At 70.9% G+C, this 56529-nt stretch carries 52 protein-coding genes and 1 pseudogene (2 of these 53 only partly in view); 28 read left to right on the forward strand and 25 right to left on the reverse strand.

Annotation, left to right across the window (positions count from 1 at the left end):
* A protein-coding gene (locus tag ABLE68_RS12705; protein ID WP_348871769.1) for a DinB family protein crosses the window boundary here: on the forward strand, positions 1-156 show its end. Its footprint begins 363 nt before the window's first position; the window shows 156 of its 519 coding nt (coding positions 364-519); its start codon lies beyond the left edge, outside the window; its stop codon occupies positions 154-156.
* A gap of 1 nt (position 157) precedes the next feature.
* Here ABLE68_RS12705 and ABLE68_RS12710 read toward each other — a convergent pair whose 3' ends face one another.
* Positions 158-985, reverse strand: coding sequence for a winged helix-turn-helix transcriptional regulator (locus ABLE68_RS12710; protein WP_348871771.1), 828 nt, complete (start codon positions 983-985; stop codon positions 158-160).
* Between the two features lie 88 nt (positions 986-1073).
* On the opposite strand from ABLE68_RS12710, the pseudogene ABLE68_RS12715 reads away from it, so the two are divergent.
* A pseudogene (locus ABLE68_RS12715) lies at positions 1074-2054 on the forward strand (MFS transporter); the annotation flags it as partial.
* Between the two features lie 103 nt (positions 2055-2157).
* Here ABLE68_RS12715 and ABLE68_RS12720 read toward each other — a convergent pair.
* From ABLE68_RS12720 to msrA, 3 genes are all read right to left on the reverse strand, one after another.
* Positions 2158-3495, reverse strand: a complete 1338-nt coding sequence (locus tag ABLE68_RS12720; RefSeq protein WP_348871772.1) for an ABC1 kinase family protein — start codon at positions 3493-3495, stop codon at positions 2158-2160.
* Between the two features lie 40 nt (positions 3496-3535).
* Positions 3536-3895 carry a YciI family protein gene (locus ABLE68_RS12725; protein WP_348871773.1) on the reverse strand — a complete coding sequence of 120 codons (360 nt, stop codon included), beginning with the start codon at positions 3893-3895 and terminating at the stop codon, positions 3536-3538.
* A gap of 87 nt (positions 3896-3982) precedes the next feature.
* Positions 3983-4621 carry a peptide-methionine (S)-S-oxide reductase MsrA gene (gene msrA / locus ABLE68_RS12730; protein WP_348871774.1) on the reverse strand — a complete coding sequence of 213 codons (639 nt, stop codon included), beginning with the start codon at positions 4619-4621 and terminating at the stop codon, positions 3983-3985.
* 127 nt (positions 4622-4748) lie between these two features.
* On the opposite strand from msrA, the gene ABLE68_RS12735 reads away from it, so the two are divergent.
* Genes ABLE68_RS12735 through ilvA form a run of 3 tightly spaced genes read left to right on the forward strand, consistent with a single transcriptional unit; the run spans position 4749 to position 8490 of the window.
* A complete protein-coding gene (locus tag ABLE68_RS12735; RefSeq protein ID WP_348871776.1) occupies positions 4749-5912 on the forward strand; it encodes a cystathionine gamma-synthase in 1164 nt (387 codons plus the stop codon).
* A gap of 24 nt (positions 5913-5936) precedes the next feature.
* A complete protein-coding gene (locus tag ABLE68_RS12740; RefSeq protein ID WP_348871777.1) occupies positions 5937-7283 on the forward strand; it encodes an AI-2E family transporter in 1347 nt (448 codons plus the stop codon).
* On the forward strand, positions 7276-8490 hold the full coding sequence (gene ilvA, locus ABLE68_RS12745) for a threonine ammonia-lyase (RefSeq protein WP_348871778.1): 1215 nt from the start codon (positions 7276-7278) through the stop codon (positions 8488-8490). The genes ABLE68_RS12740 and ilvA overlap by 8 nt, the downstream gene beginning before the upstream one ends.
* A 24-nt stretch (positions 8491-8514) precedes the next feature.
* On the opposite strand, the gene greA is transcribed toward ilvA, so the two are convergent.
* Entirely contained in the window at positions 8515-9021 is a 507-nt protein-coding gene (greA, locus tag ABLE68_RS12750) for a transcription elongation factor GreA (RefSeq protein ID WP_348871779.1), read from the reverse strand.
* Between the two features lie 182 nt (positions 9022-9203).
* Positions 9204-9605 carry a DUF4307 domain-containing protein gene (locus tag ABLE68_RS12755; RefSeq protein ID WP_348871781.1) on the reverse strand — a complete coding sequence of 134 codons (402 nt, stop codon included), beginning with the start codon at positions 9603-9605 and terminating at the stop codon, positions 9204-9206.
* Between the two features lie 29 nt (positions 9606-9634).
* Here ABLE68_RS12755 and mca point away from each other — a divergent pair, with 29 nt between their 5' ends.
* Together mca and ABLE68_RS12765 are read left to right on the forward strand one after the other, a co-directional pair.
* Positions 9635-10528 (forward strand): mycothiol conjugate amidase Mca, encoded by an 894-nt coding sequence (mca, locus tag ABLE68_RS12760; RefSeq protein WP_425475625.1) that lies wholly within the window; start codon positions 9635-9637, stop codon positions 10526-10528.
* 12 nt (positions 10529-10540) lie between these two features.
* Positions 10541-10804 (forward strand): hypothetical protein, encoded by a 264-nt coding sequence (locus ABLE68_RS12765; protein ID WP_348871782.1) that lies wholly within the window; start codon positions 10541-10543, stop codon positions 10802-10804.
* A gap of 206 nt (positions 10805-11010) precedes the next feature.
* Here ABLE68_RS12765 and ABLE68_RS12770 read toward each other — a convergent pair whose 3' ends face one another.
* The 3 genes from ABLE68_RS12770 to ABLE68_RS12780 are packed head-to-tail and all read right to left on the reverse strand — an operon-like array spanning position 11011 to position 14187.
* A complete protein-coding gene (locus tag ABLE68_RS12770; protein ID WP_348871783.1) occupies positions 11011-12021 on the reverse strand; it encodes an AraC family transcriptional regulator in 1011 nt (336 codons plus the stop codon).
* Positions 12022-12072: 51 nt separating this feature from the next.
* On the reverse strand, positions 12073-12513 hold the full coding sequence (locus ABLE68_RS12775) for an SRPBCC family protein (RefSeq protein WP_348871784.1): 441 nt from the start codon (positions 12511-12513) through the stop codon (positions 12073-12075).
* A gap of 33 nt (positions 12514-12546) precedes the next feature.
* Entirely contained in the window at positions 12547-14187 is a 1641-nt protein-coding gene (locus ABLE68_RS12780; protein WP_348871786.1) for an acetyl-CoA acetyltransferase, read from the reverse strand.
* A 96-nt stretch (positions 14188-14283) separates the two neighbouring features.
* Between ABLE68_RS12780 and ABLE68_RS12785 the strand changes: the two genes are divergently transcribed.
* The 4 genes from ABLE68_RS12785 (at position 14284) to ABLE68_RS12800 (ending at position 22160) form a co-directional block, all read left to right on the forward strand.
* Entirely contained in the window at positions 14284-17397 is a 3114-nt protein-coding gene (locus ABLE68_RS12785; protein WP_348871788.1) for a M36 family metallopeptidase, read from the forward strand.
* A gap of 71 nt (positions 17398-17468) precedes the next feature.
* Positions 17469-18650 (forward strand): alcohol dehydrogenase catalytic domain-containing protein, encoded by a 1182-nt coding sequence (locus ABLE68_RS12790; RefSeq protein ID WP_348871790.1) that lies wholly within the window; start codon positions 17469-17471, stop codon positions 18648-18650.
* A 38-nt stretch (positions 18651-18688) separates the two neighbouring features.
* On the forward strand, positions 18689-20641 hold the full coding sequence (locus ABLE68_RS12795; RefSeq protein WP_348871791.1) for a thioredoxin domain-containing protein: 1953 nt from the start codon (positions 18689-18691) through the stop codon (positions 20639-20641).
* A gap of 25 nt (positions 20642-20666) precedes the next feature.
* A complete protein-coding gene (locus ABLE68_RS12800) occupies positions 20667-22160 on the forward strand; it encodes an aldehyde dehydrogenase family protein (RefSeq protein WP_348871792.1) in 1494 nt (497 codons plus the stop codon).
* 76 nt (positions 22161-22236) lie between these two features.
* Here ABLE68_RS12800 and ABLE68_RS12805 read toward each other — a convergent pair whose 3' ends face one another.
* The 4 genes from ABLE68_RS12805 to trhA all read right to left on the reverse strand — a co-directional run bounded on the left by ABLE68_RS12805 (position 22237) and on the right by trhA (position 27208).
* Positions 22237-23805 (reverse strand): methyl-accepting chemotaxis protein, encoded by a 1569-nt coding sequence (locus ABLE68_RS12805; RefSeq protein WP_348871793.1) that lies wholly within the window; start codon positions 23803-23805, stop codon positions 22237-22239.
* A gap of 209 nt (positions 23806-24014) precedes the next feature.
* Entirely contained in the window at positions 24015-25343 is a 1329-nt protein-coding gene (locus tag ABLE68_RS12810; protein ID WP_348871795.1) for a flavin-containing monooxygenase, read from the reverse strand.
* On the reverse strand, positions 25340-26452 hold the full coding sequence (locus tag ABLE68_RS12815) for a serine hydrolase domain-containing protein (RefSeq protein WP_348871796.1): 1113 nt from the start codon (positions 26450-26452) through the stop codon (positions 25340-25342). Before ABLE68_RS12815 ends, ABLE68_RS12810 begins: the two co-directional genes overlap by 4 nt.
* A gap of 36 nt (positions 26453-26488) precedes the next feature.
* A complete protein-coding gene (gene trhA / locus ABLE68_RS12820) occupies positions 26489-27208 on the reverse strand; it encodes a PAQR family membrane homeostasis protein TrhA (protein WP_348871798.1) in 720 nt (239 codons plus the stop codon).
* A 106-nt stretch (positions 27209-27314) separates the two neighbouring features.
* Here trhA and ABLE68_RS12825 point away from each other — a divergent pair, with 106 nt between their 5' ends.
* The 3 genes from ABLE68_RS12825 (at position 27315) to ABLE68_RS12835 (ending at position 30617) form a co-directional block, all read left to right on the forward strand.
* Positions 27315-28091, forward strand: a complete 777-nt coding sequence (locus ABLE68_RS12825; protein WP_348871799.1) for an isoprenyl transferase — start codon at positions 27315-27317, stop codon at positions 28089-28091.
* Positions 28092-28368: 277 nt separating this feature from the next.
* Entirely contained in the window at positions 28369-29739 is a 1371-nt protein-coding gene (gene phoH2, locus ABLE68_RS12830; protein WP_425475626.1) for an RNA 5'-3' helicase PhoH2, read from the forward strand.
* 212 nt (positions 29740-29951) lie between these two features.
* A complete protein-coding gene (locus ABLE68_RS12835) occupies positions 29952-30617 on the forward strand; it encodes an aggregation-promoting factor C-terminal-like domain-containing protein (RefSeq protein WP_348871800.1) in 666 nt (221 codons plus the stop codon).
* A 41-nt stretch (positions 30618-30658) separates the two neighbouring features.
* Here the strand turns inward: ABLE68_RS12835 and ABLE68_RS12840 are convergent, their stop codons facing one another.
* Both ABLE68_RS12840 and ABLE68_RS12845 read right to left on the reverse strand, forming a co-directional pair.
* A complete protein-coding gene (locus ABLE68_RS12840; protein ID WP_348871802.1) occupies positions 30659-32053 on the reverse strand; it encodes a class II fumarate hydratase in 1395 nt (464 codons plus the stop codon).
* Positions 32050-32736, reverse strand: coding sequence for a spermine/spermidine synthase domain-containing protein (locus ABLE68_RS12845; RefSeq protein WP_348871803.1), 687 nt, complete (start codon positions 32734-32736; stop codon positions 32050-32052). The genes ABLE68_RS12840 and ABLE68_RS12845 overlap by 4 nt, the downstream gene beginning before the upstream one ends.
* Positions 32737-32980: 244 nt before the next feature.
* Here ABLE68_RS12845 and ABLE68_RS12850 point away from each other — a divergent pair, with 244 nt between their 5' ends.
* On the forward strand, positions 32981-33910 hold the full coding sequence (locus ABLE68_RS12850; RefSeq protein WP_348871804.1) for a DUF559 domain-containing protein: 930 nt from the start codon (positions 32981-32983) through the stop codon (positions 33908-33910).
* A gap of 63 nt (positions 33911-33973) precedes the next feature.
* Here the strand turns inward: ABLE68_RS12850 and ABLE68_RS12855 are convergent, their stop codons facing one another.
* Positions 33974-35662 (reverse strand): fumarate hydratase, encoded by a 1689-nt coding sequence (locus ABLE68_RS12855; protein ID WP_348871805.1) that lies wholly within the window; start codon positions 35660-35662, stop codon positions 33974-33976.
* A 128-nt stretch (positions 35663-35790) separates the two neighbouring features.
* Here ABLE68_RS12855 and ABLE68_RS12860 point away from each other — a divergent pair, with 128 nt between their 5' ends.
* The 6 genes from ABLE68_RS12860 (at position 35791) to ABLE68_RS12885 (ending at position 41425) form a co-directional block, all read left to right on the forward strand.
* Positions 35791-36921: an ABC transporter substrate-binding protein gene (locus tag ABLE68_RS12860; RefSeq protein WP_348871806.1), complete on the forward strand. Its 1131-nt coding sequence runs from the start codon at positions 35791-35793 to the stop codon at positions 36919-36921.
* A 188-nt stretch (positions 36922-37109) separates the two neighbouring features.
* Positions 37110-37796, forward strand: a complete 687-nt coding sequence (locus ABLE68_RS12865) for an ABC transporter permease (RefSeq protein WP_348871808.1) — start codon at positions 37110-37112, stop codon at positions 37794-37796.
* Complete coding sequence (locus ABLE68_RS12870) at positions 37760-38578, forward strand: ABC transporter permease (protein WP_348871809.1); 819 nt, start codon at positions 37760-37762, stop codon at positions 38576-38578. Before ABLE68_RS12865 ends, ABLE68_RS12870 begins: the two co-directional genes overlap by 37 nt.
* The gene (locus tag ABLE68_RS12875) at positions 38575-39621 is read left to right on the forward strand and encodes an ABC transporter ATP-binding protein (RefSeq protein WP_348871810.1); all 1047 of its coding nucleotides are present in this window, start codon (positions 38575-38577) and stop codon (positions 39619-39621) included. The genes ABLE68_RS12870 and ABLE68_RS12875 overlap by 4 nt, the downstream gene beginning before the upstream one ends.
* Positions 39622-39649: 28 nt before the next feature.
* Positions 39650-40258, forward strand: coding sequence for a DUF1707 SHOCT-like domain-containing protein (locus ABLE68_RS12880; RefSeq protein ID WP_348871811.1), 609 nt, complete (start codon positions 39650-39652; stop codon positions 40256-40258).
* Between the two features lie 84 nt (positions 40259-40342).
* Entirely contained in the window at positions 40343-41425 is a 1083-nt protein-coding gene (locus ABLE68_RS12885; protein ID WP_348871813.1) for an ABC transporter ATP-binding protein, read from the forward strand.
* 132 nt (positions 41426-41557) lie between these two features.
* Here the strand turns inward: ABLE68_RS12885 and ABLE68_RS12890 are convergent, their stop codons facing one another.
* Positions 41558-42508, reverse strand: coding sequence for an alpha/beta fold hydrolase (locus ABLE68_RS12890; RefSeq protein ID WP_348871814.1), 951 nt, complete (start codon positions 42506-42508; stop codon positions 41558-41560).
* A 111-nt stretch (positions 42509-42619) separates the two neighbouring features.
* On the opposite strand from ABLE68_RS12890, the gene ABLE68_RS12895 reads away from it, so the two are divergent.
* A complete protein-coding gene (locus tag ABLE68_RS12895; RefSeq protein ID WP_348871816.1) occupies positions 42620-43450 on the forward strand; it encodes an esterase/lipase family protein in 831 nt (276 codons plus the stop codon).
* Here the strand turns inward: ABLE68_RS12895 and glpX are convergent.
* Positions 43418-44431 (reverse strand): class II fructose-bisphosphatase, encoded by a 1014-nt coding sequence (glpX, locus tag ABLE68_RS12900; protein ID WP_348871817.1) that lies wholly within the window; start codon positions 44429-44431, stop codon positions 43418-43420. The genes ABLE68_RS12895 and glpX overlap by 33 nt on opposite strands.
* A gap of 31 nt (positions 44432-44462) precedes the next feature.
* Positions 44463-45698 carry an SLC13 family permease gene (locus ABLE68_RS12905; RefSeq protein ID WP_348871818.1) on the reverse strand — a complete coding sequence of 412 codons (1236 nt, stop codon included), beginning with the start codon at positions 45696-45698 and terminating at the stop codon, positions 44463-44465.
* A 35-nt stretch (positions 45699-45733) separates the two neighbouring features.
* On the opposite strand from ABLE68_RS12905, the gene ABLE68_RS12910 reads away from it, so the two are divergent.
* The gene (locus ABLE68_RS12910; RefSeq protein ID WP_348871819.1) at positions 45734-46300 is read left to right on the forward strand and encodes a DUF4245 domain-containing protein; all 567 of its coding nucleotides are present in this window, start codon (positions 45734-45736) and stop codon (positions 46298-46300) included.
* An 18-nt stretch (positions 46301-46318) separates the two neighbouring features.
* Here the strand turns inward: ABLE68_RS12910 and ABLE68_RS12915 are convergent, their stop codons facing one another.
* The 3 genes from ABLE68_RS12915 to xseA form a co-directional block, all read right to left on the reverse strand.
* Positions 46319-48685 carry a hypothetical protein gene (locus ABLE68_RS12915; RefSeq protein ID WP_348871820.1) on the reverse strand — a complete coding sequence of 789 codons (2367 nt, stop codon included), beginning with the start codon at positions 48683-48685 and terminating at the stop codon, positions 46319-46321.
* A 139-nt stretch (positions 48686-48824) separates the two neighbouring features.
* A complete protein-coding gene (locus ABLE68_RS12920) occupies positions 48825-49040 on the reverse strand; it encodes an exodeoxyribonuclease VII small subunit (RefSeq protein ID WP_348871821.1) in 216 nt (71 codons plus the stop codon).
* Complete coding sequence (gene xseA / locus ABLE68_RS12925; protein WP_348871822.1) at positions 49021-50271, reverse strand: exodeoxyribonuclease VII large subunit; 1251 nt, start codon at positions 50269-50271, stop codon at positions 49021-49023. The genes ABLE68_RS12920 and xseA overlap by 20 nt, the downstream gene beginning before the upstream one ends.
* 46 nt (positions 50272-50317) lie before the next feature.
* Between xseA and ABLE68_RS12930 the strand changes: the two genes are divergently transcribed.
* Both ABLE68_RS12930 and ABLE68_RS12935 read left to right on the forward strand, forming a co-directional pair.
* Positions 50318-51319 carry a 4-hydroxy-3-methylbut-2-enyl diphosphate reductase gene (locus ABLE68_RS12930; RefSeq protein ID WP_425475627.1) on the forward strand — a complete coding sequence of 334 codons (1002 nt, stop codon included), beginning with the start codon at positions 50318-50320 and terminating at the stop codon, positions 51317-51319.
* Complete coding sequence (locus tag ABLE68_RS12935) at positions 51319-51945, forward strand: L-threonylcarbamoyladenylate synthase (RefSeq protein ID WP_348871825.1); 627 nt, start codon at positions 51319-51321, stop codon at positions 51943-51945. Before ABLE68_RS12930 ends, ABLE68_RS12935 begins: the two co-directional genes overlap by 1 nt.
* A 157-nt stretch (positions 51946-52102) precedes the next feature.
* On the opposite strand, the gene ABLE68_RS12940 is transcribed toward ABLE68_RS12935, so the two are convergent.
* The 3 genes from ABLE68_RS12940 to ABLE68_RS12950 are packed head-to-tail and all read right to left on the reverse strand — an operon-like array spanning position 52103 to position 54404.
* On the reverse strand, positions 52103-52504 hold the full coding sequence (locus tag ABLE68_RS12940; RefSeq protein ID WP_348871827.1) for a DUF6542 domain-containing protein: 402 nt from the start codon (positions 52502-52504) through the stop codon (positions 52103-52105).
* A complete protein-coding gene (locus tag ABLE68_RS12945; protein ID WP_348871829.1) occupies positions 52501-53574 on the reverse strand; it encodes a DNA recombination protein RmuC in 1074 nt (357 codons plus the stop codon). The genes ABLE68_RS12940 and ABLE68_RS12945 overlap by 4 nt, the downstream gene beginning before the upstream one ends.
* Positions 53575-53615: 41 nt before the next feature.
* Positions 53616-54404: an exodeoxyribonuclease III gene (locus tag ABLE68_RS12950; RefSeq protein WP_348871830.1), complete on the reverse strand. Its 789-nt coding sequence runs from the start codon at positions 54402-54404 to the stop codon at positions 53616-53618.
* Positions 54405-54485: 81 nt separating this feature from the next.
* Between ABLE68_RS12950 and ABLE68_RS12955 the strand changes: the two genes are divergently transcribed.
* The 3 genes in view from ABLE68_RS12955 to ABLE68_RS12965 are tightly spaced (each overlapping or abutting the next) and all read left to right on the forward strand, a layout consistent with a single transcriptional unit that may run on beyond the window.
* Positions 54486-55034 carry an ArsR/SmtB family transcription factor gene (locus tag ABLE68_RS12955; protein ID WP_348871831.1) on the forward strand — a complete coding sequence of 183 codons (549 nt, stop codon included), beginning with the start codon at positions 54486-54488 and terminating at the stop codon, positions 55032-55034.
* Complete coding sequence (locus ABLE68_RS12960) at positions 55031-56299, forward strand: MFS transporter (protein ID WP_348871833.1); 1269 nt, start codon at positions 55031-55033, stop codon at positions 56297-56299. Before ABLE68_RS12955 ends, ABLE68_RS12960 begins: the two co-directional genes overlap by 4 nt.
* Positions 56296-56529, forward strand: the beginning of a protein-coding gene (locus ABLE68_RS12965) for an NAD-binding protein (RefSeq protein WP_348871835.1). It continues 1581 nt past the right edge of the window; only the first 234 of its 1815 coding nucleotides appear in the window; its start codon is at positions 56296-56298; its stop codon lies off the right edge, out of view. Before ABLE68_RS12960 ends, ABLE68_RS12965 begins: the two co-directional genes overlap by 4 nt.

A 56529-nucleotide genomic window follows, 5' to 3' on the forward strand; every position in this document is an offset into this window, starting at 1 on the left:
GTCGCCGACCTGGGTCAGCTCTCCGTGCGGGCCGGACGCGCCGGCACGCCGTTCTCGATGCGCTGGATCCTCGCCCACATGGTCGAGGAGTACGCCCGCCACAACGGCCACGCCGACCTGATCCGCGAGTGGATCGACGGCGAGGTCGGGGAGTAGGTCAGGCGAGCGACGCGACGAGCGCGAGGGCGTCCTCGACGCTGCCGGTCACGTCGCGCACGGGGAAGAGCGTGCCGCGCACGACTCGATCCGCGTCGACGACCAGGGTCAGCCGCTTGAGCCGCGTCGCACCGGAGTGCCGGAAGGTCGGCAGCCGCAGGGCGGTCGCGAGCTCGAGCTCGACGTCGGAGACGAGCGGGAACTGGATCTTGTTGACCTCAGCGAAGGCGGCCTGCTCCTCGGCCCGCTGGGTGCTCACCCCGACCACGCCCGCGCCGAGTGCGGCGAACTCGTCGAGCCGGTCGCGGTAGGTGCACGACTCGAGGGAGCAGCCCGGGCCGCCGGGCACGGCGTCGATGCCGGGGAGGGCCGTGCCGGGATAGCAGTAGACGACGGTGTACGCCGCGTCCGCGACCGGGTCCTCGCGCAGCGACGGCACCCGCGTGCCCACGAGGGCCGCGACCCGGTGGGCCTCGGCGCTGTCCGGTCCGGCCGTCGCCTGCGTGGTCCCGTCACCCAGGACCCAGGTGTCGCCCCACTCCTGGAGTGCCGCGAGCACGGGCAGGGCCGCCCGCCCACGCGGCGTGAACCGGTAGTCGTGGCGGTCCGGGTGCTCCTGGTAGCGCACCTTCTCGAGCACCTCGGCGTCGACGAGGGAGGCCAGCCGCTGCGCGAGGACCTTGCGCGAGATGCCGGTCCCGGCGAGCACCTGCTCGAAGCGGGTGCTGCCCCGCGCGACCTCGCGCAGCACCAGGACCGACCACGCGTCGCCGAGCACCCCGACCGCGTGCGCGACCCCGCAGTCGTCCTCGGGGGTGCGGTGGGCCATGTCCGCATCCTAGAGTAAGTCTCTAATAGAAACTGAGGGCGAGGAGGTCGACGTGCGTGACGTGCCACGGGTGGTGTGGGCGCTGGCGGTGGCCCGGTTCGTCGGTTCGACGAGCTCGTTCCTCATGCTCTTCCTGACCCTCTACCTGACCGGCCCACGCGACCTGCCGGTCGCGGTTGCGGGTCTGGTCGCGGGGACCTCCGGCGTCGGACTCCTCCTCGGCAGCTTCACCGGCGGCCGGTGGGGCGACCGGCACGGCCACCGACCGGTGCTGCTGGTCACCTCGGTCGCAGCGGGCGGGTTGGTGCTCGCGGTCCCGTGGCTGCCCGTGGCAGCGCTGGTGGTCGTGCTCCCGGTGTCGTCCTACCTTGCGGCGACCTCGAGCGTCTCGACCGGAGCGCTGATCGCGCTGGCGGTGCCGCGCGGGGACCGGCGTACGTCGGTGGCGATCGGCCGGGCGGCGTCGAACGCCGGCTTCGTGCTCGGTCCGCCGCTCGGAGCGCTGCTCGTCTCGCAGAGCTACGCCGCCCTCTTCGTGGTCGACGGCGTGCTCACGGTCGTCGTCGCCGTCGCCGTGTGGTCGTTCCTCCCGACCGAGGAAGCGACCGGACCCGTTCTCGGCGACGGGCCGAGCCTGCTCACCGCCCTGCGGGCCGACCGGGCGCTGGTCATCCTGCTGAGCGCCGTCGTCCTGGTCGACCTGGTCTATCGCCAGCTCTACACGACGCTGCCCCTGCATCTGCGCGACGAAGGGCAGCCCATCGGGCTCTACACCGCCCTCATTGCCGTCGGGTCTGGCCTCATCCTGGTGCTGGAGGTGCCTGTGGCGCTGTGGCTGCGCCGGCGGTCGGCCTACCCGATCATCGCGACGGGCTACGCGCTCGTCGGCGTCGGCACGGCGATGTTCGGGCTGCCGGTGACCGTGGGGGTCGCCGTCCTCGCCATGGTGGTGCTGACGGCGGGCGAGATCCTCTACAAGACGACCGCGACCGCCCACGTGCTGGACGCGGCGCCCGACCACCTGGTCGGGCAGTACCAGGGCCTCTACTCCGGGGCGGCCACCAGTGGCACCCTGCTGGCCGGGCCGATCGGGGGAGTGGTCTACGCCGTCGCACCGGCCGCGCTGTGGCCGGCGTGCGGCGTCGCCTGCCTCGCGGCGTCCGGGCTGGTGCTCAGCTCGGCTCGGCGAAGCCGGGCAGGTACTCGGTCAGGATCGCCCGGAAGGGCACCTCGGCCTCGAGCTGGCTCAGGATCCCGATCGCACCCAGCCAGGTCCGGTGGATCAGGAGGTACGACGGGGGCAGGTTGATCTTCAGCGCCACCGTGTACGACGGGTCCCGCGGGTTGTTGACCCGCTGGAACTGCGCCTGCATCCACTCCCGCGAGAACTGGAACCGCTCGACCTGAGTCGGCTCGACGAAGGGTGACAGGTAGTCGAGGAGCAGCGCGGGGTCGATCGAGGTGCGGTCCTTGATGAACCCCTCCTCGCGGAGCCCGGCCAGCAGGGTCTCGTCGTCCTCGATGGCGGCGATCCGGATGAGCGAGCCCATCGCGAGCGGCAGGGCGCCGTCCGCGAGCCGCGCCACGGCCCCGAAGTCGAGGATGCCCATCCCGCCGAGCTGCCCCTGCTCGGTCGGCAGGATCCGGAAGTTCCCCGGGTGCGGGTCCGCATGCAGCATCCCGGTGCGCGCCGGACCCTCGACGAGGAACCGGACGAACAGCTCGCCGTAGTGGTTGCGCTCCTCCTGCGTCCCGGACGCGATCACGGCGGCCAGCGACGAGGTCGACTCCATCCACTCGGTGATCAGCGTCGTGTCGCCGGCGGCGACCACGTCGGGCACGACGAAGTCCGGGTCGTCGCGGAAGGCCTCGGCGAAGGTGCGCTGCGCCTCGGCCTCGAGCCGGTAGTCCAGCTCCTCCTCGGTGCGCGCCTGCATCTCGGCGATCAGCGGCTTGACGTCGATCCCCGGGACCAGGCTGCCCATGGTCCGGGCCAGGCGCGAGAGCTGCCGCAGGTCGGAGCGGAGCGCGTCGCCCGCGCCGGGATACTGCACCTTCACGGCGACGTCGCGGCCGTCGTGCCAGCGTCCCTGGTGCACCTGGCCGATCGACGCGGCGGCGGTCGGGCCGCCGTCGAGCCAGACCAGCTGCTCCTTCCAGTCCTGGCCGAGGTCGCGGGCCAGGGCCTCGCGGACCTGCTGCGTCGGCATCGGCGGCGCGGAGTCCTGGAGGCGGGTCAGCTGCTCGCGGTAGGGGCCGGCGATCTCCTCGGGCAGCGCCGCCTCGAGCACCGACAGCGCCTGGCCGAACTTCATCGCCCCGCCCTTGAGCTCGCCCAGGGTGCGGAACAGCTGCTCGGCCGTGCGCTGCTGGATGTCGCTCATCACGGCCTCGGCGGGCTTGCCGCCGATCCGCTTGCCGAGCCCGAGCGCGCTGCGTCCGGCGTACCCCAGCGGCAGCGCGGCCAGCCTGGCTGTCCGCGACACGGCCTTGCGGGGGAGCTCGGTCACCTGTCCAGTCTGACAGCAGGGCAATGGCCGGGGGTCATCGTCAGTCGCTCATCGGCCCGGACTTGAAGCGCCGGACCTCCTGCGGCCACCCGCAGCCCTCCGCGACCCGGCCCGCCCAGTACTCAGCGGTCTTCCGATCGGGGACGTCGACGACGCAGAAGCCGCCGAGGTGCTCCTTGGTCTCGACGAACGGACCGTCGGTGATGAGCAGCGTCCCGCTGGTCGCGTCGGCGCTGAAGGCCTCGTCGACCTCCTCCTCGAGCCCGCCGCCGAAGACCCACACGCCGGCCTCCTGCATCTCGCGGGCGACCGCCATCGAGGTCGGGCCGCGCGAGATGAACCACTCCTCGGAGTGGTCGCCCACCCACTGCTGGTTGAAGAAGATCAGGTACTTCGCCATGTCTGCTCCTCAGGTCAGCGGTGGGCCGGTCGCCCACCTCCACCCGTTCCACGAACGGGCAGAGGCGGATACGACAGCGTCAGACGGTCAGGCGGGGAAGCTGACGCCGGTGTTGCTGTGGCAGCGGTAGCCGAACGGGTTCTTCGCGAGGTACTGCTGGTGGTGGTCCTCGGCGTAGTAGTACGTCGGGGCCTCGCGGATCTCGGTGGTGATGTCACCGAGCCGACGCCGGCTGAGCTCGTCGCCGTAGACCTTCGTCAGCTCGCGGGCGGTCTGCTCCTGCTCGGGGCTGGTGAAGTAGATCGCCGAGCGGTACTGCGTGCCGACGTCGTTGCCCTGGCGGAAGCCCTGCGTCGGGTCGTGGACCTCGAAGAACTTCTTCACGAGGTCGGCGTACGACACGACCGACGGGTCGAACACGATCCGGACGGCCTCGGTGTGGTTGGTCGCACCGGAGCAGACCTCCTCGTACGACGGGTGCGGGGTCGTGCCGCCGGCGTAGCCGACCGACGTCGACCAGACACCCGGCAGCTGCCAGTAGATCTCCTCGGCGCCCCAGAAGCAGCCCAGGCCGAAGAACGCGACCTCGTAGCCCTCGGGCACCTCGTCGGTGACGAGGGGCGCGTCGAGGACGCGGTGCTTCTCGGAGAGGGGGAAGTTGCGCTCGCTGCGGCCGGTGAGGGTCTGCTCGGGGGCCACCAGCTGAGCCTTGCGGGTGAGGAACACGGGTTCTCCTTCTTTCGGAGTGATGATGCACAGTCTGTAACAACGGCGGTGACCGTGGCGTTCCCGTCCGACGGTGGTTGAGGAAGGCGCTCTGCGCCTGTCTCGAAACCCCCGTTAGCCTCGACCCATGACCTCCCAGCAGCACAGGAACAAGTCGGGCTTCGAGACGCGTGCGATCCACGCCGGCTACGAGCCCGACCCGCACACGGGTGCGGTGATCCCGCCGATCTACGCGACCAGCACCTACAAGCAGGACGGCGTCGGCGGCCTGCGCGGCGGCTACGAGTACAGCCGCTCGGCCAACCCGACCCGCACCGCCCTCGAGGGCAACATCGCGGCCCTGGAGGAGGGCGAGCGCGGCTTCGCGTTCGCCTCGGGCCTCGCCGCTGAGGACACCCTCGTCCGCGCCCTGTGCCGCCCCGGCGAGCACGTGGTGATCCCGGACGACGCGTACGGCGGCACGTTCCGGCTCTTCGACAAGGTCGAGAAGGTCTGGGGCCTCGACCACAGCCCGGCGCCGGTCTCCGACCTCGACAAGGTCGCCGCCGCGATCCGCCCCGGCGAGACGAGGCTGGTCTGGGTCGAGACGCCCACCAACCCGCTGCTCAACATCGGCGACATCGAGGCGCTGGCGACGATCGCCCACGACGCGGGCGCGCTGCTCGTCGTCGACAACACCTTCGCCTCGCCGTACCTCCAGCAGCCGCTGAGCCTCGGGGCCGACGTCGTCGTCCACTCGACGACGAAGTACTGCGGCGGCCACTCCGACGTCGTCGGTGGCGCGCTCGTCGTCAAGGACCTCGACCTCGCCGAGAAGATCACCTTCCACCAGAACGCCATGGGTGCGGTCGCCGGACCGTTCGACGCCTGGCTGACCCTGCGCGGGCTCAAGACGCTGGCGCTGCGGATGGAGCGCCACTGCGACAACGCCGAGAAGGTCGTCGACTTCCTGACCAGCCACCCGAAGGTCGGCGAGGTGATCTACCCCGGCCTCGAGACGCACCCGGGCCACGAGGTCGCCCAGCGCCAGATGAAGAGGTACGGCGGGATGGTGTCGTTCCGCGTCACCGGGGGTGAGTCGCACGCGCTCCAGGTCTGCGAGCGCACCGAGGTCTTCACCCTGGGCGAGTCGCTCGGCGGTGTCGAGTCGCTCATCGAGCACCCGGGCCGGATGACCCACGCGAGCGTCGCCGGCACCGATCTCGAGGTGCCGGGCGACCTGGTCCGGCTCAGCGTCGGCATCGAGACCGCCGACGACCTGATCGCCGACCTCGAGCGTGCGCTGGACTAGGCGCTGTATGGGTACGTTGTCGCCGTGAGCAACGACGCTGACGGGCCGCTGGTGCCCGACGAGCCCGCATCCTCTCGGCGTCGGCTGCCGAGGATCAACCGGCGACATCACCCGACCTCCGAGACCGAGGAGCGCGAGGCACGCCTCGCGGCCCGCATCGCGCACCAGTTCACGCAGCTGCGCGACGAGCGGCAGGCGCAGCTGGACATGCCGGTGGTGGCCGGCGGATCGACGCCGGTGAGCCGCCAGGTGCCGTGGGGCGTCGACCTCGCCGCCGCGTGGGCGTGGCGGTTCCTGGTCATCGTCGCCGCCGCGGGGGTGATCTTCCTGGCGGTCGGCTTCCTCGCCGAGGTCGTCCTGCCGGTCGTGATCGCGCTGCTGATCACCGCTCTGGTCATCCCGATCGTCGACGGGCTGACCCGGATCGGGATTCCCCGCGGGCTGGCGGCGCTCGGCGTCGTGATCACGGGCATCGCCTTCGTCGCGCTCCTGCTGACCCTCGCGGGCCAGCAGATCGCCAACGGAGCCACCGACCTCGCCGACCAGACGGTCGCCGGCCTCGGCGAGATCAAGGACTGGCTCAAGGACGGCCCGCTGCACGCCAGCGACTCGCAGATCAACGACCTGATCGACCGTGCCCAGGACGCGATCACCAAGCAGTCCGACAGCGGTCAGGTCGTCGGCCGGGTCACCGAGGTCGGCTCGGCGGTCGGCCACGTGTTCGCGGGCTTCTTCATCGTGCTCTTCTCGACCTACTTCTTCCTCGCCGACGGCGAGCGGATCTGGGCCTGGATGGTCCGTCTGTCGCCCCGCGCCGCGCGCGGCCACGTCGACAGCTCGGGCCGGGTCGCCTGGATCTCGCTGACCCAGTTCGTGCGGGCGACCGTGATCGTCGCCCTGACCGACGCCATCGGCATCGCGGTGGGAGCCGCGGTCCTCGGGGTGCCGTTCGTGCTCGCCATCGGCGTACTGGTCTTCCTGGGCGCCTTCGTCCCGCTCGTCGGCGCGACCGTCGCCGGCACCGTCGCGGTCCTGGTCGCCCTGGTCGCCAACGGCCCGATCACGGCCCTGCTGATGCTCGCCGTCATCATCGGCGTCCAGCAGCTCGAGGCACACGTGCTCCAGCCGTTCCTCATGGGCCGGTGGGTCTCGGTCCACCCGCTGGCGGTCATCCTCGCGATCGCCGCCGGCATCCTGATCGCCGGGATCGCGGGTGCGCTCGTCGCCGTGCCGATCGCCGCCGCGGTCAACGCCGTCGTCCAGCACCTCGCGTCGTACACCAGTCCAGGGGACGATCCCGTGGAGGAGCTGGAGGAGGACTACGAGGAGACCGGGGAGACGGTGTCGATCGAGGGGGACCCCGATGAGTGACGTGCCGACCGTCAGCCTGGCCGACATCGAGGAGGCCCGCCGGGTGCTCGACGGCGTCGCCATCGAGACGCCGATGGAGGACTCGCGCTGGCTCTCGGCGCTCGCCGGCGGACCGGTCTCGCTCAAGTGCGAGAACCTCCAGCGCACGGGGTCGTTCAAGACCCGCGGCGCCTACGTCCGGATCTCCCGGCTCTCGGCCGAGGAGCGCGCGCACGGGGTCGTCGCGGCGTCAGCCGGCAACCACGCCCAGGGTGTCGCGCTCGCCGCGCAGCTGCTCGGCATCAAGGCCACCGTGTTCATGCCGGAGGGCGCGCCGATCCCGAAGGAGAAGGCGACGCGCGGGTACGGCGCCGACGTGGTCTTCCACGGCCGCTACCTCGAGGACGCGATGGTGGGGGCGCGGGCCTTCGCCGAGCGCACCGGCGCGGTCTTCATCCACCCGTTCGACCACGTCGACATCGTGGCCGGCCAGGGGACTGCCGGGCTGGAGATCCTCGAGCAGGTGCCCGATGCCCGGACGGTGATCGTGCCGACCGGTGGCGGCGGTCTCCTGGCCGGGATCGCGATCGCGGTCAAAGCGCTCCGTCCCGACGTGCGGATCGTCGGTGTGCAGGCCGCCGGCGCGGCGGCCTATCCCGGCTCGCTCGCCCACGGTGGCCCGCTGCCACTGGCGTCGATGAGCACGATGGCCGACGGCATCGCCGTCGGTCGCCCGGGTGACATCACCTTCGCCGCCGTGCGCGACCACGTCGACGAGGTCATCACCGTCTCCGAGGACTCGCTCGCCCGCGCGGTGCTCGCGACGCTCGAGCGCGCGAAGCTGCTCGTCGAGCCGGCCGGTGCCGCCGCGGTGGCGGCCGTGCTCGACCACCCGGACGCGTTCGAGACGCCTGCGGTGGCGGTCCTCTCCGGCGGCAACATCGACCCGCTGCTGCTCGGCAAGGTGATCCGGCACGGCATGGCCGCGGCGGCGCGCTACCTCAACCTCCGGGTCTGCATCCCGGACGTCCCCGGCGGGCTCGCGCACCTGCTCACCGACGTCAGCGAGGCCGGCGCCAACGTGCTCGAGGTCGCCCACGAGCGCATCTCGCCGTCACTGCACCTCGACGAGGTCGAGGTCCACCTCCAGCTGGAGACCCGGGGTGCCCCGCACACCGAGCTGGTCCTGGCCCGCCTCCGCGAGCACGGCTACCGCGTCTTCGAGTGATGCGCCGACTCGGCTGTGCTCGGGTCAGCCCGTGTAGGGCACCGCGTCCAGGACGACGACCTTGAGCTCCTTGCCGTTGGGCGCCTCGTAGGCGACGGTGTCGCCCTTCTTGGCGCCGGTGATGGCGGAGCCGAGGGGTGACTGCGGGGAGTAGACCTTGAGGCCCGCGTCGGAGTCCTCCATCTCGCGGGCGCCGAGGAGGAACGTCTCGGCGTCGTCGTCGTCATCGCCCACGAACTTGTAGGTGACCTTCATGCCCGGGCCGACGACACCGTCGTCCGCGGGGGTCTCGCCCACCTCGGCGCGCTCGAGCATGTCGGCGAGCTGGCGGATCCGGCCCTCGAGCTTGCCCTGCTCCTCGCGAGCGGCGTGGTAGCCGCCGTTCTCCTTGAGGTCACCCTCGTCGCGGGCAGCGCTGATCTTGGCGATGATCTCCTGGCGCACGGGACCCTTGAGGTTCTCGAGCTCCTGCTGGAGCTTGTCGAAAGCCTCCTGGGTCAGCCAGATGGTGCCCTGGTCGGACTGCGTCATGGGTCTACTCCTGCTTGCATCGAGGTACGGCGGTACTCGCCGCCGATCGTCGGTGGGTGTCCTGAGGTCGGCCGCGACGGCCGCACGAAATAACGCGCCGGGCCGGTCGCTGGACGGCCCTGCGGGACAGTCAGACCGGCGAGTCTAACAACCGGACCCCGCGAACGCAGGTCGAGCGGAGGTCAGCGGGGCCGGTTCTGCCCCGGCGCCGTGCAGCCGATCAGCTCGACGGAGCTCGCGCGCCGCTCGGTCCGGATGTCCTGCTCGGTCCGGCCGTCACCCGTGGGGGTGAAGGGGAGCTCGCCGACCACGGTGTGGTCCTCGGCGTACGCCCGCAGCGTGCAGGTCGCGTGGACGCTCGCGTCGGTGAGGTGGATGTCGACGGTCGCGACCGCCGAGTGCTCGTCGACGACCGTGAAGCCGATCATCGAGGACTGGACCTTCGGCGTCGACTGCGCCCAGATCGTCCAGCCGAGCCAGCCGAGGAACGCAGCCGCGACGACCACCACCACGGCGACCACCACACGCCGTCGCCAGGGCCGGGGAGGGCCGTAGCGGTCGGCGAGGACGTCCTGCGAGGTCACCGAGGAATGGTCCCACCTAGGATGGACGGGTGACGCAGCACCCCACGAAGCCCCGCGCCGGCCTCCGCCTCATGCACGTCCACGCCCACCCCGACGACGAGTCGAGCAAGGGCGCAGCCAGCACGGCGATGTACGTCGCGCAGGGCGTCGACGTCCACGTCGCCACCTGCACCGGCGGCGAGCGCGGCTCGATCCTCAACCCGAAGATGGACCGCCCCGAGATCCTCGAGAACATCACCGAGATCCGGCGCCAGGAGATGGAGCGGGCCCGCGACATCCTCGGGATCCGCCAGGACTGGCTCGGCTTCGTCGACTCCGGCTGGCCCGAGGGCGACCCCAAGCCGCCGCTGCCCGAGGGCTGCTTCGGCCTGGTGCCGCTCGAGGAGGCGACCGCCCCGCTCGTGAAGCTGATCCGCGAGTTCCGTCCCCACGTGCTCACGACGTACGACGAGCGCGGTGGCTACCCGCACCCCGACCACATCAAGTGCCACGAGATCAGCGTCGAGGCGTTCAAGGCCGCCGCCGACCCGGAGCGCTACCCGGAGCTCGGGGAGCCGTGGCAGGTGCTCAAGCTCTACTACCACCACTCGTTCAACAAGGCGCGGATCCAGGCCATCCACGACGCGATGGTCGCCCACGGGCTGGAGTCACCGTGGGAGGAGCGGCTCAAGGAGTGGAAGGACGAGCCCGAGTGGGAGGCCCGGGTCACGACCCGGGTCCCGTGCGCCGACTACTTCGGCGTCCGTGACCAGGCGCTGCTCGCACACGCCACCCAGATCGACCCGGACGGCTTCTGGTTCGCCATCCCGCGGGAGATCCAGACCGACACCTGGCCGACCGAGGACTTCGAGCTGGTCGAGTCGTTCGTCGACTCCCCGACGCCGGAGGACGACCTCTTCGCCGGCATCGAGAACCCCGCCTGAGAGACTGGTCCCATGCACGCGCTCACCGCCCTTCCCCAGGTCGCCACGTTCGTGGTCTCGCTCGTCGACGACGTGCCCGACGACAACGACGTCAAGGCGGGCTGGGTCGCGTTCGCGATCTTCATCGGGCTGATCCTCGCGGTCGCCTTCCTCGGCTTCAGCCTGGTCAAGCAGCTGCGCAAGGTCGACGCCGCCGAGGAGGCCGGGCTCTACGACCCGTCCGACAAGAAGCCGGTCCCGCAGCTGCCGGTCGACGGACCCACCGACCCGCGCTAGACGTGGGCCCGGTCACGCTCGCGGCCGTGAATGAGCAGCGTGAGCCGTCCGATTGTCGTGAAATGCCAAAAAGCTGTCACCACGTGGCAAGCCAGCGAGCTGGTGGCACGGCCAGGATTGGACCCAGCACCACACCAGGACTTCGTGTTGGTCGGTGCGGGTTCCCGGGCCTGCATCGGCGAGCACGGTTCTGCGGGTGGCTCGCTTCAGCGGAGCTGCAGCTCGCGGCGGTAGGCCAGCGGACTCATCCCGAACCATCTCCTGCTCGCGCGTGAGAACGCGCTCTGCTCCAGGTAGCCGAGCTCCGACGCCAGGTGCCGCAGCGGCATGTCGGTGTCGCGCAGGTAGTTCTCGGCCGTACGCCGGCGCACGTCCTGGACGAGCTCGGCGAAGGTGACGCCCTCGTCCTCGAGCCGTCGCTGGAGCGTGCGCGGGTGCATGCCGAGCTGGTCGGCGACCGTCGCGAGGTCGACGTTGCCGCTGGGCAGCAGCCGCCGGACCAGGTCGTTGACCATCGGCACCACGCCCTGCGGCGTGAAGGGCGCGACCGCCTGCAGATAGCTGACCAGGGTGTCGTGTGTCGCGGCGTCGCTGGACAGCGGCCGGTCCAGGTCGTCGGAGCGCAGCGAGTAGCCGCAGCGTCGCGCGCGGAACTCCACCGGAGCCTCGAAGTAGCGCTGGTAGTCGCCCGGCTCGGTGAGCGGCGAGTGCGGGACGTGCACCTGCGCGGGCCGCCAGTCCTTGTCCACCAGGAGCTGGAAGACCTGGACCCCGAAGCCGAGCGTGAGCTCGATGCCCTGGGGGTACGGCGCGGCGAGCTGGTCCTTCGCGGTCCGGATGAACTCGAAGTCGGTCAGGCCGGTCCCCGGATGCGTCGTGAGCCGGGTCGCGGTCGCGGACGTGTAGGCGCGCAGGTAGCGCTCGACGGTGGCCAGCGCGGCCTTGACGGTCGGTGCGCTGCGGGCCGCGGCGCCGACCGAGCCCAGCACCTCGATGCCCTGCCGGGTCGCGAGCCGGCGTCCGAAGTCCGGCGTCATCGTGGTCTGCGCGGCGAGCTCGAGGACGTCGAGCAGCGGGACGTAGGGGATGAACTCGCCGTAGTCGCCGATCGACCTCGCCGAGATCCCGACGTCCCGGAGCAGGCGGTCAGGATCGCCCCCGAGCTCGTCGACGAGCTCGCGGAAGCCCGTCAGCGAAGTGCCCCGGATGAGCATCATGGGGAGACCCTAGGGCGGAGTCGGTCCGGGGGAGACCGCTTCCGCGACTTGCTAGTCGCTCGCGCGACGCTCGGCGACGTAGGCGAGCCGGCGTAGCGTCTCGACGTTGCGCCAGCCGAGCGGCACGTCACGGAGCACCTTGGGCACCAGGCGTGCCGGACCGCTCCGCGCGTCCTCCTCGATCACCACCCGGGTCTCGGCGCCGACCGGCTCCAGGCGGATCGTCACCTGGGCGGTGCCCGAGGGACGTGCCTTGGCGTGCAGCGTCAGCGAGCTGCCGGGCACGACCGCGATCACCTCGGTCCGGTCGTCGAGCAGTAGCGGCCAGGTCCCCACGGAGTGGTGCAGCTGTGCGCCGACCTGGGGCCAGTGGTCGTCGACCTCACGCATCCGGGACGCACCCACGACCCAGAGCGGGTAGAGCCAGCCGTCGGCGAGCACGTCCCAGACGGCCTCCGGGGTCGCGTGGATGGTGCGCGTGTTGGTTGCCATGCGCCTCCGGTACCCGAACCGCGCAGCGTTGACTCAGAGGATGGCCTCGAACTCCGCGGCGCGACGGTCGTAGTCGGACCAGTCCGGTTCGGCGTCGCGGGGCCGGAGGGCGTCCATGCGCTCGAGACCGGTGGCGACCCGGTTGCGGTCGGCGAAGGCGCGCACGTAGACCCGGCTGCCGATCGGGTCGGGGCCGGCCAGCAGCTCGAACATCTCCTCGTCGTCCTCGATCGGGTTGGCCATCACCCGCGCGCCACCGTCCTCGAGACGGGCGATCACGATGGCGGGGCCGTGGCCGTCGCGGCCGTGCTGCACCGTGTAGGTCTCGAGCGTCGCCCAGCCGTCGGGGTGCGGCTCGAACTCCGGGGCCGGCCAGGCCGCGATCTCCGCCTGCAGCTCGGCGCTGCGGTCCGGACGCCACGGCGCCGGCTCGGCGGCGTACACGCCGACCGAGCACTTCGAGAGCATCCCGCCGTTGGCCAGGACGAGAGTGATCGCGCCGGCGTCGGCCCGGCACCGTACGACGGCCTCGGCGATGGCATGCATCGAGTAGTTGTTGCCGGCGCCACCGAAGAAGGGGAGGCCGCCGGTCAGGGTCAGCCCGCGGGAGTCGTCGGGCGCGATGCCCAGCTCGTCGAGGACGCTGGAGACGGCGACCGGGAAGCACGAGTAGAGGTCGAGCGCGGTGACGTCGTCGAGCGTCGTGCCCGCCACCTCGAGGGCGTGGCGCACGGCGAGACCGGCCACGGGGTGCCGGCTGAGGTCCTGGCGGTCGAACAGGTCGCGGTTGCGCAGGTCGGCGTGGCCGCGCAGGAAGACCCACCGGTCCTCGGGGATACCGAGCCGCCGAGCGGCGGCCACCGACGTCAGCAGCACGGCCGCGCCCTGGTTGACCTGGTCGCGGGCGACGAGGAACCGCGGGTAGGGGTCGACGATCGGGCGGTTGCGGGCGGTGGGGGTGACCAGCTCGTGGGCGCTGAGCTCCGTCGGCGCGGCGGAGTAGGGGTTGGCGGCCGCGACCCGGCTGAACGGCGCGAACAGCTCGCCCATGCCCGCGGCGTACTCCTCGCGGGTCAGGCCGGTGCGCGTCCGGCGGGCGTTCTCGAACATGGCGTACTGCTCCGGCGCCTGCAGCAGCCCGTGGATGACGGTCTGCCAGAAGACCAGACCGCGCAGGCCGACCCCGCGGTCCTCGAGCTGGCCGCCGACCGTCTCGTCGAAGTCGGGCTTGTCCTCGCGGTCGGCGAAGTAGCGGGCGGTCGAGATGGCCTCGGCGCCGGTCACCAGCACGGCGTCGCGCTCACCGGCCGCGATCGCGCCCGCGAGCTCGGTCACCAGCGCCTGCGGCGACTGGCCCCCGGCCACGTCGAGGATGGCGTACGCCGGGTCCGCGCCGATCCGCTGCGCGACCGCGCGCGGGAAGTTGTCGGCCCGGCCGAGCGGCGCCTCGGAGATCGGCGTCGACGTCTCGAACTGGCGCACGCCCGCGATCGTGTCGATCGCCGCTGCGACGGCGGCCGCGTCGGCACCGGTGTCCTCGAGCGCCCGGGCCGCAGCGCGACCGGCGAGGTCGGCCGCGGACAGCCCCTCGTACCCCGGGTCGTCGATGCGCTCGGTGTACTGGCCGACGCCGACGAGGACGGGTGTGGCGGGGTCGAGATCAGAGTGCCGCATGAGCGTGACCGTATCGAGGGGTGCGCACCGAGCCCGACGTGACCTAGGGTCGGCGCAGTCTGAGTCGATGGACTCTCTGGACGAAAAGGCCCCGCCGTGTCGCGTTCGCGTTCAGCTCGTCGTCCGATCACCGCCGTCGCTGCAGGGAGCCTGGCCCTGGGACTCGCCCTGGTCGCGGTCCCCGGCGCCGATGCCGCCCGGCCGGCGGCCGCACCCGCGGCCACGCCGTCGCCGGCCCGCCCCGCCGGTGCCGACGCCTCGAGAGAGCGCGCCCCTGACAACGTCGACGTCCGGCAGCTGCCGGCGAAGCAGGCGACCAGGCGGGTCGGCGCGCTCGTGCGCAAGCAGACCCCGGCAGCCCGGGCCCAGGTGCGATCGCTCGGCCAGTTCGCGAACGTCGACTACGACCCGCTGACCGGCACGCCACGGATGCTCGGCCGCCTCGACGGCTACCTCACGGCGCCGTCGTCACTCCCGGCCCGCACCGTCGCCCTCGACTACGTCCGCTCGCACGCCGACCTCGTCGGCCTCGACGCCGCCGACCTCGGCACCCTGGTGTTCCGCAAGAACTACGTCGACACCCTCGGCCTCCACAACCTGTCGTGGACCCAGCGGATCAATGGGACTCCGCTGTTCGGCAACGGCCTGATGGCGAAGGTGACCTCGACCGGTCGGCTCCTGTCGATCAGTGGGTCACCCGTCCACGACCTCAGCGGTCTCGCCGCCTCGGCGCCCCGAGGAGAGCTCACCGCGAGCGGGGCACGCTCCGCGGCCGCCGCCGACGTGGACGGTGCCGCAGCCGCCTCGTCCGTCGACTCGAGCCGCGCCGGCAGTGCCGCCCGCACGACCTGGTCCAACGGCGACTTCGCCCAGAAGGTCTGGTTCCTGACCTCGCACGGGCTGCGCGCGGGCTGGTCGACCTACACCCAGACGGGCAGCGACGCGGCGTACCAGCACGTCGTCGACGCCACCACCGACGCCACGCTCTACCGCCGCTCGACGGTCGACCACGCGACCGGTGACGCCTACGTCTACGACTACTACCCGGGCGCCCCTGCCGGCCCGAAGAAGGACGGCAAGGTCGCCCACCCGGGCGCCCCGAAGGTCGTCAACTTCATCAAGCGGGGCTGGCTGTCGAAGAACGCCACGACCCTCAACGGCGACTCGGTGATCACCTCGGCCGACGTCGACGACGACAACCTCATCGGTGCCGGGGAGCAGTACGGCGTCCCCGGGACCAAGTCGGGTGCCACCGGCAGGCTCAAGACGTTCCCGGACACCGCCAAGGACGTCTTCGGCGGTGACGGCACCGTCGGCGACGGCCCCTACGCCGGCTTCGGCTTCTCGAAGTTCTGCTCCAAGGCGTTCCCCTGCACCTGGGACGCGCAGGCCGGGGGCTCGTGGAAGACCAACATGGCGGCCGACCAGAACAACGCCTTCTACCTCGCCAGCGCGTTCCACGACTACCTGCAGAGCGACAAGGCGATCGGCTTCACCCCGAAGGCCGGCAACTTCACCGCGGCCGGGGGTGACCCGGTCCTCCAGCAGGTCCTCGACGGCGCCGACGCCGACGCAGAGAACGGTGTGCCCGACAGCGCCCACATCAACAACGCCAACATGAACACCCCGCCCGACGGCACGCCGCCCACGATGCAGATGTACCTCTGGCACTCGCCCGGCTACCCGAACGACTACGACTCCTACCTGCCGTCCAGCGGGGCGTTCGACGCCTCGATCCTCCTGCACGAGTACACCCACGGCCTGTCCAACCGGCTGGTGGTGGACGCCGACGGCAACGGCACGCTCAGCAGCCTGCAATCGGGCTCGATGGGTGAGGCGTGGTCCGACTACTACGCCATGGACTACCTCGTCACCAAGGGGTTCGAGAAGGACACCGCCAAGGACGGCGAGATGTACGAGGGCCGCTACGTCATGGGTGGCAGCACCGACCCCGACGGCGCGTTGGTGCCGTTCCGCTCGATGCCGATGGACTGCGCGGTCGGCTCCCAGGCCAAGGCCTGCTACGACACGTACAACCCCGACGCCGACCACCAGGGGGGTTACACCTACGGAGACCTGGTGCTGGTCGCCGGGTCCCCGGAGGTGCACTCGTCGGGTGAGGTGTGGGCACAGACGCTGTGGGACATCCGCAAGGCGTTCGGCCACCAGGTCGCCGACACCCTGATCACCCGCGGCATGTCGCTGTCGGCCACCAACCCGACGATGCTCGACATGCGCAACGCGATCATCCAGGCCGACCAGGTCGCCTACGGCCAGGCGCACACCACGGCCCTCTGGAAGCTCTTCGCCAAGCGCGGGATGGGCTACTACGCGGGCGCCATCGACGCCGGCGACACGGAGACCGCCGAGGACTTCCACACCCCGCCGAGCCCCGCGAGCGCGCAGGGAGTCATCACCGGCACGGTCACCGACACCAACACCGGCGACCCGGTCGCGGGTGCGACCGTCATGGTCGCCGGCTTCGGGACGAAGTACGTCACGACCACCAACGCCGGCGGGGAGTACACGCTCGGCGGTGTGGTCGCCCTGTACGCCGGGACCTACCCGAAGGTCGTCGTCAGTGCGCCCGGCTACTTCACCTCGTCGCAGGCCGTGACCGTGCCCGCGACCGGTGGCAGCACGACGGCCGACTACGCGGTCAGGTACGACTGGGCGGCGACCGGTGCCGGAGCGTCCGTCCTCGACTTCAACGGCCCTGACTACACCGACTACGGGTGTGGTCCTGCCCAGGCGCTCGACACCCTGTTCGGCACCGGCTGGGGCTCGGCCTCCGGCACCGGTGACGAGCCGAGCCCGACGTTCGAGCCCAAGCACCTCGAGATCAAGCTGCCGCAGGCCGTCGACATCGCCTCGTTCGGCGTCGACCCGACCTCGACGTGCGGCGACGCAGGCAGCGCCTCCACCGGCGACTACCGGATCGAGGTCTCGGTGGACGGCACCCTGTGGACGCCGGTCACGCCGGCTGGTGCGCACTTCGGGATCGACGACCGCGGCACGTTGAACGAGGTCACGCCCACGACGCCGGCACTCGGCGTCCGCTACGTCCGGTTCACGATCCTGGGCAACCAGGTGCCGGACGCGTCGGGGAAGAGCTACGAGGAGACCTGCACCGCGGACCCGGGCTCCTACGACGGGTGCACCTTCGCGGACCTCACCGAGCTCGCGGTGTTCGGCACGCCGGCTTCCTGAGGCCCTGACCTCGCAGCATGGACCCACGGCTCGTGGGTACCTCGTCTCTCCCGACAGAAACAGGTGGAGAGATGAAGGCAGTGACGTGGCAGGGCACCCGCGACGTGCGAGTCGACGAGGTGCCCGACCCGACGATCGTCGACGGCACCGACGCGATCATCCGGGTCACGACGACCGGTCTGTGCGGCTCCGACCTGCACCTGTACGAACCGCTGGCACCGTTCATGACACCGGGCGACATCATCGGCCACGAGCCGATGGGCGTCGTCGTCGAGATCGGTCCCGAGGTGAAGGACCTGAAGGTCGGCGACCGTGTCGTCGTCCCGTTCAACATCAGCTGTGGCTCCTGCTGGACCTGTTCGCAGGGTCTGCACAGCCAGTGCGAGACGACCCAGAACCGCGACCAGGGCACCGGCGCCAGCCTGCTCGGCTTCAGCAGCCTGTACGGCGCCGTACCCGGGGGCCAGGCCGAGCTGCTGCGCGTGCAGTTCGCCGACTTCCTGCCGATCAAGGTGCCGGAGGGCCCGGTCGACGACCGCTTCGTCTTCCTGTCCGACGTGCTGCCGACCGCCTGGCAGGGCCTGCGCTACGCGGACCTGCCCGACGACGGGACCCTGCTCGTGATGGGGGCAGGTCCGATCGGGGAGATGGCGACCCGGATGGCCCTCCACGAGGGTCACCGCGTGATCGTGGTCGACCGCGTCGCGGAGCGGCTGGAGCGGGTGCGTGCCCGGGGCGCGGAGACCATCGACTTCGACGAGGTCGACGACCTGGCCGCCGAGGTCCGCGACCGGACCTCCGGCCGCGGCGCCGACGCCGTGATCGACGCCGTCGGCATGGAGGCCAGCGGCAACCCCGTGGCCGAGAAGATGATCAAGGCCGTCGGCCTGCTGCCCGACGCCGTGGCGCGCCCGCTGATGACGTCGATGGGCTTCGACCGCCTTGCGGCGCTGCACGCCGGCATCGACGCCGTACGCCGGGGTGGGACCGTCTCCGTCCTCGGGGTCTACGGCGGCGCCGCCGACCCGATGCCGATGATGCAGATGTTCGACAAGCAGCTCCAGCTGCGGATGGGGCAGGCCAACGTCCGGGCCTGGACCGACGACCTGATGCCGCTGCTGCTCGACGACACCGACCCGCTCGGCACCGAGTCGTTCGTGACCCACCGGCTGCCGCTGGCCGAGGCGCCGGCGGCCTACGAGTCCTTCCGGCTCAAGCAGGACGGCATGATCAAGGTCGTCTTCACGCCCTGACCGGAGTCGGTCTGGGTCGTCTCTGCAAGGCTGGCCGGGTGAACCGACTCGCGTCCGCGACCTCGCCGTACCTCCTCCAGCACGCCGACAACCCCGTCGACTGGTGGGAGTGGGAGCCGGCGGCGTTCGAGGAGGCCCGACGGCGCAACGTGCCGGTCCTGCTGAGCGTGGGGTACGCCGCCTGCCACTGGTGCCACGTGATGGCGCACGAGTCCTTCGAGGACGAGGCCACGGCGGCGTACCTCAACGAGCACTTCGTGAGCATCAAGGTCGACCGCGAGGAGCGGCCTGACGTCGATGCGGTCTACATGCAGGCGACGACGTCGATGACCGGGAGCGGCGGCTGGCCGATGACCTGCGTGCTCGACCACGACGGCAACCCGTTCTTCGCCGGCACGTACTTCCCGGACCAGCCGCGGCACGGGCAGCCGTCGTTCACGCAGGTGCTCCAGGCGCTGAACGATGCCTGGCACCACCGCGGCGACGAGATCGCCAACGTCGCCACCACCCTGCGGGAGCACCTGCAGCAACAGGCGTCGCTGGCGTCCGGTCCGGTCACCCCCGAGCTGCTCGACCGGGCGGTGGTGACGCTGCGGGGCGAGTTCGACGCGGAGCGCGGCGGCTTCGGCGGCGCGCCCAAGTTCCCGCCGTCGATGGTGCTGGAGTTCCTGCTGCGCCAGGGGGAGCGCGACATGCTCGGCGCGACGCTCGAGGCGATGGCGCGCGGCGGCATCCACGACCAGCTCGCCGGTGGCTTCGCGCGCTACTCCGTCGACCGGGACTGGGTGGTCCCGCACTTCGAGAAGATGCTCTACGACAACGCGCTGCTGCTCGGCGTGTACGCCGGCTGGGGCACCGACATCGGTGTCCGGGCCGCCGAGGGCATCGCGGAGTTCCTGCTCGGTGAGCTGCGTACGCCGGAGGGCGGGTTCGCCTCGGCGCTCGACGCCGACTCCGAGGGCGCCGAGGGCACCTACTACGTGTGGACACCCGCCCAGCTGGTCGACGTGCTCGGGCCCGAGGACGGGCCGTGGGCCGCGGAGCTGCTGAGCGTCACCGAGACCGGCACCTTCGAGCACGGCACCTCGACGCTGCAGCTCCTCGCCGACCCGGACGACCTCCCGCGGTGGTACCGCGCCCAGCGGTTGCTGAGGTCTGCCCGGGACCGCCGCGAACGCCCGGCCCGCGACGACAAGGTCGTGGCGGCCTGGAACGGCCTGGCGATCAGCGGCCTGTGCCGCGCCGGGCGGCTGCTCGACCGGCCGACGTACGTCAAGGACGCCGCCGTGGTCGGGTCGCTGCTCTGGCGCGTGCACGTCGTCGACGGTCGCCTGCGCCGCGTCTCGCGCGACGGCGTCGTCGGTGCTCCGGCGGGCGTGCTGGAGGACCACGGGTGCGTCGCGTCCGGCTTCCTCGACCTGCTGCAGGCGACCGGTGACCCGGTCTGGCTCGAACGGGCCGGAGTGCTGCTCGACGCCGCGCTGACGCACTTCGCTGCCGAGGACGGCGGCTTCTTCGACACGGCCGACGACGCCGAGGCACTCGTCGCCCGCCCGCGCGACCCGTCGGACAACGCATCTCCTTCCGGGCTCTCGTCGCTGCTGCACGCGCTGGCGGCGTACGCCGCCATCACGGGCTCCGGCCGTCACCGCGACGCGGCCGAGGCGGCCCTGGCCACCGTGTCCACGCTGGCCGAGCGGGCGCCCCGCTTCGCGGGCTGGTCGCTGGCAGCCGCGGCCGCGATGCTCGACGGCCCGGTCGAGATCGCGATCGTGGGCGAGCGGACCGCGGAGCGCGACGCGCTGGAGCGCCGCGCGCGCCGGCACCTCGGCGCGGTCGTGGTGGTCGCGGACGAGCCGAGCGACGAGATCCCGCTGCTGGTCGGCCGGACGCCCGTGGACGGGCGGCCGGCGGCGTACGTCTGTCGTGGCTTCGTGTGCGAGCGCCCGGTGACCACCGTCGCGGACCTGGAGTCGGCCCTGTTGCGGTGACCGTGACAGCACTACTGTGATCGTCATGACCCAGGCACCCGCACGACCGCAGTCCGGCTCCACGTTCGAGTCCCTCAACCCCGCCACCGGCGAGGTCGTCGGGACCTACCCGGTGCAGACCGAGGAGGAGGTGCGGGCCGCCGTCGCTCGCGCCCGCGAGGAGGCCGCCTGGTGGTCGGGCCTGAGCTTCGCCGAGCGCAAGGCGCACCTCAACGCCTGGAAGACGCTGATGACCCGACGGATGCCCGAGCTGGCCGAGCTGGTGAGCAGCGAGATGGGCAAGCCGGCGTCCGACGCCGTGCTCGAGGCCGCGCTCGCCGTCGACCACATCGCCTGGGCCGCCGGCAACGCCAAGAAGGTGCTCGGTCGGCACAAGGTCTCGTCCGGCCTGCTGATGGTCAACCAGTCCGCGTCGGTGGCCTTCAAGCCGCTCGGGGTCGTCGGCGTGATCGGTCCCTGGAACTACCCGGTCTTCACCCCGATGGGCTCGATCGCCTACGCCCTGGCGGCCGGCAACGCCGTGGTGTTCAAGCCCAGCGAGTACACCCCCGGCGTCGGCGGCTGGCTCGTCCAGACCTTCCAGGAGGCCGTGGGTCGCCCGGTGCTCCAGCTGGTCACCGGTCTCGGCGAGACCGGGTCGTTCCTGTGCCGGGCCGGCGTGGACAAGCTCGCGTTCACCGGCTCCACGGCCACCGGCAAGAAGGTGATGGCCGCCTGCGCCGAGACCCTGACGCCCGTCGTGATCGAGGCCGGCGGCAAGGACTCCGTGATCGTGGACGCCGACGCCGACGTCGACGCCGCTGCGGACGCCGCCCTGTGGGGCGCGTGCGCCAACGCCGGCCAGACCTGCATCGGCGTCGAGCGGGTCTACGTGCACGAGAAGGTCTACGACGAGTTCCTCGCCTCGATCACCGCGAAGGCCTCCGGGCTGGAGGCTGCCGAGGGCGGCAAGATCGGGCCGATCACGATGCCCAGCCAGGTCGGCGTGATCCGCAGCCACGTCCAGGACGCGATCGACCGCGGCGGGCGGGCCGTGGTCGGCGGCGTCGACGCCGTGGGCGACCGGTTCGTGCAGCCGACCATCCTGGTCGACGTACCCGAGGACTCGCTGGCGGTGCAGGAGGAGACCTTCGGCCCGACCCTGACCATCGCCAAGGTGAAGACCATGGACGAGGCGATCGAGAAGACCAACGCCACCCGCTACGGGCTCGGCAACACGGTCTTCAGCAAGGCCAACGGCATGGCCATCGCCGAGCGGGTGCGCTCGGGCATGACGGCCGTCAACGGCGTGATCACCTTCGCCGGCATCCCCAGCCTGCCGTTCGGTGGCGTCGGCGACTCCGGCTTCGGCCGCATCCACGGTCCCGAGGGCCTCAAGGAGTTCACCTACGCCAAGGCGATCGCCCGTCAGAAGTTCAAGCCGATGCTCAACCTGACCAGCTTCGACCGCACCGAGAAGGCCGACAAGCAGCTCGCCCAGGTCCTGGGCCTGCTGCACGGCCGCGGCAAGAAGGGCTGACCGACCTGGGACGTCATACGGATGGTGTGTCCCCTCGCTCCATCCGTATGACGTCCCGTGGTCGCCTGAGTGGGGGTCAGGCGATGGTGAACCGGCTGACCTCGGTGCGCAGGTCCTGCGACATCCGGGCGAGCTCGGCGATCGCGGACAGGGTCTGGCTGACCGCGCTCGTGGTGGTGTCGGCGGCGGTGGCCACCGTCGAGATGTTGATCGCGATCTCGCCCGAGCCGGTGGAGGCCTCGGCGACGTTGCGTGACATCTCGTTCGTGGTCGCGGTCTGCTCCTCGACGGCCGAGGCGATGGTGAGCTGGTAGTCGTTGATCGAGGTGATGATCGTGGCGATCTCACCGATCGCGCTCACCGCGCCGCCGGTGTCGGCCTGGATGGCCTCGACGCGGCGGGCGATGTCCTCGGTGGCCCGCGCGGTCTCCTGGGCGAGCTCCTTGACCTCGTTCGCGACCACGGCGAAGCCCTTGCCGGCCTCGCCGGCGCGAGCGGCCTCGATCGTGGCGTTGAGGGCCAGCAGGTTGGTCTGCTCGGCGATCGAGGTGATCACCTTGACCACGTTGCCGATCTCCTGCGAGGAGGCACCGAGCTTGGCGACCGACTCGTTGGTGGTCTCGACGATCCCGACCGCCTGGGAGGCGACCCGGGCGGCGTCGTTGGCCGACGAGGCGATCTCACGGATCGAGGCGCCCATCTGCTCCGCACCCGCGGCCACGGTCTGCACGTTGCGCGACACCTCGTCGGCGGCGCCTGAGACGACACCGGCCTGGACCGAGGTCTCCTCCGCGCCAGCCGCGATCTGCTGCGACGACGCGGACAGCTCCTCGGACGCAGCGGCGACAGCCTCCGCGGAGCCGGCGACGGTCGTCACGATCATGCTGACCGACTCGATGGTCCGGTTGAAAGCGATCTCGATGTCACCCGCCTCGCCTGACGACTCCTCGGGCAGCCGGTAGGTCAGGTCGCCGGCGGCGAACCGCTGCAACGCCTCCACCGAGGCCTTGAGCGGTGCGACCAGCCCGCGGGTGATCCACCACGCGAGGCCGGCGGCGACAGCGAGACCGATGAGCGCGAAGATCAGCACCTGGGTGCGCATCCCGTGGGTGGTGTCGAGGAGCGTGTCAGAGGCCTCGGTCGCGTCACCGGCCAGCGAGTCGACGAAGTCGCCGAGCGCGCCGTCCATCTTGTCGTTCGCGGCCTGGATCTGCTCGGCCTTCGCGCGCTGAGCAGCCTGGTCGGCGACGGCGGCGTCGACGAAGGCGGCGATGGTCGTCGTGTAGTCCGCGAAGGCCGCCTCGACGTCGTTGACGGTCGCGAGGTCGTCGGGGTCGAGCGGCAGCTTCTTCAGCGCGCCGATCATCTCGGCCACCTGCTTGGTGTCGTCCGCGACGTCCGCCTGGGACGACGTCGGGTCGTCGAGGGTGACGGCCTTGAACGCGTCGACCTTGAGCTCGCTCGACCGGGTGTCGAGTGCCTGGACGAGCGCGCGGGCGTCGGTGTGCGTCCGGGTGCGCTCGGCCTTGCTGGCCACGGTGCCCGCGCCGGCCCAGGCGACGAGGGTGACGAGGACTGCGGACGCGAGCCCGATACAGGTGATGACGGCGATCCGGCGGCCGACGGTCCAGCGAACGTTCTTCATGAGCAGGCTTCTTCCGGGAGGCGGGCACGTTCGTGCTACGCCGGTGAGTTCGGTCACCGCGTACCCGCCCTGAGGAGGTCCCGGGTAAAGAAACGGCAGGTCTAGAGCGCGTCCGGTGGTTGAGGAAGGACGAAGTCCTGTCTCGAGACCCCGGAAACCGACGCGCCCGCGTCGGCTGCGGGAGTTTCGAGACGGCGCTGGCCGCCTCCTCAACCAGCGGTCGCGCGGGCCTCTCCGGCGGCGATCTCGGCGTGCAGGTCGACGCAGTAGCGGCCGAAGTCGATCTGGATGGTGTGCCGGGGGGCGTCGTAGTACTGCTCGAGGTGAGCAGCCTCGTCGGCGCGCATGATCCGCTCCTGCTCCTCGACCGAGGGCAGCGCGTACGAGCCGTCGAGCAGCCGGGCCAGCAGCTTGGACTGCTGCTCGGCGAGGTTGACGATCGTCGGTGACGACTGGGCCAGGCCGAGGTAGAAGAGGTGGTCGACGCCGGGCTTGATCATCCGCTTGAAGAGCGGGTAGCGGTGCTCGTCGTCGGGGTGCAGCTCGGTCTCGGCGGAGTCGAAGAACGGGAAGCTCATGTCGTAGCCGGTCGCGCAGATGATCACGTCCGCCTCGACCGACGACCCGTCCGTCAGGTGCACCGTCGAGCCGTCCAGGCGCTCGATCGCGGGCAGCATGTGGATGTCGCCGGAGCCGGCCTTGGTCAGGAAGTCGGCGCTCACCGATGGGTGGGCGGCGAGCGGCTCGTGGTCGGGCTCGGGCAGCCCGTAGCTGCTCATCGAGCCGACCAGCTCACGGATCAGGGCCCGTGACGCGACCAGCGCCTGCTCCTTGGGGATCTCGGGCGGTGCCATCACCTTGTCGGCCGGCTGGCCGTTGCGGTACTTCGGCAGCACCCAGACCCCGCGCCGCGCGGACACGTACAGGCGAGACGCCATCCACGGCGACGACAGCTCGCTCGCGATGTCCATCGCCGAGTTGCCCATCCCGACGACGATCACCCGCTTGCCGCGGAGCTCGACGGGCTCGAACGGCGACACGTAGTCGTGGCTGTGCATGAGCACGCCGTCGAAGGTGCCCGGGTAGTCGGGGAGCCGCGGCTTCCAGTGGTGGCCGTTGGCGACGACCAGGTCCGTGTAGGTCCGGGTCTCGCCGGTGCTCAGGGTGACGTCCCAGCCGCCGTCGGCGTTGCGCACCGCACGGTCGACCCCGGTCTCGAACTCGATGCCGTCGCGCAGCCCGAACTCCTCGACGTACGCCTTGAAGTAGTCGTGCATCAACCGGTGGCTCGGGAAGTCCGGCCACTCCTCGGGCACCGGGTAGTCCTCGAACTGGAGGCGGGTCTTGGAGGTGTCGATGTGCAGCGACTCGTAGACCGCCGAGCGCCCGTTCGGGTTGCGGAAGTACCAGTTGCCGCCCACCTCGTCGGACAGCTCGAACTGGTCGTAGTCGATGCCGTGGTCCTTCAGCCGCTTGGCCGTGGTGATGCCGGAGCAGCCGGCGCCGATGATGCAGACCTTGGTCGACGTGCTGGTCACAGGATCTCCTCGAGGCAGGTGTACGCCGTGTTCAGGTAGGCGTCCGTGCGGGGTGACGACGTGAAGTGCATGACCATCCGGTTCATCGCGTAGGCGATGGTCGTCCGGCGGTCCAGGTCGTTGACGACGATCGAGCCGCCGTAGCCCGTCCACCAGCAGACCCGGCCGTCCGGGACGGCGGGAGCGGTCGGGGTGGGAAGCCCGTAGCCGATGCCCCAGCGCAGCGGCACCAGCAGCACGAGGTCGGCGCCGTCGGCCTGGACCTCGAAGATCCGGTCGATCGTCGCGGGGGACAGCAGGTCGCCACCGCCGTGGGAGACGACGGACTGGATCTGCGCGATCGACCGCGCGTTGCCGTGGCCGTTGGCCGCCGCGACCGACACCTGCCGCCAGGGCGCTGTGTTGCAGAATCCGCCGACGTCGAGGAACGGGTTGGCCAGCGTCGGCACCAGGAGGTTGCCCTCGGGCAGCGCCGAGATGTCGATGCCACCAGGTGGGGGAGCGACGAGGTCGGCGCACCGGTCGAGCGCGTCGTCGGGCACGCCGAGGTGGAAGTCGGCGTCCAGCGGACCGGCGACGAGCTCGCGGAACTGGTCGGCGAGCGTCGAGCCGGTGGCGCCGCGGACGATCCCGTCGAGCAGGTGCCCGTGGCTGAGCATGTGGTAGCCCGACGCCGTGCCCGGCTCCCACCAGGGCTCCTGCGCGGCCAGCAGGCTCTCGGCGTACGGCAGGTCCATCAGGCCCGCGGCGTCGAGGCTCGCGGTCCAACCGGCGTAGCCGGAGGTGTGGGCGAGGACGTGGCGGACGAGCACGTCACGGCGCGTGAACTCCGGCCAGTACGTCGCGACCGGGGCGTCCAGGTCGATCACGCCCCGGTCGGCGAGCACCAGCATCGTGAGCGCCGACATGGTCTTGGTGATCGACCAGGTGTGCACGAGCGTGTCCCGCTCCCACGGCACCCCGGGCCTCGCCTCGCCGCCCCACAGGTCGACCACGAGCTCACCGTCGTGGATCACCGCCAGCGAGGCGCCGACCTCGGTGCCGTCGGTGAGGTTCGCCTCGAAGAGGTCGACGAGGGGCGCGAAGGCGGGGTGCGAGGTTCCGGGCACCCGCACACTTTAGGAACAGGTTCTAGTTCTGATCAATCAACGCATCGCGTAGGTCGCCATCGAGACGCCGACGTAGTGCGACACGAACGCCAGGATCGTGAACGTGTGGAAGACCTCGTGGAAGCCGAAGGTGCGCGGCCAGGGGTTCGGCCGCTTGAAGCCGTAGACCGCCCCGCCGAAGGTGTAGAGCGCGCCGCCGACCACGATCATCGTGAACGTCGCGATCCCGATGCCGACGCCCAGACGGGTGGCGCCGTCGAGGAACGACGGCAGGAAGAAGATCGCCGCCCAGCCCATCGCGATGTAGAGCGGGACGTAGAGCCAGCGCGGGGCGTCGGTCCAGAAGATCCGAAAGAGCACGCCCAGGATCGCCCCGGTCCACACGGTGCCGAGAAGGATCCACCGAGTGGAGCCCTCTAGGAGCAGCAGGCTGAACGCGGTGTAGGAGCCGGCGATCAGCAGGAAGATGTTGGCGTGGTCGAAGCGGCGCAGGAAGGCCCACGTCCGGGGCGACCAGGTGCCGGTGTGGTAGATCGCCGAGACCGTGAACAGGACGAGTGCGGTGCCGGTGAAGGCGGCCGAGCCGATCCGGGTGGTGGTGTCGGGCGAGAGCGCGATGAGCACGATGCCGGCCGCCAGCGTGAGCGGGGCGGTGGCGAGGTGCAGCCAGCCGCGCAGCTTGGGCTTGACGTCAGCGATGACGTCGGAGATCGCGTCGAGGCCGACGCGGACGGTCTCGTTCATCCCCTGGCTCATGCACCGAACCTACCCGGCGCACGGTCACGCCAACCCCACGTCAGGGCCACAAGCGGTGAACGTCACGTCAACCGTGAGGGCGACTCGCACGGCTACCATCGATGACGTGGCGGACTGGAAGCGCGGACTCAGGCGCGTGCTCTACCCGGCGTACGAGGCGCGGATGCTGCGCCGGATGCCGTCCGAAGGCCTGCCGAAGCACATCGGCGTCATGCTCGACGGCAACCGCCGCTGGGCGAAGGCCGTCGGTCGCGACACCGCTCACGGCCATCGTGCCGGCGCCGCCAACATCGAGCCGCTGCTCGGCTGGTGCGACGAGGTCGGCACCGAGGTGGTCACCCTGTGGCTGCTCTCGACCGACAACCTCAACCGGCCCGAGCGCGAGCTCGCACCGCTGCTCGACATCATCGCCGAGGCGGTCGCCTCGCTCGCCGACCAGCGGCGCTGGCGGATCCACCCGGTGGGCGCGCTCGACCTGCTGCCGGCCACGGTCGCCGAGAAGCTCAAGGCGGCGGAGGAGTCCACCCGCGACGTCGACGGGATGCTCGTCAACGTCGCGGTCGGCTACGGCGGTCGTCGGGAGATCGCGGACGCCGTTCGCTCGCTGCTGCACGAGGCCGCCGCCGAGGGCACCTCGCTCGAGCAGCTCGCCGGCATCATCGACGTCGAGCACATCGCCGAGCACCTCTACACCAAGGGCCAGCCCGACCCGGACCTCGTGATCCGTACGTCGGGGGAGCAGCGCCTCGGCGGGTTCCTGCTCTGGCAGAGCGCGAAGTCGGAGTTCTACTTCTGCGAGGCCTACTGGCCCGACTTCCGCCGGGTCGACTTCCTGCGCGCGGTGCGCGCCTACGCCCAACGCGACCGGCGGTTCGGCTCCTGACGCACCGGCGCGTTACGGACAGATGACGTTCACCCGCGCGACCGGGCGTGTCGCGTTTTTTGGCCCGGTCGGCGGCGTACTTTCCGAGTATCGGCGGGTGGGGAAGCCCGCCGTATCGGGAGGCCCGTTCGTGAGAAGTCACGATTGCACAGCACGGCAGCTCCGCTGCCGCGCGACCGGACGCCGGCACTTCGGCGCTCGGGCTCGTTCCGGTCCATCGTTGTGAGTTGATGGCCGGGGCGCGGAGTGCCGCACCGGCCTGTGAAGGGGTGTCATCGTGCCTACCCAGGCTCCGAAGTCGCAACGCTCCGCCTCCTCCACCACTGCGAAGTCGCGTGCTAAAGCCGCGCCGACCGCGCGGACCTACGTCCTCGACACCAGCGTCCTGCTGGCCGATCCCGGGGCGTTGGGCAGGTTCGCCGAGCACGAGGTCGTGCTGCCGGTGGTGGTGATCACCGAGCTGGAGGGCAAGCGGCACCACCCCGAGCTGGGCTTCTTCGCCCGCAGCGCGCTGCGCGCCCTGGACGAGCTCAGGATCCTGCACGGCCGCCTGGACGAGCCGGTGCCGATCGGAGACGAGGGTGGCACGGTCCGCGTCGAGCTCAACCACACCGACCCGACCGCGTTGCCCTCGGGCTTCCGGCTCGGTGACAACGACACCCGGATCCTCGCGGTCGCCCGCAACCTCGCCGACGAGGGCTGCGACGTCACGCTGGTCTCCAAGGACATGCCGCTGCGGATCAAGGCGTCCGCGGTCGGTCTCGACGCCCAGGAGTACCGCGCGGAGGCGATCAGCGACTCCGACTCGGGCTACTCCGGCATGGCCGAGCTCGACGTCGCCGCCAGCGAGCTCGACGAGCTGTACGACGACGGCGTGCTCGACCTGGAGGCCGCGCGCCAGCTGCCCTGCCACCAGGGCCTGGTGCTGCTCTCCGACCGGGGCACGGCGCTGGGCCGGGTCGGTCCCGACAAGCAGGTGCACCTGGTCCGCGGCGACCGCGAGGCGTTCGGCATCCACGGACGCTCGGCCGAGCAGCGGATCGCGCTGGAGATGCTGCTCGACCCGGAGGTCGGCATCGTGTCGCTCGGCGGTCGGGCCGGCACCGGCAAGTCCGCGATGGCGCTGTGCGCCGGCCTCGAGGCGGTCCTGGAGCGCGGCCAGCACAAGAAGGTCGTCGTCTTCCGTCCGCTCTTCGCCGTCGGTGGCCAGGAGCTCGGCTACCTGCCCGGCTCCGAGAGCGAGAAGATGTCGCCCTGGGGTCAGGCGGTCTTCGACACCCTCGGCTCGATGACGTCCAAGGACGTCATCGACGAGATCCTCGACCGCGGGATGCTCGAGGTGCTGCCGCTGACCCACATCCGTGGCCGCTCGCTGCACGACGCCTACGTGATCGTCGACGAGGCCCAGTCGCTCGAGCGCAACGTGCTCCTCACGGTGCTCTCGCGGATCGGCGCGAACTCCAAGGTGGTGCTGACCCACGACGTGGCCCAGCGCGACAACCTGCGCGTCGGTCGCCACGACGGCATCGTGGCGGTGATCGAGAAGCTCAAGGGGCACCCGCTCTTCGCGCACGTCACGCTGACCCGCTCGGAGCGGTCGCCGATCGCGGCGCTGGTGACCGAGATGCTGGAGAACGTGGCGCTGTAGTCAGTACTGCTGAGCCCCCTGTGACTGGTGTGACGGGGGAGGTTCGATGTGACCGGATTCGCCGTACGAATTGTGTGGTTCGGTTTGCAACGACCTCCCTCGTCAGGCAGGGTGGCCGTGATCTTTTCGTGACCTGCCGCTGCGGGGTGGCCGGGTCCGCGGGGTCCACAGCCCCACCGATCTGACCTGTTGCCTACCCGATCTGCGAGCCCTTGTCGAAGCACAAGAAGTACACGCCCAAGCACCGGCACGTCGTCGAGCGGACGCCGCTCGTCGCGCCGAAGAAGGTCCTGCGCAGCACGGTGCTCTTCTCGTCCGTCGCGGTCGCAGCGACCGGCGTCGCCGTCTCCGGCGGTGTCCTGAGCGCTCCCGGCAGCATCAGCTCGGCGGCTGAGGACCTCGGCAAGACCGTCTCGGCGCCGCTGTCGACGCCGCAGGCCGACGTCGAGCGCGAGCCGACGACCTCGCGCTCCTTCGACCGTCGCGCCGCCGCGGACCCGGTGAAGAAGGCGGCGCTCTCGGTCGCCGGCGCCGCGTCTGCCCGCCAGGCCGTGACGAAGACGGTCGACCTCGCCGACGGCGACCCGCGCAGCATCGCGCAGGCGCTCCTGCCCGAGTTCGGCTTCTCGTCCGACCAGTTCGGCTGCCTCGACTCGCTGTGGACCCGCGAGAGCAACTGGAACCCGGCTGCCTCCAACGCCTCCTCCGGTGCCTTCGGCATCCCGCAGTCGCTGCCCGGCTCCAAGATGGCCAGCGCCGGCGCGGACTGGGCGACCAACCCGGCCACCCAGATCAAGTGGGGCCTCGGCTACATCCAGGACCGCTACGGCAGCCCCTGCGGCGCCTGGAGCCACTCCGAGTCGTACGGCTGGTACTAGCCGCACCGAAGCCGCGGCGCGCGTGTCGAGACCAGAGCCCCTCAGGGGTGGGTCATCGACTCCACGTCGAGGGCCTGGTCCAGCTGCTCCTCGGTGAGCTCGCCGCGCTCGACGTAGCCCATCGCGATCACGGTCTCCCGGATCGTCGCGCCGTCGGCCAGCGCCTGCTTGGCGATCTTGGCAGCGGCCTCGTAGCCGACGTACTTGTTGAGCGGGGTGACCACGGACGGCGACGACTCGGCGTACGCGCGCATCCGCTCGGTGTTCGGCGTGATGCCGTCGACGCAGCGCTCGGCGAGCAGCACGCTCGCGGTCGAGAGGAGTCGGGTCGACTCGAGCAGGTTGCGCGCGATGACGGGCATGGCGACGTTGAGCTCGAAGCTGCCGCTCGCGCCTGCCGCCGTGACGGCGGCGTCGTTGCCGATCACCTGGAAGCAGACCATCAGGGTTGCCTCGGGCAGCACCGGGTTGACCTTGCCGGGCATGATGCTCGACCCGGGCTGGAGGTCGGGAAGGTGGATCTCGGCGAGGCCGGTGGTCGGGCCCGACGACATCCAGCGCAGGTCGTTGCAGATCTTGATCAGGCCGACCGCGAGGGTCTTGAGGACCCCGCTGAGCTCGACCAGGGAGTCGCGGGTGCCCTGGGCCTCGAAGTGGTCGCGGGCCTCGGTGAACGGCTGGCCGGTGGCCTCGCTCAGCGCTGCGATCACCTGGCCCGCGAAGCCGGGCGGGGTGTTGATGCCGGTGCCGACCGCCGTGCCGCCCAGGGGCAGCTCGCGGACGCGGGGGAGGACGGACTCGAGCCGCTCCCGGGCGTAGCGCACCGTGGCGGCGTAGCCGCCGAACTCCTGGCCGAGCATCACCGGCGTCGCGTCCATCAGGTGGGTGCGTCCGGACTTCACCAGACCGGCGAACTCCTCGGCCTTGCGCGCGAGGCTCGCCGCGAGCACGTCGAGGGCCGGCAGCAGGTCGTCGGCGACGGCGATCGCGGCGGCGACGTGGATGGCCGTCGGGAAGGTGTCGTTGCTCGACTGGCTCGCGTTGACGTGGTCGTTGGGGTGTACGTCGGTCCCGCTGCGGGTCGCGAGGGTCGCGATCACCTCGTTGGCGTTCATGTTGGAGCTGGTGCCGGACCCGGTCTGGAAGACGTCGATCGGGAACTCGGCGTCGTGCTCGCCGCCTGCCACAGCCGCGGCGGCCGTCTCGATCGCCTGCGCGCGGTCGGCGTCGACGATGCCGAGCTGGCCGTTGACCTTCGCGGCGGCCGCCTTGACCTGGCCGATGGCGTGGATCAGGGCCGGCTCGATCGGGGTGCCGCTGATCGGGAAGTTCTCGACCGCGCGCTGGGTCTGGGCCCGCCACAGGGCATCGGCCGGGACCCGGACCTCGCCCATGCTGTCGTGCTCGGTGCGGAACCCGGAGTTGTCGGAGCTCATGTCGTGGACGGTACCCGCGCGACGTAGAGCCAGTACTGCTCGTCCCGGTCCTGGAGCTGCACGTCGTACGCCCTGCCCTCGGCGCCGCCGAAGACGCCGCCCATCGCCTCGGCCAGCTCCGGCGCCTCGGCGGCCGACCAGACCACCAGCACGCCGCCCGCGCGCAGTGCCGCACGGGCGGTCTCGAGGAACGGGGTGCGGTAGAGCGCTGCGTTGGCGTCGTGCACCAGGTAGCCCGGCCCGTTGTCGACGTCCAGCAGCACGAGGTCGTACGACGCGGGGGTCGCCTCGGCCAGTGCGACCGCGACGTCGGCCACCACCACGCTGACCCGCTCGTCGGCCAGCAGCGCCGGCCCGTGGGAGATCGTGCCGTCGCGCATCCAGCCGACCAGCGCTTCCTCGATCTCGACGACCGCGACCTTCTCGACCCGGGAGTCGGCGAGCACCTCGTGCATGGTGAACCCGAGCCCCAGCCCGCCGACCACGACGGCCCGTGGCTCGTCGACCAGGTCGAGGGCCGCGCTCGCTAGTGCCCGCTCGGTGCTGACCTCGAGCGTGTCCATCACGAAGACGCCGTTGGCGCGCAGCTCGAGCGAGCTCGGCGCGTTGTCCGGTCGCCGCTCACGCAGCACCAGCTCTCCGCGCTCCGACTCGGACCGTGCGACCTCGACGTACTCGTCCACGGTCCGACCCTACGGAAGGGTCAGTCGAAGAGCTCGCTGAGCCAGCTCTCCTTGCGCTTCTTCTTGGCGAATCCCGCCCGAGTTGCGGACGTCATACGACCTGGTCGCTAGGGCGACCAGGTCGTATGACGTTTCACAGACGGCAGGAGCCACCACCCGCCCACAGCGTTCCTCCGGACGAGGTTCTCCCCAGCCATGCGTTGGGCGGCAGCGCTGCCTCCTCCGAGAGGCGGACCCTGCGGTCATGGTTGAGGCGGTCGACGAGTTGAAGCTGCACGGCATCGCCGAGCGCCAGGGACTCGTGGTGTCGCGGCAGCAGCTCTACGAGAGCGGCTTCACCCGCGGCGAGGTCCGCAACCATGTGCGCGCACGCCGGTGGCGTCGTCTCGGTCGGCACTGCCTGGTGCTGCACCGTGGCCCGTTGGCAGATGCGGGGAAGTACTGGGCGGCGGTGCTGGAAGGTGGGCCGCGTGCTGTCATCGACGGCGCGTCGGCGCTGGTGCTGGCCGGGCTCGAGCACTACGAGGTCGACCAGATCCGGGTCTCTGTCCCTCGTGGTGCGCGGATCCGTCATCGGGGGAGCAGCGTCGACATCAGGCAGACCCGCCGGTGGGCGCGAGACGACACGGTTCCCGACGGCGTGCCGCGCACTCCACCGGCCGTCGCTGCGGTGCGCGCCGCACTGTGGGCGCGATCCGACCGACAAGCACAGCTCCTGCTGACGATGGCTGTTCAACAGGGTCTCGTGCGAGCCGAGGACCTGGCGGTCGAGATGCTGCGCATCCGCAGGGACCGACGTCGGCTGATGCTCAACGAGGTGGTGCTGGAGCTGCTCGGCGGGATCCGGTCCCTCGGCGAGCTCGATGTGGTGCAGGGATGTCGTGAACGCGGACTCCCTGAGCCGGACAAGCAGGTGTGCCGGCGTACGCCGAGCGGCACCTACTACCTGGACTTCCGATGGAACCGGTGGGGCGTGGTCGTCGAGGTCGACGGGATCCAGCACGCGTGGGTCGCCAACGTCGTCTCGGACGCCCTTCGCCACAACCGCCTGGCCATTGCCGGCGACGTCGTCCTGCGCCTCCCGATCCTCGGGCTCCGGTCCCAGCCCGACGACTTCTTCGGCCAGATCCGGGACGCGCTGATGGCGGCTGGCTGGGAACGCCTGGCCGCCTGACGCCGTGGACGTCATACGTGGTGGCTGCCCTGGCGACCAGACCGTATGACGTCCGGGTGGGGCCTACTCCGCCGAGCGCACCCGCAGACCGGTGATCGGGACGGTGACGGTGCCGCCCGGGTCGGTGAAGAAGTCATTGCCCTTGTCGTCGACCACGATGAACGCCGGGAAGTCCTCGACCTCGATCTTCCAGACGGCCTCCATGCCGAGCTCGGCGTACTCGATGACCTCCTGGCTCCGGATGCAGTCCTGGGCCAGCCGGGCGGCCGGGCCGCCGATCGAGCCGAGGTAGAAGCCGCCGTGGGTGTCGCACGCCTGGGTGACGACCTTCGAGCGGTTGCCCTTCGCGAGCATCACCATCGAGCCACCCGCGGCCTGGAACTGCTCGACGTACGAGTCCATCCGGCCGGCCGTGGTCGGGCCGAAGGAGCCCGACGCCATGCCGGCGGGCGTCTTGGCGGGGCCGGCGTAGTAGACGGGGTGGTTCTTCAGGTAGTCGGGCATCTCCTCGCCGGCGTCGAGGCGCTCCTTGATCTTGGCGTGCGCGATGTCGCGCGCGACCACGAGCGGGCCGGTCAGCGAGAGCCGCGTCTTCACGGGGTGCTTCGACAGCTCGGCCAGGATGTCGGCCATCGGCTGGTTGAGGTCGATCGCGACGACCTCACCGCCGGCGATGTCCTCGGCCACGCCGGCATCGGGCATGTAGTGGGCCGGGTCGGTCTCGAGCTGCTCGAGGAAGACGCCGTCGGCCGTGATCTTGCCGAGCGCCTGGCGGTCGGCCGAGCACGACACCGCGATCGCGACGGGGCACGAGGCGCCGTGGCGGGGGAGCCGGACGACGCGGACGTCGTGGCAGAAGTACTTGCCGCCGAACTGTGCGCCGATCCCGAACGACTGCGTCAGCTTGAAGACCTCCTCCTCGAGCTCGAGGTCGCGGAAGCCGTGCGCCGACATCGAACCCTCGGTCGGCAGGTTGTCGAGGTAGTGGGCCGAGGCGTACTTCGCGGTCTTGAGCGCGAACTCCGCCGACGTGCCGCCGATGACGACCGCCAGGTGGTACGGCGGGCAGGCGGCCGTGCCGAGCGAGCGGATCTTCTCGTCGAGGAACTCCAGCATCCGCGTGGGGTTCAGGACGGCCTTGGTCTCCTGGAAGAGGAACGACTTGTTGGCCGAGCCGCCGCCCTTGGCCATGAAGAGGAACTTGTACTCCGGCTTGCCGCTCGTCTGCGGGGTCGAGTAGATCTCGATCTGCGCGGGCAGGTTGGTGCCGGTGTTCTTCTCGTCGTACGTCGTGAGGGGCGCGAGCTGCGAGTAGCGCAGGTTGAGCCTCGTGTAGGCGTCGTACACGCCGCGGCTGATCGCCTCGCCGTCGTCGATGCCGGTGAGGACGCCCTCGGACTTCTTGCCCATCACGATCGCGGTGCCGGTGTCCTGGCACATCGGCAGCACGCCGCCCGCGGAGATGTTGACGTTCTTGAGCAGGTCGAGCGCCACGAAGCGGTCGTTGCCGGACGCCTCGGGGTCGTCGATGATCTTGCGCAGCTGGGCGAGGTGCGCCGGACGCAGGTAGTGGCTGATGTCGTGCATCGCCTCGGAGGTCAACCGCTCGATCGCCTCGGGGGAGACCTTGAGGAAGGTCTCGCCGTCCGCCTCGAAGGTGGACACGCCCTCGGTGGTGATCAGCCGGTACGGCGTCTCGTCCTTGCCGATGGGGAGGAGGTCGGAATAACGGAACTCTGCGTCGTTCGCCACGGCTGCTGAGACTACGCCCAGGCTTCACGGTGGCGCCGGTCTGGGTCCAACTGGGAGTAACGTCCGAGACAACCACACCCGTGAGGGTTCGCGAGGCGCGATTTCGGGCGCCTTAACCAGGAGGTCTCGTGAAGCTTCGGAAATGGTTCGTCGTCGGCGTAGCGCTGGCGGCCACCACTGCACTCGCAGCATGCTCGCCCCCCTCGTCCGACGGGGACGCCGGCGACGGCGGCAGCGGCGGAGGTGACGCCGCGTCGGCGACCTCGGCCGACGACCTCGGCGGCATGGACGCGCTCATCAAGGCGGCGCAGGCGGAGGGCACCCTCAACGTCATCGCGCTCCCGCCCGACTGGGCCAACTACGGCAACATCATCAAGGCGTTCGAGGACAAGTACGGCATCACGATCAAGTCCGACCAGCCCGACGGTGCGAGCCAGGACGAGATCAACTCGGCCAACCAGCTCAAGGGCCGCGACAGCGCCCCGGACGTCTTCGACCTCGGTCAGTCCGTCGCCCTGGCCAACACCGACATGTTCGCGCCGTACCAGGTGGCGACGTTCGGCGACATCCCCACCGAGTTCAAGGACCCGGACGGCGCCTGGGTCAACGACTACGGCGGCTACATGTCGATCGGCTACGACTCCAGCAAGGTCCCCGACGTGACGTCGCTCGACGACCTGCTCGGCTCCGACTTCAAGGGCAAGGTCGCCCTCAACGGTGACCCGACCCAGGCCGGCGCCGCTTTCAGCGGTGTGGTGATGGCCTCGCTCGCGAACGGCGGGTCCGCCGACGACATCGCGCCCGGTGTCGACTACTTCAAGCAGCTCAAGGACGCCGGCAACTTCCTGCCGGTCGACCCGACGTCCACCACGATCGAGTCGGGCCAGACCCCGGTCGTCATCGACTGGGACTACCTCAACGCCGCCGAGTCCGCGAAGCTCCCGAGCTGGAAGGTCGTGGTCCCCGACAACGCCGTCGTCGCGGGCTACTACTTCCAGGCCATCAACAAGGACGCGCCGCACCCGGCTGCCGCCCGGCTGTGGGAGGAGTTCCTCTACAGCGACGAGGGCCAGAACCTCTGGCTCGCCGGAGGCGCCCGCCCGGTGCGCGCCGACGCGATGGTCGACGCCGGCACCATCGACAAGGAGAAGTACGACGCCCTCCCGACGGTCTCCGGCACGGCGGTCATCCCGACCAATGAGCAGACCGAGAAGATGACCGCCTACCTGGCGGACAACTGGGCCAAGGCCGTCGGCTGAGCACGTCGACGTCCGCCCGGAGGGTCCGGCGCTTCGGCGTCGGGCCCTCCTTCGGGCTGCTGCCGTTCCTCGTCTACGTCACGATCTTCCTGGTCATCCCGACGGTCACCGTCGTCGCCGGGGCCTTCCACGGCGACGACGGCGGGTTCACGCTCGACCGGGTCCGTGCGCTGACCGACGAGACAGCGATGCACGCCCTGCGGCAGAGCCTGATCCTGTCCTTCGTGTCGGCCGCCGTCGGCGCGGTCCTCGGCGCTCTCCTCGCCTACCTCATCGTCACCGCCCCACCGACCAGCGTGCTGCGCCGCACGGTCCTCGCGGTGTGCGGTGTGCTGGCGCAGTTCGGCGGGGTGACGCTCGCGTTCGCCTGGCTCGCGACCCTCGGCTTCAGCGGTCTGCTGACCGACCTGCTGGCCAAGCTGATCGGCACCTCGGACAGCGGGTTCTCCTGGATCTACGAGCTGCCGGGCCTGATCCTCGTCTACACCTACTTCCAGATCCCGTTGATGGTGATCGTCTTCCTGCCGGCCCTCGAGGGGCTCCGTCCCCAGTGGCGCGAGGCGGCGGTCAACCTCGGCGCGACCACGTTCCAGTACTGGACCCGCGTCGCTCTTCCCTTGCTCCGACCGGCCTTCCTCGGGTCGGCCCTGCTGCTGTTCGCCAACGCGTTCGCGGCGTACGCCACCGCAGCCGCGCTGATCAGCCAGGGCGCGTCCATCACCCCGTTGCTGATCCGGTCCGCGCTCACCAGCGAGGTCGTGCTCGGGCAGCAGGACTTCGGCTACGCCCTCGCGCTCGAGATGGTGGTCGTCGTCTCGATCGTGATGGGGCTCTACGCGTGGCTGCTCCGGCGTACGTCGAGGTGGCTGCGATGACCGGGACCGTCGTCTGGCGCGTGACCAGGGTCGTCCTGCTGCTGCTGTTCGGGGCGTTCTTCCTGCTGCCGATGCTGGCGCTCCTCGACTTCAGCACCACCGACCTGATCAGCGGCGACCGCACGCTCGCACCTTGGCGGACGGTGACCGAGGACCCGGCGGTCACGGCCGCGATCCGGACCTCGCTCGAGCTGGCGCTGATCACGGTCGTGGGCATGGTGGTGCTGCTGGTCCCGACGATGATCTGGGTCCGGCTGCGGGTGCCGTGGGCGACCCGGCTGGTGGAGTTCCTGTGCCTGCTGCCGATCACGATCCCGGCGCTGGTGATCGTCGTCGGGCTCACCAACGTCTATGCCTGGGTCGACTACCTCGTCGGGGACTCACCGCTGACGCTCGGCTTCATCTACGTCGTGCTGGTGCTGCCGTTCTCCTACCGGGCGATCGACGCGTCCTTGTCGGCGATCGACTCGGTGACGCTGGCCGAGGCGGCCCGCTCGCTCGGCGCCGGCTGGTTCACCGTGATCGTCCGGGTGATCCTGCCCAACATCGTGCCGGGCGTGCTGGGCGCGGCGTTCGTCTCGATCGCGCTCGTGCTCGGCGAGTTCACCATCGCGTCGTTGCTCCACTTCGACACGCTCCCGGTCGTCCTGGTCCTGCTCCAGAAGAGCGACGCGAACGCCGCGACGGCGGCGGCGCTCGGATCCATCATCTTCGCCGCCGCGCTCCTGGTCGGGCTCTCGCTGTTCGACCGCCGCCGTTCCACCGTGGGAGGAAACTCATGAGCCGATCCACCTCTGGGGTCGAGGTCGTGCTGACCGGACTGCGTCGTTCGTACGGCGCGGTGCATGCGCTCGACGGGCTCGACCTGCGGCTCGAGCCGGGCGAGATGGTCGTCCTGCTCGGCCCGTCGGGCTGCGGCAAGACCACCGCGCTGCGCATCGTGGCGGGCCTCGAGCGACCGGACGCGGGCGCGGTGGTGGTGGGCGGCAAGGACCTGACCCGGGTGCCGCCCAACAAGCGCGACATGGGGATGGTGTTCCAGGCCTACAGCCTCTTCCCCCACCTGACCGTGATCGACAACGTCAGCTTCGGGCTCAAGCTCCGCGGTCGGCCGCGCAGCGACCGGCGCAAGCGCGCCGGCGACATGCTCGACCTGGTCGGGCTCGGTCAGCAGGCGGACCGCTACGCCCACCAGCTGTCCGGGGGCCAGCAGCAGCGCGTCGCGCTCGCACGGGCGCTGGCGATCGAGCCGGCCGTGCTGCTGCTCGACGAGCCGCTCTCCGCGCTCGACGCCAAGGTGCGCGTCCAGCTCCGTGACGAGATCCGGCGGGTCCAGCTCGACGTCGGCACCACCACGCTCTTCGTCACCCACGACCAGGAGGAAGCGCTCGCCGTGGCCGACCGGGTCGGGGTGATGAACGCCGGACGGCTCGACCAGATCGCGCCGCCGGCCGAGCTGTACGACGCGCCCGCCACGCCGTTCGTCGGGCAGTTCGTCGGCCTCAGCAACCGCATCCCGGCGCACGTCGCCGATGGTCGGGCCGACGTGCTCGGGACGCCGGTCCAGGTGCTCTCCGGGTCGGCGAGCGGCTCCGGGGTCGCGCTGGTGCGCCCGGAGTCCGTCCAGCTGGTGGCCGACGGTGCGGGCGGTGCGACGGTCGCGTCCGTCGCGTTCCTCGGGCCGGTCTCGCGGGTCACGGTGACGCTCGCCGACGGCACGCTGGTCGTCGCCCAGCTGTCGAGCTCGGACGCTGCGGCGCTCGGCGTCGGCGCACGCGTGCGGGTCCAGGTCGCGCCCGTCCCGGTGCTCGTGGTCGCCGACTGATCCGCCCTCGCCGACATAGGCTGACCCCATGGCCGGTGAACTCGAGCCCGACTCCTCCAGCCTCCGCATCTCCGACGCCGACCGACACCGGGTCGCCGAGATCCTGCGCGAGGCCGCCGGCGACGGGCGCATCGACTTCGACGAGCTCGACGAGCGCCTGGAGGCGACGTACGCCGCTCGCACGTACGCCGACCTGGTGCCGATCACGATGGACCTCCCCGCCCACCCCGCCCCGGCGACGCCGGTGCAGCGACCGGCCTCCTCACCGCTCGTCGTGGCCGGGCCTGACAGCGAGAACCACGTCGCGATCCTCGGCGGCTTCGACCGCAAGGGCGTCTGGACGGTGCCGAAGCACCTGAGCGTCTTCGCGATGATGGGCGGCGCCGACCTGGACCTGCGCGAGGCGACGTACGCCGCGCAGGAGGTCGTGATCACGATCAACTGCTTCATGGGCGGCGCCCAGGTCACCGTCGGGCCGCACGTCAACGTGGTCATGGAGGGCACCGGGATCATGGGCGGCTACTCCGGGCCGGGCAGCACGACGCCGGCCGCGATCGACGCCGGCTCGCCCACCGTGCGGATCCGAGGGGTCGCCATCTGGGGCGGCGTCTCGGTCGAGCGCAAGCCCCTGCCCTGATCCGGTCCGTGCCCTAGAGTGACCTCGCTCACCTTTACTACGGATCGTCCGGCACGTACCTGCCGGTGAAGGAGTTGTTCACGCATGGCCACAGTTCGATTTGAAGAGGCGCAGCGCTGGTATCCCGGCGCCGACAAGCCCGCCGTCCCGGGGATCTCCCTGGAGATCGGCGACGGGGAGTTCATGGTCCTCGTCGGTCCCTCCGGATGCGGCAAGTCCACGACCCTGCGGATGCTCGCGGGGCTCGAGGAGGTCAACAAGGGGAAGATCTTCATCGGCGACCGCGACATCACCAACATGCCGCCGAAGGACCGGGACATCGCGATGGTGTTCCAGAACTACGCGCTCTACCCGCACATGTCGGTCGCCGACAACATGGCGTTCGCGCTCAAGATGGGCAAGGTGCCCACCGACGAGCGCAACAAGCGGGTCCAGGACGCCGCCAAGATCCTCGGCCTGACCGAGTACCTCGACCGCAAGCCCAAGGCCCTCTCCGGCGGCCAGCGCCAGCGCGTCGCCATGGGCCGCGCGATCGTCCGCCAGCCGCAGGTCTTCTGCATGGACGAGCCACTGTCGAACCTCGACGCCAAGATGCGCGTCCAGACCCGCACCGACATCGCCAAGCTCCAGGCCGACCTCGGCGTCACCACGGTCTACGTCACCCACGACCAGGTCGAGGCCATGACGATGGGCGACCGCGTCGCGGTCATGAAGGACGGCTACCTCCAGCAGGTCGACACCCCGCTCGGTCTCTACGACAAGCCGGTCAACCTGTTCGTCGCGGGTTTCATCGGCTCCCCGGCCATGAACCTCCTCGAGGCGACCGCCAAGGACGGCAAGGCGCAGATCGGCGACTACCTCGTGCCGGTCGACCCCATGGCCGCCAAGAAGATGGAGGGCAAGATCACCGTCGGCGTGCGCCCCGAGGCGTGGCGCGTCGTCGGCAACAGCCAGGAGGGCCTGCCGGTCCGCGTGACCGTCGTCGAGGACCTCGGCGCCGACGCGTTCGTCTACGGCACCAGCGGTGTCGAGGGCACGCCCAACAACATCATCATCCGCGTCAACGGCCGCGACCACGTGCAGAAGGGCGAGACGATCCACGTGACGACCGACCCGCAGAACGTGCACGTCTTCGACACCGACACCGGGGAGCGCCTCTCCGACTGATCAGCCCCGGTGGTTGAGGAGGTTGCGCAGCAACCGTCTCGAAACCCCGGAAAGCAAGGCAGGGCGGTGACCACGTGGTCACCGCCCTGCTGCGTCTCACCGGGCTTCGAGACAGGCGCTAGCGCGCCTTCCTCAACCAGCGGGAGTGGCGCGGTCCGCCGTACGCCGGATGGCGCTGGTGAACGTCTCGAAGAGCGCCGGCGGCAGGTCGTGGCCCATGCCGTCGATGAGGAGCAGCTCCGCACCGGGCACGGCGGCAGCGGTCGCCCGGCCGCCGGAGACGTGCACCATCTTGTCGGCCAGGCCGTGGATGACGAGCGTCGGCACGCGTACGCCGTGCAGCCGCTCGCCCCGGTTGGGCTGGGTGAGGACCGCGAGCATCTGCCGCACCACGCCGCTGGCGCTGATGCCGCGGTCGAAGGTGTCGGCGGCACGCTGGTCGACCTGCTCGCGGGTCTGCGGGTAGGCGGGCGAGCTGATCCTCGCCCAGAAGGCGGCGTTGCCCTCGATGTAGGCGGCCCGGCCGGGCTTGCGGCCCGCGAGCAGCGACGGGTAGAGCGAGGGGTGCTGCCAGCCGACGGTTCGTTTGCCGGTCGTCGACATGATGCTGGTCAGCGAGCGAACCCGCGTCGGGTGCGCGATCGTCATCGTCTGGACGATCATCCCGCCCATCGAGACCCCCACGACGTGGGCGGACTCGAGGCCGAGGTGGTCGAGCAGGCCGAAGGCGTCGTCGGCCAGGTCGGAGATGCCGTAGGGCACCCGCACCCGCGTGCCGGAGAAGGCCCGGAGCAGGGTGCTGCGTGAGACCTTGTCCGGCAGGATCGTCGACCGGCCGGTGTCGCGGTTGTCGTAGCGGATCACGTAGAAACCGGCCCGCGCGAGATCGGCGCAGAGCTCGGGGTCCCACCAGGTCATCGGGCCGCCGAGACCCATCACCAGCAGGAGCGGGTCGCCGTCCGGGTCGCCGAAGGTCTGGTAGCAGAGCTCGATCCCGCGACCGACCGGTGCGAAGAGCTCCTCGGAGGTCTGGACCGCGGTTTCCGGCGCAGGAGTGGGGGTACGTCGTGGTCGGGAAGGCACCGCGACAGTCAATCAGGTGCCGGGGGTAGGGAGAAGCGGTTGAATCCGGAAGCATCGCCCGATGCCCCGAATGGGGCGAATTCGGTGTTAACACGACGTAACGTGTCTGGAGTGACGAACAGCCTGGCGGACTTCCTGCTGCCGGAGGGCTTCGAGCCCCCGCGGCCCGGCGCGGTCCTGCGCGAGGGCAGCGCCGTCGCCGAGATCGGTCGCTACGCCTGGCGCGCGGCCGGCAGCCGACGCAGCCGACGCAGCACGCCGTACGCCCAGCGCGCCGGTGCCCGCCTGGGCGACCCCGTGCTGCTGGTCCCGGGCTTCCTCGCCGGTGACGGCACCCTCGCGCTGATGGCTCGCACGCTGCGCGCCGAGGGCTTCCGCACCTACCGCTCCCACATCCACGCCAACGTCGGCTGCACCCTCAACGCCGCGGCCCAGCTCGAGGCGCGCCTCGAGTCGATCGCGATCCGGCGCGAGTCGCGGGTGCAGATCGTCGGCCACAGCCTCGGCGGGATGCTCGCCCGCGGCATCGCCGTACGACGTCCCGACCTGGTCTCCAACATCGTCACGCTCGGCAGCCCGATGCTCGCCCCGGGTGCCCACCACCGCTCGCTCAGCGCCAGCGTCGAGATGCTGGTCCGGCTGAGCAAGGCCGGCGTCCCCGGGCTCATGTCCGAGGACTGCGTGGCCGGCTCGTGCGCCAGGCAGAGCTTCGGCGAGAGCCGGGAGCCGCTCCCGGAGAGCGTCGCCTTCACCGCGATCCACTCCAAGCGCGACGGCATCGTCGACTGGCGGGCCTGCGCCGACCCGCTCGCCCAGCAGGTCGAGGTGCGCGCCTCCCACCTCGGGATGGCGTTCGACCCCCGGGTGATCGACGTCGTCAGCGGCTCGCTGGTGCGTGCCGCGGACTACTCAGTGGAAGTCGATCGCGGCAAAAGCGCGTAGCTTGTGGAGCTGGTGCTCCGAGCTGATCTTGCGGATCGTGCCGCTGCGTGAGCGCATGACCAGCGACTCCGTCGTGCACCCACCTGCGTAGTATCGGACGCCGCGCATCAGGTCGCCGTCGGTGATGCCGGTGGCGACGAAGAAGCAGTCGTCACCGGTGACCAGGTCGTCGGTGCCGAGGACGAAGTCGGAGTCGAGGTTGTGGCCCGCGTCGAGGGCCCGCTGGCGCTCGTCATCGTCCTGGGGCCAGAGCTGACCCTGGATGACGCCGCCCATGCTCTTCATCGCGCAGGCGGTGATGATCGCCTCGGGAGTGCCGCCGACGCCGAGCAGGAGGTCGACCCCGCTGTCGGGGCGTGCCGCCGAGATCGCGCCCGCGACATCGCCGTCGACGATGAACTTGATCCGGGCGCCGGTGGCCCGGATCTCCTCGGCGAGCGCCTGGTGGCGAGGGCGGTCGAGCAGGACGACGGTGACGTCCTCCGGCTTGCCTCCCTTGGCCTTCGCGACCTGGTGGATGTTCTCGGCCACGGGGTAGCGGATGTCGACGACGTCGGCGGCCTCCGGCCCGGTGGCCAGCTTGTCCATGTAGAAGACGGCCGACGGGTCGTACATCGAGCCGCGCGGGGCGACCGCGAGCACTGCGACGGCGTTGCTCATCCCCTTGGCGGTCAGCGTGGTGCCGTCGATCGGGTCGACGGCGACGTCGCACTCCGGGCCGGTGCCGTCGCCGACGTGCTCGCCGTTGTAGAGCATCGGGGCGTTGTCCTTCTCGCCCTCGCCGATCACGACGACGCCGTTCATGCCGATCGTCGAGATCATCACGCGCATCGCGTTGACGGCGACGCCGTCGGCGCCGTTCTTGTCGCCGCGGCCGACCCACCGTCCCGCGGCCATGGCGGCTGCTTCGGTGACGCGCACCAGCTCCAGGGCCAGGTTGCGATCAGGAGACTCGGGGGCTGGCGACAGGCTCTCGGTCATGAGCGAACCCTAGCGCCACCAGGTGTCGGTCTCAGGTCACGAGCGCGAGCGTGGCGACCGCGGCGACCAGCGCCAGCGGGGTCGCGACCAGCGAGACGCGGTGGAACTCGGTCAGTGACGGCCGGGTGCCGAGCCCCACCAGGGTGCGACGCCACAGCAGGTTGGCCAGCGAGCCGGTGTAGGTCAGCCCGGAGCCGATGTTGAGACCGAGCAGCGCGGCGAGGACGGCCGTGTCGCCCAGCGGGACGAGCAGGGGCACGAGCAGCAGCGTCGCGGACAGGTTGGTCAGCAGGTTGGCGAGGACCGTCGCCAGCACGGCGATCAGGAGGAGGTCGACGAAGCCGGTCCCGTCCGGGAGCAGGTCGGAGACCCAGTCGCCCAGGAACCCGGTCGCCAGCGCGGCCACGACGACGCCGAGGCCGAGCACGAAGACGGCGAACGCCGGGTGCGCCGACCGGACCGCGTCGGGCAGGGCGAGCAGGCCGCGACGCCGACCCCAGACCACGAGCACCACCGCAGCGGCCGACGACATCCAGAACGGCTCGATCCCGAGCGGGGAGCCCACCCCGAAGCCGACCAGCATCAGCCCGACGACCACCAGCGGCAGCAGCGGCAGGGCAGGCACCTCCACGGGCTCGGCCGTCCCGGGGTCGACGGCCAGCTCGCGGCGGAACAGCAGCCGGAGCACGACGTACTCGATGACGAGGACGACGACGAAGACCGGTGCCATCACCAGGGCGAACCCGCCGAAGGTGAGGTCGAGGTGCGGCATCGCCAGCAGGTTGGTCAGGTTGGAGACCGGCAGCAGCACCGAGGCCGAGTTGGCCATCCGGAGGCAGGCGTGCGCGCCGGGGCGGTACGACGAGCGGGTGGCGACGGCCGCGCCGACCACGACCGGGGTCAGCAGCACGACCGTGGCGTCGAGGCTGAGCACGGCAGTCACCGCGGCCGCGAGCAGGAAGACCCCGGTGAACATCGGGACGACCCGGCCTCCGCTGGCGGCGCGCACGCGCGCCGCCGCCGCGGTGAAGAGCCCGGAGCGGCCGCAGACGTCGGCGACGACCAGGATCGTGACCAGGAAGAGCACCACCGGCCCGAGGTGACGCAGGGTCTCCTCGACGTCGGACCAACCGAGGATGCCGGTGGCGCAGGTGGCTCCGGCCGCGACCAGACCGACGAGCGCCTCGACCCGACCCGACGGGTGGGCGTAGGCCGTGACGAGCAGGACCACGAGCGCCGCCAGGGGGACGAGGTCGAGGGCCGGCACGCGGCGACCCTATGTCACCTGTGAGGATGGTCCCCGTGAGTGAGGGGAACCAGTCCGGGACGCCGGGGCGCTACACGCGGTCCACCGGAGGACTGATCGGCTCGATGATCGTGCTGGTGCTCGTCGTCCTCGGGATCGTCGTCTTCCGCGGCGCGTTCCGCACGACGCCGCAGTACGAGCCCGAGCACATCGACTACCTGGAGCTGGTCACCAGCATCCAGCAGGCCGGGCTGACGCCGGTCTACCCGGCCGCGCTCCCCGACGGCTGGTACGTCAAGGGCGCGACGTTCACGCCCGGTGACCGGCCGGTCTTCGACCTGGCGATGACGACCTCCGACGACATGTTCGCGGGTCTCCACCAGGAGGACCGCTCGGTCGACGAGCTGGTCGACACGCTCCTCGGCACCGATGCCACCCAGGGCGACGACGTCGACATCGCCGGCACGGTGGCCCCGACCTGGCAGACCTACTCGGAGCCGGACGGCGACCACGCGTTCGCGGCCGAGGTCGGCGACGACACCGTCGTCGTCTACGGCTCGGCCCCCGAGGACGAGCTGCGCGGTCTGGTCGAGTCGCTGACGACTGCCGAGCTCACGCCGTAGCGCGAGCCCGGCCCGACGTCAGCTGACGATCCCGACGACGTACTGCGTCGTCCCCTTGGACGTCTTGATCTGCACGGTGACGTTGTCGCCGAACGCCAGGCCCTTGCCGGCGCCGGTCGTCGGGACGGTGACGGACTTGGGGGTGATCAGGTTCTGCGGGATCGAGGTGGTCTTGGTGGCGACGACCGTGCTGCCCACCAGGCCCTTCACGGTGAAGCTGCACGAGGGGGCCGTGCTGCAGAGCATCTGCAGGACGATCGCCGTCGCCTTGTTGCTGCTGTTCGTGGTGCGCTGGGCCGCCAGCGTGCTCAGCGTGACGCCGGAGGGCTTCGTCGGCGTCCCGTTGCCGTTGCTGGTCACCGCGACGTCGGCCGAGGACGAGTTGTCGGCATAGCTGCGGTCCTTGGTGGTGGACGTCAGGTAGGCCGTGTTGACGACGTGCTGGTAGGCCGGTTCGTCCCCGGTCGTCGCGCTGATGCAGGTGACCTGGATGTCGGCGTGGTGCGCGCTGTCCCAGTCGGCGTTGTAGAACCGGAGCAGGTAGCTGTCGCCGAGGGGGTCCATGCCCAGCGGCAGGATGTCGTTGTCGTCGGAGCCGTAGCCACCGACGATGGCGTTGGAGTTGTCCGGGCACGGCTCGGGGCCGTCGGCGACGGTCTCCGGGGCGACGGAGATCGTGTCGTCGGGCGTCGCGACGGTCAGCGTCGCCTGGTGGCCGTCGGTGGTCGTGGTCTGCGGGGCCAGGCAGCTGATCCCGAACCAGGCGTTGGTGTCGTCGCTGTAGTCGACGGTCCAGTACCACGTGTTGTCGACCGCGTAGGACTCGCGCATGACGGCCACGCCGTCGCTGACGTCGAACGCCGGGGCGTACGGCGTGTAGCCGGTGGGGCACGACCGCGAGACCCGGCGGGGCGAGATCGGGCCGAAGTCGTTGACGGCGATGAGCCGCTTCATGGCGGGGTGGGTGCCGAGGAGGGCGTGGGTGTGGCTGGCGCTGCTGCCGACGGTGGAGGCGAGGCAGGTGACGGTGGCCTTGCCCTGGGCGAAGCCCCCACCGAGGTTGCTGGCCTGGACGCGCCAGCCGGCGACACCGGAGACGGTGACGGGCTGGCTGGAGCTGATCACCACGTCGGAGTAGTCGCCGCCCTGGCCGATCGAGCTGATCAGCAGCCCGCCGTCGGTGGCGAGGTAGCCGGTGGGGCACATCGTGGTGATCGTCTTGGTCTGGGTCGACGGCAGGTCCACGCTGGTGGACCGGTGCTGCACGCCGACGGCGTGACCGGGCGATGCGGGCAGGTCGGCGGTGCTGAGGGTGTCGTCGAGGGTCGCGTCGAAGGTGATCGTCCGGGAGCTCCCCGCACTGATCGTGATCCCCGAGCAGGACAGGACATTGCCGGTGAACGCGCACGGCCAGTTCGGCGAGCTGAGCGTGCCGGCGGCGTACGTGAACTGCGCGGGCAACGCGTCGGCGACCTGGACGCCGCCGGCGGTCTTGGTGTCGACGCTGCTGCCGTTGGTGACCACGATCCGGTAGGTCACCGTCTCGCCCGGCTCGGCGCTGACCGAGGGCTTGAAGACGTTCGTCCGCGACAGGTCGTAGTGGACGCCGTTGAAGTCGATCGAGGTGATGATCAGGTTCGTCGGGGTCGGCGCCTGGAACTGCGGAACAGGGGGCGTCGCGAAACCGAAGGCCGTCACCGTCGCGTCCGGGAACACCGTCAGCCAGTCCGCGAGCTTCGCGGTGCCCTGCGGGCCACCGTTCGACGCCGGCCACGGGCCGGCCGGCAGGGTGCCGTTCGCCAGGGTCATGCCGACCCACGGGGTGTCCAGCGTGCCCTGGCCGACGGGGAGGACGAGCTTGATGGATCCGAAGTCCGCGGTGGGGAATGCGGGGGCCTTGCCGAGATCGACGATGTAGACCATGTTGACCGGTCCCGAGCCGACGCCACCGGGTGGGGCGGCGACGTTGAGCCTCGGCAGGGCGAACGGGTTCTGGGGGCCGTTCTGAGGAGGTGTCGCACTGGCGATGACGTCCTCGAGCCGGGTCGAGGTGTCGACGTACTCACCGATCTGCATCTTGGGGAACTCGCTGATGCAGTACTGCGTCGCAGCCTGGCTCTGACCGCACTGGGCCAGGTCGGCGTACGGCGGCGTCGTGGTGAGGTGAGCTCCGGTCTGCTCCCACGCCACATTGCCCCGGTCGAGGGTGTCGCTCAGGCGCGGGTCCAGGTCGATCGTCGGGCCGTGGCTGGCCACGGTCTTGACGATCGTGAGGTCCGCCTTCGGGATGCTCGCCTGTGCCGGGTTCACCGCCAGGAGCGGGAGAACGAGGGCGGCCGCACCGACCGCCGCTGCAAGTCCCCCGACGCGCCACGTGCTGGGCATGCGTCGCATGCTCGTTCCCTTCACCAGGGCAGCTCCCGAGCGCATACCGCGCTGTGTGCCCCCCGACGGGTGAACGTTAGGCCAGATCCGCGGCCGGGCCTCGACGACTAGACCGTTGGACTGGACCGCGCTGGACCAGTCAGTCGCTCTCGTCGGCCTCGATCGCAGCGTCGAGCCGAGCGCGAGCGCCGTCGAGCCACTCCTGGCAGACGGTCGCGAGCTTCTCGCCGCGCTCCCAGAGCGCGAGCGACTCCTCGAGGGTCGTCCCGCCGGCCTCGAGCTGGCGGACCACGTCGACCAGCTCCTCGCGGGCCTGCTCGTACGACGGGGTCTCGTCAGTCTTCTTCGTGGCCATCGATCTCCCTGTTGATCGTCTCGGTGCTGGTGGTGGTGGCGTGCACGCGGCCGTCGGCGACGCGCACGCTGATCTGCTGCTTCGACGCGATGCCGTCGACCGAGGTCAGCACGTGGCCGTCGGCGTCCTGGAGCACGGCATAGCCGCGTCGGAGGGTCGCCAGCGGCGACAGGGCACGGGCCCGGGCGCGCTGGTGATCGATGTCGTCGGCCGCGCGGTCCAGGCGGTGGCCGAACGTACGACGGGCGCGCTCGCGGAGCCGGTCGATCTCGTCGAGCCGGTCGTCGATGAGGCTGCGCGGGTCGGCGAGGGCGGGCCGGGACCGCAGCGCGTCGAGGCCGGCCTGCTCGCGTGCCAGCCAGCCGGCCAGGGTGCCGCGGAGGCGCTCGCGGGCGCGGGCTACCTGGCGGAGCTCGTCGACGACGTCGGGCACGACCAGCTTGGCCGCGTCGGTCGGGGTGGACGCACGGACGTCCGCCACGAGGTCGAGCAGGGGGGAGTCGGGCTCGTGCCCGATCGCGGACACGACGGGGGTGCGGACCTTCGCCACCGCCCGGATCAGCCCCTCGTCGGAGAAGGGCAGCAGGTCCTCGACCGAGCCCCCGCCACGGGCGATCACGATCACGTCGACCTCGGGGTTGCGGTCGAGGCGTTCGACGGCCTCGATCACCTCGGCAGCCGAGCGCGGTCCCTGCATCGCGGCGTACGCGACCTCGAAGGCGACCGCGGGCCAGCGTCGCTTCGCGTTGTCGAGCACGTCGCGCTCGGCGGCGGAGTTGGGGGCCGTGACCAGGCCGACGGTGCCGGGCAGGAAGGGGAGTGGCCGCTTGAGCTCCTGCGCGAAGAGTCCCTCGGCGGCCAGCAGCTGGCGGCGGCGCTCCAGGCGGGCGAGCAGCTCACCGAGCCCGACCATCCGGATCTCACGGGCGTAGAGCGAGATGGTGCCGCGGTTGGCGTAGTAGGACGGCTTCGCGTTGACCACGATGCTGGCACCCTCGACCACCGGCGGGTTGAGGCCGTCGAAGAGGGTCCGCGAGCAGGTGACCGTCACCGAGATGTCGGCGACCGAGTCGCGCAGGGTCATGAAGACCGTGCTCATGCCGGGGCGGCGGTTGACCTGGGCGACCTGGCCCTCGACCCACACCGCGCCGAGCCGGTCGACCCAGCCGGCGATCGCGTTGGCGATCTGCCGCACCGGGGCCGGTGACTCGAGCGAGGTCTCCATGGCCATGCCCGCGAGATTAGGGCACAGCGCCGACCCACCTAGACTGGCTGCCATGACGACCGACATGGGGATGCCTCCGATCCTGTCGCCGGACGACGCCGAGAAGGCCGTCCTGCTGGCAGCGCCGCGCGGCTACTGCGCCGGCGTCGACCGAGCCGTCATCACGGTCGAGAAGGCGCTGGACCTCTACGGGGCCCCCGTCTACGTCCGCAAGCAGATCGTGCACAACAAGCACGTCGTCGCCGACCTCGAGTCGCGCGGCGCGATCTTCGTCGAGGAGCTCGACGAGGTGCCGGCCGGCGAGACCGTGGTGTTCTCCGCCCACGGCGTCTCCCCGGAGGTCCACCGCCAGGCCGAGGAGCGCTCGCTCAAGACCATCGACGCGACCTGCCCGCTCGTCACCAAGGTGCACCACGAGGCGAAGCGGTTCGCGGCCGAGGACTACGACATCCTGCTGATCGGTCACGCCGGCCACGAGGAGGTCGAGGGGACGGCGGGCGAGGCGCCCGACCACATCCAGCTGGTGCAGAGCCCGGCCGACGTGCCCGGCATCGTCGTCCGCGACCCGAAGCGGGTCTCCTGGCTGTCCCAGACCACGCTCTCGGTCGACGAGACCCTCGAGACCGTCGCGGCGATCCGGGAGCGCTTCCCCGATCTGCTGGACCCGCCGAGCGACGACATCTGCTACGCCACCCAGAACCGCCAGCTCGCGGTCAAGGAGATCTCCCCGGGCACCGACCTGGTGATCGTGGTCGGCTCGGGCAACTCGTCCAACTCGGTGCGGCTCGTCGAGGTCGCCCTCGAGGCCGGCGCCAAGGCGTCCTACCGCGTCGACGACGCCTCCGAGATCGACGAGAGCTGGCTCGACGGCGTACGCACCGTCAGCGTCACCTCCGGCGCGAGCGTGCCCGAGGCGCTGGTCGACGGCGTGCTGGCCTTCCTCGCCGAGCGTGGCTTCCCGGACGCCAAGGCGGTCCACTCCGCGGAGGAGTCGCTGATCTTCGCGCTCCCGCCCGAGCTGCGCCGCGACCTCAAGGCGGCCGGTCGGTTCTGATGGCCCGCTTCGTCGACGTACACCCGGACAACCCGCAGCCCCGCTTCGTCGGCCAGATCGCCGACGCCCTGCGTGACGACCAGCTGATCGCCTACCCGACCGACTCGGGCTACGCGCTCGGCTGCCAGCTCGGCAACCGGGACGGCCGCGACCGGATCCTGCGGATCCGTGGTCTCGACGACAAGCACCACTTCACGCTGATGTGCAAGGACTTCGCCCAGCTGGGCCAGTTCGTGCATGTGGACAACTCCGCGTTCCGCGCGATCAAGGCGGCGACCCCGGGGCCGTACACGTTCATCCTCCCGGCGACGCAGGAGGTGCCGCGCCGCCTGATGCACCCGAAGAAGAAGACGGTCGGCGTGCGCATCCCCGACCACCTCTTCGTGCAGGCGCTCCTCGAGGAGCTCGGTGAGCCGTTGCTGACCAGCACGCTGATCCTCCCCGGCGAGACCGAGCCGCGCAGCCAGGGCTGGGAGATCAAGGAGGAGCTCGACCACGTCGTCGACCTGGTGGTCGAGGCGGGGGAGACGCTCGCCGAGCCGACCACGGTGATCGACTGGTCGGAGGGCTACCCGGAGGTCGTGCGCGTGGGCGCCGGCGACCCGGCGCGCTTCGAGGCCGCCTGACGGTTCCCCGGGGGATCCCTGATCAAGTCCACGCGGCTGCGCGACGACCGGTGGAGCGTTGGCCGCGTTCACCTCGGTCGAAGTGACCCGCCACGCCTTTCCTCGGTGGCCTTGCCGCCGCACGCACCGGGCGCCGCTCGCGTTCGCCCGTCCTCGATCAGCGCTTCCCCAGCACCCGGTGCCGGACGGCGAGGGTGGCCAGGCAGAGCAGGTAGCCGACCACCAGGGCGCCGGAGTGGTGCGACAGGCCGGAGACGACGGCCTGGATCACGCCGTCGCCCGAGTCGGCGATCACCTCGGGACGGGTGACGCCGAGCAGCACGAAGACCCCGACCATCAGCAGCGGCGGCAGCACGCCGACGGTGAAGAAGTCGGAGGGACGGACCAGCAGCGCGAGGCCGATGCAGAGCAGCACGAAGCAGAGGTCGAAGAAGATCCCCAGCTGGTCGACGAGCAGCAGGTCGAGGACGACCACCGTGAGGGTGACCGCCACACCGAGCATCACCACCTGGCGGCCCGCCTCGTGCCCCTCTTCCCAGAGGGTCCGACTCTGGCTCATAGCGCCACGGTATGGTCCGCGCCGTCCTCGCCGCTGGCGGCGCGCCGCTCGACCGCGTGCAGGCCCTGGGGTGATATGGACCGGCTGGTGCTCTCCACCTGCCGCGGGCTCGGCAGCTCGTCGTCGGTCACGGACAGGTCGTGGAAGCGTCGCGCCGACACCAGGACCCGCGACTCGAGCGAGCCGACCGTCTGGTTGTAGTGACCGACGGCCGCGTTGAGCGAGCGGCCGAGCTGGTCGAGGTGGCCGGTCATGCCGGCCAGCCGACCGTGCAGCTCGCGACCGAGCCGGTGGATCTCACGGGCCTGGTCGGCCAGGGCCTCGTGGCCCCACCCGTGGGCGACGGTGCGCAGCAGCGCGATCAGCGTCGTCGGGGTCGCGAGCACGACCTGCCGCCCGGCGGCGTACTCGATCAGGGTGGCGTCGGTGTCGAGCGCGGCCGCGAGGAAGGACTCGGCCGGCACGAACAGCACGACGAACTCCGGGCTCTCCTCGAGCGAGCGCCAGTAGCGCTTCGAGCCGAGCTGGTCGATGTGGGTGCGCAGCTGCGCTGCGTGGCGGAGGCGGTGGCGCGCCTGCTCCACCTCGTCCTCGGTCGAGGTCGCGTCGAGGTAGGCGTCGAGCGGCACCTTGGCGTCGACCACGACTCGCCGGCCACCGACCAGGTTGACGACCAGGTCGGGCCGCAGCGCTCCGTCGTCGAGACGGACCTGCTCGGCGAAGTCGCAGCGGTCGACCATCCCGGCGAGCTCGACCGCCCGCCGCAGGTGCAGCTCGCCCCAGCGGCCACGGACCTGGGGCTTGCGCAACGCCGTCGACAGCGACTGGGTCTCGCGCTGCAGCTGGCCGACCTGGGCGTCGAAGTGGCCCTGCCAGGTCGCGCGGGCCCGGTCGAGGTGGTGCATCTGGTCGCTGAGCCGATCGAGGCCCTGCATCACCTCGGCCTGGTCGAGCATCCCCTCGGCGACGGCGTTGATGGCGCTGGGGCGCGAGCGCGACCACAGCACGCCGACCACGGCCCCGAGGGCCAGCCCGACGAGCAGGGTGAGGAAGAGCGTCACGATGTCCATGGCCCGAGCATGGCCGCGACCACCGACAGTGGCGTCGAGGATCAGTCGAGGTCGACGATCACCGGCGCGTGGTCGGAGGGAGCGCCGGTGCCCTGCGCCGGGTCGCGCTCGTCGCGGTCGACGAACGCGCCGGTCACCCGGGCGTTCAGCGACGGGGAGCCCAGGACGAAGTCGATCCGCAGGCCGCGGTTCCTCTCGAAGCGCTGGCGGTAGTAGTCCCAGTAGGTGTAGCCGGCGTCGTACGGCTTGGCCGTGTCGACCCAGCCGTCCTCGACGAACGCGAAGTACGCCGCGCGCTCGGCCGGCGTCACGTGCGTCGAGTTCTTGAACTGGGTGACGTCGAAGACGTCGTCGTCGGTGGGGCAGACGTTCCAGTCGCCGACCAGTGCGGCGTCCCCGCCCAGCCACTCCTGGGCGGCCGTGCGGAGCCGGGCGTACCACTCGAGCTTGTAGACGTAGTGGGGGTCGTCGGGCTTGCGGCCGTTGGGGACGTAGAGCGACCAGAGGCGCACGCCGCCGCAGGTGGCCCCGATCGCCCGGGACTCCGACTCGACCGGGCCGCCGTCCTTGGCGTAACCGGGCTGGCCCGGGAAGCCGATCTCCACGTCGTCGAGGCCGACCCGGCTGATGATCGCGACGCCGTTCCACTGGTTGGTGCCGGCTGCCGCGACCTCGTACCCCCGCGCCTGGAGGCCCATGAGGGGCAGCTGCTCCTCGCGGGCCTTCGTCTCCTGGAGCGCCAGGACGTCGATCTCGTGGCGGTCGAGGAGGGCCTCGACCCGGTCGATCCGGGTCCGGAGGGAGTTGACGTTCCAGGTCGCGATGCGCACCCGCACACCCTAGGGCCGGGCCCCCACAGAGATATACAAGAACTCTTGTAGATATCGGAGGACCCGTCTACGGTCGCCGACATGACGACGATCGACGTGCTCCGGGCCGTCCACCACCCGACCCGCCGGCGGATCATCGAGGTGCTCTACCTCCACGGTCCGACGCAGGTCGGCACGCTCGCGCGCGAGCTCGGCGAGCAGGTCGGCAGCATCAGCCACCACCTGCGGATGCTCGAGCGCGCGGGGGTCGTCTCGCCCGCGCCCGAGCTCGCCACCGACGGCCGGACCAGCTGGTGGCGGCTCGAGCAGGACACGCTCTCGTGGTCGGTCGAGGACTTCGACGACGCGGCCGACCGCACCCAGGCGAAGGCCGCCCAACGGCTCAACCTCGACCACCAGCTCACCAAGCTCGCCGCCTGGAAGAGCTCCTCCGAGCGCGCCGACCCGGCCTGGCGCCGGGCGGCCTTCAGCTCCGACTTCCTGGCCATGGCCACGCCGGACGAGCTGGTCGCGCTCCAGGAGGCGTTGGGCGCGACCGTGAACCGGTGGCGCGCCGGGCTGCCCGACGAGCCGGACGGCGAGCGGTCCCCGGTGTTCGTGTTCGCCCACGGCTTCCCCACGCAGCCGTGACCGGCCCCGGGCTGGGCCGCGACCGGATGATCCAGGGCTGGCTCCTGGTCAAGGGTCTGTCGCAGGCCGGCGACGCCCTCTGGACCGTCGCGCTCGCGTGGACCGCCGTGCAGATCGCCTCGCCCGCGATGGCCGGCCTGGTGGTGGCCGCGGGGACGGTCCCGCGCGCCGTCGTGCTCCTCCTCGGTGGTGTCGTCGCCGACCGGCACGAGGCCCGGTGGGTGATGGTCCTGGTCAACACCGTGCGGGTGGCGGTGCTGGTCGTCACCGCGGTGTGGGTCCTCACGGCCGGTACGACCGTGCCGGTCCTGCTCGCGGCGGCGGTCGCCTTCGGCGTCTGCGACGCGCTCTACCAGCCCTCCGCCGCCACCATCGCGCGTCAGCTGGTGCCGCCCGATCAGCTCCCCGCGTTCACCGGCGCGAGCCAGACCGTGATCCGGATCGGCTCGATGGCCGGCGCCGCGATCGGCGGTGTCGTGGTCGCCGGGTGGGGGCTCGGCGGCAGCGCGATCGCCAACGCGATCACCTTCGCGGTCGTGGTCGGCTACCTCGTGCTGGCGCTGCGACCGCGCTACCCGCTCCCGCGGGCGGTCCCGGAGCCGGTGCTGCGCAGCGTCGCGAGCGGCTTCGCCCACCTGCGCGACGAGCCGACGACGCGGACCCTCGTCCTCGTGCTGTCCGGTCTCAACCTCGCGGTGTCGCCGGCCCTGGCGCTCGGTGTCACCCTGCACGCCCACGACTCCGGCTGGGGCGCCCACACCGTCGGCGTGCTCCAGGCCCTGGTCGGTCTGGGTGCCGCGGCCGGGGCGCTCACGCTGCTGCGCTGGAGCCCGCCACGGGAGGCCGTCGTCGGGTTCTGGCTGCTGGTCCTGCAGGGGGTCGCGATCGCCGGGATCGGGCTCGGCTCCGTGGTGCCGACCGCGATCGCCTGCGCGGTGATCGGCGTGACCGCGGGGGCTGCGTCGTCGCTGCTGGGCGCGGTCTTCCAGGCGATGGTCGACGGCGCCTACCTGGGCCGGATGGCGTCGATGCTCCAGATCGGCGACGACGTGCTGATGCCGGTCGCGATGGTCGGCTTCGGGGCGCTGGCAGCAGGTGCCGGTGTGGCCGTCGCCTGTGGTGTGTTCGGTCTGACGATGGCCGTGCTGATGCTCGTGCCGCTCACGCGGCCCGCCGTACGCCGGATCTCGCTGCGCGAGTCCGCCACAGGCGTTAACACGGACGCAACCCAGGAGGAGGCGGCCACCGCCACGCTGGAGGTGTGACCGACCTGGCCGACCCCGTGCGCTGGGTCGGTCACGTCATCGTCTGCGGGCTCCACGACGAGGGGCTCCGGATCGTCGAGCAGCTGCACGGCGCCGGGGTGCGGGTCCTGGTGGTCGACGACGTACCGGACCCACGACTGGTCCGTGCGCTGCGTGCCCTGGGGGTCGCGCACCTCGAGGCCGACTCGCGGCAGGCGGAGACACTCGACTCCGCCGGCCTGGCCGGCGCG

The sequence above is a fragment of the Nocardioides pollutisoli genome, from assembly GCF_040045055.1.
Taxonomy (GTDB): Bacteria; Actinomycetota; Actinomycetes; order Propionibacteriales; family Nocardioidaceae; genus Nocardioides; species Nocardioides tweenelious.

What these genes read in the sequence shown, in the direction of transcription:
- ABLE68_RS12710 (WP_348871771.1), bottom strand. Translation starts at nt 985, where the DNA reads ATGGCCCACCGCACCCCCGAGGACGACTGCGGGGTCGCGCACGCGGTC.
- ABLE68_RS12725 (WP_348871773.1), bottom strand. Translation starts at nt 3,895, where the DNA reads ATGGCGAAGTACCTGATCTTCTTCAACCAGCAGTGGGTGGGCGACCAC.
- ABLE68_RS12735 (WP_348871776.1), top strand. Translation starts at nt 4,749, where the DNA reads ATGACCTCCCAGCAGCACAGGAACAAGTCGGGCTTCGAGACGCGTGCG.
- ilvA (WP_348871778.1), top strand. Translation starts at nt 7,276, where the DNA reads ATGAGTGACGTGCCGACCGTCAGCCTGGCCGACATCGAGGAGGCCCGC.
- greA (WP_348871779.1), bottom strand. Translation starts at nt 9,021, where the DNA reads ATGACGCAGTCCGACCAGGGCACCATCTGGCTGACCCAGGAGGCTTTC.
- ABLE68_RS12765 (WP_348871782.1), top strand. Translation starts at nt 10,541, where the DNA reads ATGCACGCGCTCACCGCCCTTCCCCAGGTCGCCACGTTCGTGGTCTCG.
- ABLE68_RS12770 (WP_348871783.1), bottom strand. Translation starts at nt 12,021, where the DNA reads ATGATGCTCATCCGGGGCACTTCGCTGACGGGCTTCCGCGAGCTCGTC.
- ABLE68_RS12775 (WP_348871784.1), bottom strand. Translation starts at nt 12,513, where the DNA reads ATGGCAACCAACACGCGCACCATCCACGCGACCCCGGAGGCCGTCTGG.
- ABLE68_RS12780 (WP_348871786.1), bottom strand. Translation starts at nt 14,187, where the DNA reads ATGCGGCACTCTGATCTCGACCCCGCCACACCCGTCCTCGTCGGCGTC.
- ABLE68_RS12790 (WP_348871790.1), top strand. Translation starts at nt 17,469, where the DNA reads ATGAAGGCAGTGACGTGGCAGGGCACCCGCGACGTGCGAGTCGACGAG.
- ABLE68_RS12800 (WP_348871792.1), top strand. Translation starts at nt 20,667, where the DNA reads ATGACCCAGGCACCCGCACGACCGCAGTCCGGCTCCACGTTCGAGTCC.
- ABLE68_RS12805 (WP_348871793.1), bottom strand. Translation starts at nt 23,805, where the DNA reads ATGAAGAACGTTCGCTGGACCGTCGGCCGCCGGATCGCCGTCATCACC.
- trhA (WP_348871798.1), bottom strand. Translation starts at nt 27,208, where the DNA reads ATGAGCCAGGGGATGAACGAGACCGTCCGCGTCGGCCTCGACGCGATC.
- ABLE68_RS12840 (WP_348871802.1), bottom strand. Translation starts at nt 32,053, where the DNA reads ATGAGCTCCGACAACTCCGGGTTCCGCACCGAGCACGACAGCATGGGC.
- ABLE68_RS12850 (WP_348871804.1), top strand. Translation starts at nt 32,981, where the DNA reads ATGGTTGAGGCGGTCGACGAGTTGAAGCTGCACGGCATCGCCGAGCGC.
- ABLE68_RS12865 (WP_348871808.1), top strand. Translation starts at nt 37,110, where the DNA reads ATGCACGCCCTGCGGCAGAGCCTGATCCTGTCCTTCGTGTCGGCCGCC.
- ABLE68_RS12875 (WP_348871810.1), top strand. Translation starts at nt 38,575, where the DNA reads ATGAGCCGATCCACCTCTGGGGTCGAGGTCGTGCTGACCGGACTGCGT.
- ABLE68_RS12880 (WP_348871811.1), top strand. Translation starts at nt 39,650, where the DNA reads ATGGCCGGTGAACTCGAGCCCGACTCCTCCAGCCTCCGCATCTCCGAC.
- ABLE68_RS12885 (WP_348871813.1), top strand. Translation starts at nt 40,343, where the DNA reads ATGGCCACAGTTCGATTTGAAGAGGCGCAGCGCTGGTATCCCGGCGCC.
- glpX (WP_348871817.1), bottom strand. Translation starts at nt 44,431, where the DNA reads ATGACCGAGAGCCTGTCGCCAGCCCCCGAGTCTCCTGATCGCAACCTG.
- ABLE68_RS12915 (WP_348871820.1), bottom strand. Translation starts at nt 48,685, where the DNA reads ATGCCCAGCACGTGGCGCGTCGGGGGACTTGCAGCGGCGGTCGGTGCG.
- ABLE68_RS12920 (WP_348871821.1), bottom strand. Translation starts at nt 49,040, where the DNA reads ATGGCCACGAAGAAGACTGACGAGACCCCGTCGTACGAGCAGGCCCGC.
- xseA (WP_348871822.1), bottom strand. Translation starts at nt 50,271, where the DNA reads ATGGCCATGGAGACCTCGCTCGAGTCACCGGCCCCGGTGCGGCAGATC.
- ABLE68_RS12930 (WP_425475627.1), top strand. Translation starts at nt 50,318, where the DNA reads ATGACGACCGACATGGGGATGCCTCCGATCCTGTCGCCGGACGACGCC.
- ABLE68_RS12935 (WP_348871825.1), top strand. Translation starts at nt 51,319, where the DNA reads ATGGCCCGCTTCGTCGACGTACACCCGGACAACCCGCAGCCCCGCTTC.
- ABLE68_RS12940 (WP_348871827.1), bottom strand. Translation starts at nt 52,504, where the DNA reads ATGAGCCAGAGTCGGACCCTCTGGGAAGAGGGGCACGAGGCGGGCCGC.
- ABLE68_RS12945 (WP_348871829.1), bottom strand. Translation starts at nt 53,574, where the DNA reads ATGGACATCGTGACGCTCTTCCTCACCCTGCTCGTCGGGCTGGCCCTC.
- ABLE68_RS12955 (WP_348871831.1), top strand. Translation starts at nt 54,486, where the DNA reads ATGACGACGATCGACGTGCTCCGGGCCGTCCACCACCCGACCCGCCGG.